The sequence below is a fragment of the Streptomyces sp. NPDC031426 genome, assembly GCF_055581585.1.
This window is the reverse complement of sequence record NZ_JBVIJE010000006.1, coordinates 78,697-134,935: the sequence shown is the minus strand read 5'-3', so window position 1 is coordinate 134,935 and position 56,239 is coordinate 78,697. Positions and strand designations below refer to the sequence as shown.

Here is a 56,239-nt window from a genome sequence, read left to right as displayed (position 1 = left end):
CGACGGACATCGGCGACGCGGCCCTCGCCGCCCGCTCGGCCGCCGAGAAGCGGGTCATGCTCAGCCGCGACCGGGGCCTGCTGCGCCGCCGCGAGCTGTGGGCCGGCGCCTTCGTCTACAGCCACCGCCCCGACGACCAGCTCCACGACGTCCTGGACCGCTTCCACCCCGACCTGCACCCCTGGACCCGCTGCACCGCCTGCAACGGCCTTCTGAAACAGGCCACGAAGGCCGAGGTCGTCGACCAGCTCGAACACGGCACCCAGCGCTCGTACGACGTCTTCGCCCAGTGCACCGAGTGCGGCCGCGCGTACTGGAAGGGCGCCCACCACGAACAGCTGGAGGCCATCGTGGAGCGCGCCCTGGCGGAGCACGGTTAGCGCGGTCAGCGCCTGGTCACATCCCCCTTGTCACAGGCGGTCCCGTTCCGGTTCCGGTCCAACCCCAGTGGGTCGTCGTTGCCGTTGACCTTCAGCCGGCCGTAGTTGTTCTCCTTGAGCCAGGCGCATCGAGCCGCCGCCGTCTTCTTCACCTCGGGCGGGAACACCGTCGGCACGCACACGTTGGCCGAGCCGTAGTGCCGGTCGCAGCCGGAGATGGTCGGGCTGACCTGCTGTGCGGCCTTCCTCCTGCCGGGGCCCGACACCTTTCCGGTGAGGGAGTCGGCGAAGGCGTGGATGTGCGGGGAGGCGGCGCTGAGGGCCGCCGGGCCTGTCAGATGGACCCACCGGGCCACCGACGGCACCCCGTTGGCGTCGACGGCGAAGAGCATGTACCAGCCGGGCGGGGCGATGTTCGGGTTGTTCGTGACGTTCAGGTCCACGTTGTTGCCGTCCACCGACAGGGGGAGGTCCACGAAGCGCTGGTTCGGGTCGGAGGAGTGCGTGACCGCCGCCGGGCGGATCAACTCCGCCTTGGCGATGGGCCGGTCCACCGTGATCCGCTGGGTGTCGCCGTACTTCCACTCCTGGTTGATCACCGAGGTGATCGTCGGACGCGTGCCCTTGTAGAGATACGGCGGGGTGTAGATCGACACGTTGTGGTTCCAGGTGCCGTTGCCCGGGTTGTCGCCCGTCGCCATCACACGGCCGTCGGGGAGCAGGAACGCCGAGGAGTGGTAGCCGCGGGACTCGGGGTCGGCGGCCACGGGGTCGAAGGTACTGGTGCCGGGGTCGTAGATCGAGGACTCGTACACCGGGTTGGCCCGGTTGTGCAGGGCGCCGCCGGTCTCCAGCACCTTGCCGTCGGGCAGCAGCACCGCGGAGACGTACATCTTGCCCTGGTTGCCGGTCTCCGGCTGGGGCCCGTTGCCCAGGTCGACCGTGCCCTGCGGGATCGGCGGCCCGGCGACGTAGGCCGGGTTGGCCTGCTTGAGGTCGATCAGGTCGGTGAGGCGGTTCGCGTCCGGATTGGAGTCGATGTTGCCGCCGCCGATCGTCAGCACCCGCTGGTCCTGCGCGGGCGGCAGCAGCACGCTCGCCGACTGGTCCCGCTCGTCCTTGTTCTGCAGGCCCGGGATCTGGGTGATCGTGTTGGCGCCGTAGTCGTAGATCGCCGAACCCGTGCCGGGGATGTTGTTGCCGAAGACATGGCTGCCCGTGTAGAAGAGGCGGCCGTCCTGCATGAGGATCATCGCCGGGTACAGGCCCCAGTACGACCAGGTCTGGTTGACCTGCGACAGCGGCAGCCACTGGTTCTGCGCGTAACTGAACTTCTCGGCGGTCACCGAGCCGGTGGAGTCCTCGCGCAGCCCGCCGAAGGAGATGACGTCACCGTTGCCGAGCTCGGTCGCCGACGGGTACCAGTGGCCGTCGTTGAGGTCGTTGGTCCTGGTGTAGGTCTCGGTCGTCGGGTCGAAGATGTACGAGTCCTTGAACCCCTCGTAGCCGTGCCCGCCCACCACCGGGTACGCCTTGTTGCCGCTCAGCACCAGCACCCGGCCGTCCTGCAGCTGGACGTGCCCCGCGCAGAACATGTCCTTCGGCGTCGGGATGACCTTGTACGTGCCGTTCGCCGGGTCGTACACCGCCGAGGTGAAGGTGCCCGCGTTGAAGTTCTCCTCGCTGTTGCCGGAGCCGGCGATCAGCAGCACCTTGCCGTTGTCGAGCACGACGGAGTGCATGGAGCGGACCGGGTTCTGCGTCGGCAGCACCGACCAACTGCCGTTGGCGCACTGGTCGGTGGTGCCGGTGCACCGGGCCGGCGGGAGCGGGTCCGGCACCTGTTCCATGGTGTAGTCGTCGGTGGTCGCCGAGCCGGTGCCGTAGACGGAGACGCCCCAGGTGATGCGGTCGGTGCCGGCCGGGACCTCGGGGGTGCGGACCGTGGCCTGGGTCCAGGTGGAGGCCATGTCGAGGGTCTTGAGGTCGGTCCAGTACTGCCAGCCGGCGGTGGTGTCGTGCCGGAAGAGGGTGATGTTGGCGTCCGGGGTGGTGGTCTTGTACCAGAGTCCCAGGTCGTACTGCTTGCCGGCGCTCACCCCCGGCGCGCAGTCCGTCGACTCGGTGATCATCGCCTTGCGGTCGCCGGAGACCCGGCGGGTCACCGTGACCTTCATGGCCTTGGTCCCGGAGTGCGCGTCCGAGGTCGTCTCGAAGCTGAAGTCGTTGTCGCCCCAGCCCGACTTCTCCCAGCAGTACGGCATGTCGTCGCTGCCCGCGGTCTCGAAGCCGGGGTTCTTGATCAGGTTGGCGGCCTCCGCCGGCTGGGGCGCGGTCAGAAGCAGACCGGCGGTCAGGGCGCCCACCCCGGCCAGCGCGGTCCGTCTGCGGCGTCTGCGGTACGTCATACTCACACGGCTCTCCTTGCTCGGCTCCCCCGCCGACGGGGGAGGTAGACCAGCGCCTCGGTGCCCACGAAGCGCAGGACGAACGTCATGACCAGTGCGAGCGCGGTGGCGGGCAGGACGCCGATGCCCAACCGGCCGACGAGCAGGGCGATCAGCGGGATGCGCAGCACCAGGTCGGCGTTGGCGAGCAGCGCGAACCGGCCGAGCCGGTCCCACCAGCGGCGGTGCGCACGCCGGTCGCGGAACAGCAGGTGTTCGATGAGCAGGAAGTTCCAGGCGACCCCGAGCTGGTTGGCGAGGATCTCGGCGGGCAGGTAGTGCATCCCGAGCGCGGTCAGTGCCCACAGCCCGACGAGGTTCGGCACGAACCCGCTCGCGCCGATCAGTCCGAAGCCGACCATGCGGGCGGCCGGGGACGCGGTGCGCAGGCCCGCCAGGTGGCGCAGGAAGCGAAAGCCCTCCTGGGCGGTGGACTTGGACTCGCCGGCGAACCGGTCCTGGAAGACGAACGGCACCTCGGCGACCTGCCGGGGGCGGCTGCGGACGGCCAGCTCGAGGAGGATCTTGTAGCCGAGCGGTTGGAGCACGTCCGCCGTGACCGCGCTGCGCCGGATGGCGAAGAAACCGCTCATCGGGTCGCTGATGCCGCGCAGCCGGCGGGGGAAGAGGGCCTTGGCGAGCCAGGTCGCACCGCGCGAGACGGCCACCCGGTAGCCGCCGGCGAGCCCGGCCCGGCTGCCGCCCTCGATGTACCGGGAGGCGACGACGAGCCCGGCGTTCGCCCGCTCGCCGGTGGCCACCAGATCCGGTACCAGGGACGGCGGATGCTGGCAGTCGCCGTCCATGACGACGATCCACTCCGAGGCCGCCGCCTTCAGCCCCTCGACGACCGCCCCGCCGAGCCCGCCGAGGGGTTCCTCCCGGTGCAGTACGGCCACCGGGAACGGGCAGTCCTGGGCGGCCTCGCGGATCACCTCGGGGGTGTCGTCGGTGGAGTCGTCCACGAAGAGCACCTCGCAGGGCAGCCGCGCCGGCACCGACTCGGTGATCCGGTGCAGCAACTGCCGGATGTTCGCGGACTCGTTGAAGGTCGGTACGACGATGGTGACGGCGCCGGGCTCGGGGACCTCCACGGCGTCGAGACCCTGTGCCGGGGCGGTGTACTCGCTCATCGCGCGCCTCCCCCAACCTGGATCCGCCGGATCTCGATGCGGTCGGGTCCGGTGCCGAAGGTGGCGACCGGCGTGGAGTGCCGGATCGCGGCCCGCACATTGGGCAGGTCCTTGGCGTCGCGGCGGACGGTCGGCGAGGCGACGACGTAGTCGATGTCCCGCCAGCCGTGCGGCATGGTCTTGCTGACGGCCGGGTCGAGGTCGGCCTTGTAGAACCAGATGGCGCCGAGCCCCGGCCGGTATCCGGCGTGCACGAGGTCGAGCCAGAGGGCGTCGTCGACGAGCACGCGGGTGTCCTTCGGGTCCGCCACCTGGGTGCCGAGCCAGTGGGAGGCCTGCCGGTAGGGCTTGTTGGCGTCGGCGGTGACGGCGGTGCGGTCGCCGTCGTACCAGTGCGGTACGACATAGGCGCCGGCGGCGAGGGCCAGGACGGCGGCGAGCGCGTACCGGCCGCCGGTGAGGTGGCGCTTCTCGCCCTCCGAGCGCCACCTGCTGAGGACAGCGTGGGCGACGGAGGCGGCGCCGCCGGCGAGGACCAGGGCGAGGAAGGGCAGCGCGCCGATGATGTACATCGCGGGCAGATAGCCGTTCGGGCGCAGGGCCACCACGGCGAGGACGGCGACCGTGAGCGCCGGTCCGGCGAGGGAGCGGGCGGTGACCGACCAGCGCCAGGTGAGCAGCAGGAGCAGGGCTCCGGCGAGGCCGCCGAGGGGCAGCACGCGGTCGTAGTACAGCCAGGAGTGCAGGACTCCGTAGGAGCCGGAGGAGCGGTCCAGGATGAATCCGGAACCGGGCCTCGACATCTGGTAGGTGATGCCGTCCCACAGCGAGACGTGTCCGGCGCCCGGGAACAGCTCGCCCTTGAGCAGGGCGAACAGCGGATAGGACAAGCCGATCAGGGCGCAGCCGGTGACGGCTCCGGTGAGGGCGAACTTGCGGGTGTCGCGGTGGCTGTGCCGCCACATGGTGACGAACAGGGCGGGCAGGACGACGAGCATCGTCTCCTTGGTGAGCACGCCCGCGGCGGCGGCGAGGCCCGCGCCGAAGTGGTGCCAGAGGTGGCGGCTGGGCGAGGCGGCGAGGCAGAACGCCAGCAGCAGCCACATCACGGCGATGTTGTCGAGGAAGATCTCCCGGCTGAGCACGACCGCGAGCGGGGAGAGCCCGAACAGGGCCATGCCGAGTCCGGCGGCCCAGCGGGGCAGGGAGAGCCGGCGGCCGAGGACGTAGACGAGGACCGCGCTGACGCCGCTGACCAGCAGCATGGTCAGCCGCATGGTGCCGACGGTCATCGAGCCGGGGCTGATCGCCGAGGGGAGCCAGCTGAGCAGGGCTATCTGGATCCAGCCGAGCGGCGGGTGGTCGTACCAGTAGGTGTAGTGGGCGAGGCCCCGGCCCTGCTGGACGGCCCAGGCCTGGGCGAGGTAGGTGCCCTCGTCGTCGCTGAGCGTCGGGTAGGCGGCGATGTTCCAGCCCTGGACGAGGACGATCACCGCGAGCAGGACCCCGCACAGCAGCAGGTCGGGGCGGGAGGAGCGGAGCCGTGGCGGCGGGCTGGTCCGGGCGGCCGTACGGCCTTCCGGCACAGGTGGGCGCTGCGCGGGGACCTTCGCTGCGGTCACCGCGGGAAGTGTGGAGGTCACGCAGGAACGTCCTCTCGGATGGGCTCGGCCGCGGTGAGGTGTGCGCCGACGTGCGTGGTCAACTCCCAGTCGTTGCGGCCGCGTTGCTCGCGCCAGACGGCACGGATCGCGGCTCCGGCGAGGAGGACCTGGTAGAAGGGGCCGCCGACGACGAGCTTCACGTAGTGGACGAGGCGGACCTTCAGGCCGTACTGCTTGCCGAAGTCGTGCAGCCCGACCACCTCGAAGACGAAGGTGACGGCGGCGGTGACCAGCGGCAGGAAGGTGAGGAAGGCGACGCCGACGGGCACGTCGAGGAGGAGCGCGACAGCCGCGTTGAGCGGGATGATCACGCCGGAGAAGGCCTGCATGAACGGGGTCATCAGGGTGTACCGGGCGAGCAGCCGCTGTCCGAGTCCGGGCAGTTGCCGCCAGTCCTTCTTCCGGTACACCTGCAGGAAGCCCTGGTTCCAGCGGGTGCGCTGCTTGAGCAGCGACATCAGGGAACCCGGGGTCTCCTCCCTGGTCACCATGTCGGAGTCGTAGGCGACGACGACCTTCTTGCCGACGCTGGAGAGGCGTACGCCCAGGTCGCAGTCCTCGGCGAGGCAGTTGGGGTCCCAGCCGTCCGCTTCCCTGAGGACGCCGGTCCGTACGAAGACGGTGTTCCCGCCGAGCGGGATGAACCCCTTCTGCGCGTGCAGGTGCAGCCGGGAGCGGAACCAGAAGAAGTACTCCAGGCAGTTGCGCAGGCTGTACCAGCTGGAGTGGAAGTTGATGAGCTGTACGCCGCCCTGGACGACGTCCGCCCCGGTCGTCCGGAAGGCGTGGTCGACGTGGGCGAGCAGCTCCGGGTGGACCTGGTCCTCGGCGTCGAAGACCCCGACGACGTCACCGCGGCAGTGCGGCAGCGCCGTGTTCATGGCCTTCGGCTTGTTCTTCTTCTCGTGGGTGTCGACGACGACGCGGACGCGCGCGTCCCGTGCGGCGGCCTTCTCGGCCACCTCGGTGGTCTCCGGGTCGTCGTGCCCGACGATCACGATGATCTCGAAGTCGGTGTGCGTGGATTCCAGCAGCCGCTGGATGGTGTGGTCCAGCACCGCCTGTTCGTGCCGGGCGGGCAGCAGCAGTGAGAACGACAGGTGTTCGTCGCCGTCCGGTCTGCCGAACCGGGTGGAGGCCAGCACCTCGGGCGTGCGCCACGCGTGCATCTGCCACCACAGGGTGAAGGCCGCCATCCAGAACAGGGCCAGTGAGACGGCGGCGATGAAGACAGACGTGAGCAAAAAGATCCCCCCAGATCCCTGAATTCCCCCTGTGTGGGCGACGGTGAGTGACCGCCCGTCGACCCGCTGTGGAGACAGTAGGGGGGATCTGTGAAGTGCGGGAGCTCTTCCGATAAATAGCTTGTTTCGGAACGGTGGTATCAGTAGTGGGATCTATCCGAACACCTGCTCTCTTTCGGACAGTTCACACCTTCCGGTAACCGGGGTTCCGGATGCTCAGCTCCTGTTCAGGGACGCGCGGAGCCGTTCCGGATCGGTCGTCGGCGCGTCACAGGTGAAGTTACGGCAGACGTACGCGGTCGGTTCGCCTTGGTGCAGGAGCCGGTCGGCGAGGAGCGGGAACTCGTCACTGTCCGCTGTGCCGACGGCCACGACGGCGCCCGGGGCGGTGCCCAGAAGTGCCGTACGGTGCAGGGCCGTTGTCCGCTCGTCCGCGAAGTCGGGCCCTGGTCCGACGACGGCGATCTCCTTGGGCCCGTCGAGGAGGGCCTCGGCGACGGCGAGCCCCCAGCCGATGAACCGGGGCACGCGCGGACCCAGGGTCTTCACGACCCCCAACGCGCGCTCGGCGGCGGTCCGGTGCGGCTCGGAACCGGTGTGCGCGGCATAGCCCAGCAGGGCACCGGCCGCCGCGGTCCAGCCCGACGGGGTGGCGTTGTCGGTGGGGTCCTGCGGCCGGCGGATGAGCCGCTCGGCGTCCGACGCGGTGTCGAAGAGCGCGCCGGTGCCGGGGTCGGCGAAGCGCGCGAGCACATGGTCGAGGAGCAGTCCGGCGAAATCCAGCCAGACGCCCTCACCCGTCACGGACGCGAGCGCGAGGAAGCCCTCGGCGACGTCGGCGTAGTCCTCCAGCACGCCGGCGTTGGGGCCGACGCGGCCGTCCTTGCTGGTGCGGGCGAGCCGGGCGTGCTCGTCGAAATGCACCCGGACGAGCAGGTCGGCGGCGCCGAGGGCGGCCTCGACCAGGTCGGGCCGGTCGAAGTAGGCACCGGTCTCGGCGAGGGCGGCGACGGCGAGGCCGTTCCAGGCGGCGACGACCTTGTCGTCCCGGCCGGGGGCGGGGCGCCCGGCGCGCTCGGCGAGGAGCCGTGCCCTGATGGAAGTGATCTTCTCGGCATCGAAGACGGTGCTGCTCTGCGGAAGTTGCAGGACGGACTGCCCGTGCTCGAAGGTGCCCTCGTCGGTCACGCCGAAGTACCGGGCGGCGAGGTCGCCGTCCGCGTCCCCGAGCACGGCGCGCAGCCGCTCGGGCGTCCACACGTAGTACGCGCCCTCGATGTGCCGGCCCGTGCCGTCGTCGCTGTCGGCGTCGAGCGCGGAGGCGAACCCGCCCTCGTCGGTGCGCAGTTCGCGGACGAGGAAGTCTGCGGTCTCCAGGGCTACGCGCCGGGCGAGGTCCGATCCGGTGGCCCGCCACAGATGGGCGTACACGCGGCAGAGCAGCGCGTTGTCGTACAGCATCTTCTCGAAGTGCGGCACGATCCAGTCACGGTCGACGGAGTACCGGGCGAACCCGCCGCCGAGCTGGTCGTAGATGCCCCCGCGGGCCATCCGCTCACACGTGTCCTGCGCCATCTGCAGCGCGCCCTCGGCGCCCGTCCGGGCGTGATGCCGCAGCAGGAACTCCAGCACCATGGACGGCGGGAACTTGGGCGCCCCGCCGAATCCGCCGCGCTGCGGGTCGTACTCGCGGGTGAGGCCGAGGAGGGCCTGGGCGAGCTCCTGCTCGTCGGGCGCGCGGTCGCCCTGCCGGACGATCTCCCGCTGGGCGAGGTCGCGCACGATCTTCCCGGCGACCTCCGCGACCTCGTCACGGCGGGTGCTCCAGGCCTGCTGCACCCCTTCCAGCACCTGCCGGAAGGAGGGCATGCCGTGCCGGGGCGCGGGCGGGAAGTAGGTCCCGAAGTAGAAGGGCTCGGCGTCGGGGGTGAGGAAGACGGTCATGGGCCAGCCGCCCTGCCCGGTGGCGGCCTGCACGGCCTCCATGTAGACGGCGTCGACGTCGGGGCGTTCCTCGCGGTCGACCTTGATCGTGACGAAGTGCTCGTTGAGGTAGTCGGCGGTGGCCTGGTCCTCGAAGGATTCGTGGGCCATGACATGACACCAGTGACAGCTGGAATACCCGACGCTCAGCAGGACGGGTCTGTTCGTCTTGCGGGCCTCGTCGAAGGCCTCGGCCGACCAGGGCCACCAGTCGACGGGGTTGTCGGCGTGCTGGAGCAGATACGGGGACGTCTCATGGGCCAGTCGGTTCACCGTTCCACTCTCCCACGGGCTCGGGGACGGCGTAGAAGCGCAGGTTCATGGGGCGCGCGCCTTCGGGGGCGTCCTCGCGGAGGTGGCCGTAGCGGTCGAGCAGGGCGTGGTACTCCCGCATGAAGGCGAGCAGTTCCTCCCTGGTCAGCCAGGTGCCGTGGCGCTGGACCTGGGCCCAGCCCTCGGGGCCGCGGTACTCCTGGTGGGCGCGGCGGTACAGGGCGGTGTCGAACTCGATCTTCAGATGGGCGAGCTGGGCGGCGGCCTCGTACTCCTCCGGGGTCATCGCGGCCGGGTCGGGTGTGGTGTGGCTGAACGGCAGCGAGCGCCACCACCGCTCCCGCCCGCCGGACTTCTCCGGGATCTCCTCGATGAGCCGCTGCTCGGCGAGTTTTCGCAGGTGGTAGCTGGTGGTGCCGGAGCTCTCGCCGAGTTCGCGGGCGAGGACGGTGGAGTTCGCCTCGCCGTGCCGGCCGAGGTATTCGAGGATCCGGCGGCGCAGCGGGTTGCCGAGGGATTTGTAGAGGGCGGTGCGCTCCAGGCTGGTCATCTCGGGCAGGCCGTCGGTCATGCGGTCACGGTAACCCCGAGAACCCTGAGAAGCCCCCGATGTCTGCCGAGTTTTCTTTGCAGAACTTTCTCTGGGATCTACGGTGGAGGCAGCCGAGGGATGACGGACGGGGAGGGTGTGGGCGCGACCATGACCATGACGGCGGCTGGACGGAAGAGGTGGCCCTTGGTCCTGCTGGGGGCGGCGGCGGTCCTGCTGGTGCCGTGGACGGTGGTGCTGGCCCTGACCCTGCCGGGCAGCACCGAGGTGGACAACTGGCCCTTGGCCTGGATCGGCCTCGACGTCCTCATGGCGACGGGCTGCGCGGCGACGGCCCTGCTCGGCCTGCGGGGCGACCCGAGATCCCGCCTGACGGCTTCGGCGACGGCATCGGTGGCGGTGCTGGACGCCTGGTTCGACATAACCACCGCGGGCACGGGCGCCCCGCTGGCCGAGGCGCTGCTGTGCGCGGTGGCGGAGGGGGCGCTGGCGGGGGCGTGCGTGCGTCTGGCCGTGGGCAAGGGGCGGCGGACCGCCCGGCGCTGAGCGGCCGGCCCGCCCTCGGAGCGAGGTCTGCGGACTGGCGTCCGCGTTCCCTCGGACAGGCCGCAGCGCCTCCGCACCGCACGGAACACGCTCACAAGGACGTTGCCGCACCTCCCCAACTCCCCACCGGACACCACCCCTCCCGCTTACGCGTCCCGCGAAGGACACTCGTGGACAAGGGAGTTGACGCCGGAGGGGGACGGGACATGCGGGACGGCCATCGGGCGGAAGCCGAGCGGCTACTGGTGCGGGCCGTCGAGGAGGAGGTACGGCGCTCGGGCGGGCGGATCGACGGGCAGCTGCTGCTGTCGCGGGCGCGCGGCGCGTTGGGCGCGATGGCGGAGGCGGCCGGCGAGGAGTACGAGGCCTACGTCCGTGCGCTGGACGAGACCGAGGCGGGCCGGCTGACCTTCGGGCAGCGCTACGCCCGCGAGGGCGCCGGAACCGCCCTGCTGGTGGCGGTGGTCGCCGCGGTGGCCGCGGCCGGCGCCGACCTCCTGCTCGGCACCGGAAGCGGTACGGCCGTCGGCGCGGGTGCCGCCGCGGGCGTGGTCGGTGCCGCCGCCTCCGTGGTGAAGGCGGCCGGTGCCCATCTGCCCGCCGCGCATCACCGCGCGGGCGCGGCCGGCCAGCCCGGCGGGCCGGAGCAGCTGCGGCTGCAGTGGCTGACCGCGCTGGAGGTGCGCGGCATCCGCCCGTTCCTCGACCAGCAGCGGGTGCTGACCGCCGCCACGGTCCGGAAGAAGAAGGGCGGCCCGGCACTGCGCGGCGCGGACAAGAGCGCGGCGGCCCGCCGGCGTTCGGTGCTGGAGCAGTCGTTCGGGCAACTCCCGGACAGGGACGGTCCGTTCGCGGGACGCCGGGCGGAGCTGGCACGTATCCGGCAGTGGGCGCAGGCCGCCCGGGCGGCCACGGAGACCCGGCCCACGGTGGTCGTGCTGCACGGCGAGCCCGGCTCCGGCCGGACCACGCTCGCGGTGCGCGCGGCGCACGAGCTGCGGGACCACTTCCGCGGCGCGGTGGTCGTGGATCTGCGCGGCGGCCGGCGGGAGGAGCCGCCCTTGTCGACCCGGGACGCCCTGCTGCATCTGCTCAACCGGCTCGGGGCGCCCCGTGAACAGTTGCTGTTCCGGGAGCGGTCCTCCCCCGACCAGCAGGTCAAGCGGCTCGGCGAGCTGTACCACCAGCAGCTGTCCGGCCTGCCGGTGACGATCGTGCTGGACGACGCCTCGGACCCGGAGCAGGTGTGGGCGCTGGTCCCCGAGCGCTCCGACAGTCTGGTCCTGGTCACCGCCCGTACGGCCCTGGACCTGCCGGCGGATCTGCCGGCCTGGGTGCACGATCTGCCGGTCGAGGCGCTGGACGCGGCGGGTGCCGAGGAACTGCTCGGGGCCGTCGCCGGGGACGCGTCGGGGCCGTACGACGCCGAGTCCGCCGACCGGATCCGGGACCTCACCGGCGGGCTGCCGCTGGCGCTCAGGATCGCGGGCTCCGCGCTCGGCCCGCGCTCGCCCCGGCAGCTGGCCACGGCCCTGGGCGCGTACGGCCCGGTGGAGCCGGTGGAGCGTGCCCTGTGGCTGCGCTACACCGACCAGCCGGAGCCCGCGCGCCGGCTGCTGAGAAGGCTCGCGCTCGCGGGCCGGGCCTCGCTGGGCGCCGCCGCGGCCGCCGCGCTGCTCGGCACGGACGAGGCCGAGGCCACGCGGCAGCTCGCCGACCTCGCCCGGGCCGGACTCCTCGACCATGTGCGCGGCAGCCGCTACCGGCTGCACGACCTGGTGCGCGCCTTCGCCCAGGCCCGGCTGCTGGACGAGGAGGACCCGGCCGAGCGCGCGGCGGCGCAGGAACGGCTGATCGTGAACTACGCGGACCTGGCCGACTCGGTGCTGCGCCTGGTCGACGGGAACATGTCGACCCGTTCGCAGCAGTTCGGCCCGCACGGCTTCACCTCGCTGGACGAGGCGCTGCGCTGGCTGGACGACGAGTCCAGCTTCATCACCGCGGCCCTGCGGCACGCGGAGGGCGTGGACCAGAGGGCGGTGCAGAACCTGCTGGGCGCGCTGTGCGACTACTGCCTGCTGCGCGGCGACCTGTACCGGCTCGGGGAGATCAGCGAGCTGGCGCAGGCCGTGGACCAGGGGCTGCTGGTGCGCTCGGTGCAGTGGCGCACCGGGATCGCGGCCCGGCAGCTGGGCGAGCTGGACAAGGCGCGCGCCACGCTGGCCTCGGTGGTGGACCTGTACCGGGAGGCGCACCATGACGCGGGTGCGGCCCGCGCGCTGGGCTCGCTCGGGATCACCCTGCACCACCAGGGCCAGCTCAGCGAGGCCGCCGCCAAGCTGCGGGAGGCGCTGGATCTGCAGGCGGCGCCGGAGCTGGCCACGGACCGGGCCTGGACGATGCACGCCCTGGCCGCCGTCCAGCGGGACCGGGGCCGGCTCGCGGAGGCGCTGGAGCTGCTCACCCGCTCCCTGGTCCTGCACCGCGAGGGCGGCTCGGTGCACGGCGAGGCCTGGGCGCACTTCCAGCTCGGCCAGCTGGCGCTGCGCATGGGGGACGTACCGCGCGCGGAGTCAGAGCTGCGGTCGGCCCTGGAGCGCTGCGGCCGGACGCAGGACGCGCGCGGCGAGGCCTGGGCGCTGACCCAGCTGGCCCGGGCCCGTCTGGTGGCCGGCGACCCCGCACCGGCCGTCGAGGGCCTGCGGCGGACCGCCGCCCGGCACCGGGACAACGAGGACGCGCGCGGCGAGGCGTGGACGCTGTACTACCTGGGCCAGGCGCTGGAGGAGGCCGGCGACCTGGATGCGGCGGTGCGCGACCTGGAGCGGTCCCGCACGATGTTCTCCCGGATGCGGGACGTCTACGGCCTGGCCTGCGCCCGACACCACTCGGCCCGGGTCACCCGCGACCAGCGGGCCGCGCAGACCGGCTCGCTGCGCAACTCCGGCTTCGCCCGGCAGCTCCTGGTGGACGCCCGCGCCGACTTCCAGCGGATCGGCGTCGCGCACGGGGAGGCGTGGACGTGCCTGGAGCTGGCGGTGGTCGACGCGGGCAACGCCCGTACCCAGGCCGCGCTGGCCCTCGCCGACGAGGCGCTGGACCTGTTCGTCTCCTACGGCGACCGGCGCGGCGAGGACTGGGCCCGCTTTCTGCGCTGCACCCTGTTGCCCTACGCGGCACCCGGCGGGGTGGAGGTGGGCACGGCGGTCGCCCAGGAGGAGCTGGCCCGGCTGGCCCGCGCCGGCCATCCTCTGCGGGACGAGAAGCTGGCCGACTCCGTCCCGGCGTACGCCCTGCTGCTGGAGCGCGGGGTCAGCCTGGAGGACGGCTGGCAGGCCTGGCGGCTGCGCATGACGCCGGACCGCCACGCCCGGGAGGTGATGGGGGTGGCGGTAGTGGCGGCGCGCTGACGCCCGGGGTCAGCCCCGATCGGCCGCGGAGTCGGCCTTCTCGGTGCGCTCGGCCTCGCGGTCCGGGGACTCCTTGAAGTTGACCTTGTTCATGTGCTTGCTCATCGACTTCATCAGTCCCCACACCGCCAGGGCCATCACCGCGAAGACGATGAAGCCGAGGACACCGGGGGTGACCTTGTTCTCGTCGACCTCCTTGGCGAGAGGGACGAGGTGCGTCACTGCCAGGCTCACGCTTGCGCTCATGTCAGGCATTGTCTCGGATGCCCGCGAAGAGGTCGTCCTCGGGGAGGGAGGTGTCCACGAGGGACTTCGCCAGCTCGTACTCCTCCGTCGGCCAGACCTCCTTCTGCAGTTCCATCGGCACCTTGAACCAGCCGCCGTCGGGGTCGATCTGCGTGGCGTGCGCGATCAGCGCCTTGTCGCGGATCTCGAAGAAGTCCGCGCACGGAATGTGCGTGGTCAGCGTGCGTTCGGCGCGCTCGAACTCCTTCCAGCGCTTGAGCCACTCCCCGTACGGCGACTCCAGGCCCCGGTCGAGCATCGCCTGGTGCAGCGCCTCGGTGCGGGGGCGGTTGAAGCCCTGGTTGTAGTACAGCTTCTGCGGCTGGTAGGCGGGGCCGTACTCGGCCTCCGGGTACTTCTCGGTGTCCGCCGCGCCCTCGAACGCCACCATGGAGATCTTGTGGGTCATGATGTGGTCGGGGTGCGGGTAGCCGCCGTTCTCGTCGTAGGTGGTGATCACCTGCGGGCGGAAGGCGCGGATCCTGCGGACCAGCTCGCCGGCCGCCTTGTCGACGTCCTCCAGGGCGAAGCAGCCCTCGGGCAGCGGCGGCAGCGGGTCGCCCTCGGGCAGGCCGGAGTCGACGAAGCCGAGCCACTCCTGCCTGACCCCGAGAATCTCGCGGGCCTCGTCCATCTCCTTCTTGCGTACCTCGTGGATGTGCTCCTCGATGTACGTGTCGCCCTGCAGCTTCGGGTTGAGGATGGATCCGCGCTCTCCGCCGGTGCACGTCACCACCAGCACGTCCACCCCCTCGGACACGTACTTCGCCATGGTGGCCGCGCCCTTGCTCGACTCGTCGTCGGGGTGCGCGTGAACGGCCATCAGTCGCAACTGGTCAGTCAAGACTCAATCCTCGGTAAGTCGGCGCCCCGTGGTCCCGGCGCGATCGGCGGCTTCTATAGTGACGGAATCGGGGGGCGAATAATTCCGCGGAGAGGACGATCATGAGTACGGCGAGCGCGCGGCTGCCCGAGGGCCGCTACGGCCGTTCCTCGGACGAGCGTGCGGACCGCAAGCTCAAGGTCGCCGGTGCGGTGCTCGGCGCGGCCCTGCTCGCACTGGTCGGATACTTCGCGTACCACTATGTCGTGGAGAGCAGGATCAGCGCCCAGGTGATCGCCTTCGACACCACGGACAGCGCGGTCAAGGTGCATCTGGAGGTCCACAAGGACTCCGGCACCTCGGGCTACTGCACCCTGCGCTCCCAGGCGGCGGACGGCTCCGAGGTGGGCCGGGCCGACTTCCGCTTCACCGGGTCGGCCACGCGCATCGACAAGGTCGTCACGCTGCGTACGACGGCGAAGGGCACCACGGCCGAGCTGCTCGGCTGCCATACCGGCTGACCGGGGCCGGCCGGACACTCACCGGCTTCACCCGGAATACGTACACGCTGACCTGCGTTGATGTGATTCTGATGGCTTATGTCCTCCCCCTTCCGGCCTTGAATTGTTAGGCTCGTGGTTTCGCCCATCCATGAGGGAACATTCTTCCGGGTAGGGCGATGCTTTGTATTCCCAGTACCGACGAGGAGCACCCTGTGACCCAGACCAGCGAGAACGTCACCTGGCTGACCCAGGAGGCGTACAACAAGCTCAAGGACGAGCTTGAGTACCTTACTGGTCCTGCGCGCACGGAGATCGCCGCCAAGATCGCGGCCGCGCGCGAGGAGGGCGACCTGCGTGAGAACGGCGGGTACCACGCGGCCAAGGAGGAGCAGGGCAAGCAGGAGCTGCGCGTGCGGCAGCTGACCCAGCTTCTCGAGAACGCCAAGGTGGGCGAGGCCCCGGCCTCCGCCGACGGTGCCGTCGCGCCGGGCATGGTCGTCACGATCGCCTTCGACGGTGACGAGGACGACACGATGACGTTCCTGCTCGCCTCCCGCGAGTACGCGAGCGCCGACATCGAGACGTACTCGCCGCAGTCCCCGCTCGGCGCCGGAGTCATCGGCCACAAGGTCGGCGAGGACGCGGAGTACGAACTGCCGAACGGCAAGAAGGCCTCGGTGACGATCCTGAAGGCCGAGCCGTACTCGGGCTGATCCACCCCACCCGACATGACCTCGGGCCCCCGGGCGTCCGCCGGATTCCGCCGGACCCCGGGGGCTTTGCCGTGCCGCTACCGGCCGGCCGGTGGCGGCATGTCCTGCTCGGTCCAGATGGTCTTGCCGGCGCGCGTGTAGCGCGTGCCCCACTGGTGGGTCATCTGGGCGATGATGAACAGCCCCCGTCCTCCCTCCTCGTCGCTCGCGGCGTGCCGGAGATTGGGCGCGGTGTGGCCGGTGTCGGAGACCTCGCAGATCAGGGTCCGGTCGCGGATCAGGCGCACGCGGATCGGACCGCCGACGTAGCGGATGGCGTTGGTGACCAGTTCACTGACGACGAGCTCGGTGGTGAAGGCCAGGTCGTCCAGCCCCCAGTCGCCGAGCTGCTTGGTGACGGCGGTGCGGATGGTGGCCACCGCCGCCGGGTCCGGGTGTACCGGCCACTCGGCGAACTGGTTCCGGTCGAGCAGGCGGGTTCTGACCATGAGCAGCGTCGCGTCCACGTCCACCGGCCCGGGCAGCATCGCGGCCACCGCCCTGTCGCACAGCGCCGCCAAGGACGCCCGGCCGTCGCCCAGGACGCGGGACAGCTGCGCGAGCCCGGCGGCGCGGTCGTCGGCCGCCTGGAGGAGGCCGTCCGTGCAGAGGGCGACGAGACTGCCCGGCGCGAGATCCAGTTCCGCGCTCTGGTAGGGCGGGCCACCGATTCCCAGCGGCGGCCCGCTCGGCAGCTCCGGATAGCCGACGGCGCCCGTGTGCGGGTCGACGACCGCCAGCACCGGCTCCCCGGCCCGCGCGAGAGCGCACTTCCCCGAGAAGGGGTCGTACACGGCGTACAGGCAGCTCACGCCCAAGGCCTCGTCGGCGTGCGGCCTGCGGTGGCCCGGGCCTCGGTCGGGCCCGCCCTCGTGCGTGGTCTGCTCGACCAGGTCGGCCAGCCGGGACAGCACCTCGTCCGGGCTCAGGTCCAGCCGGGCCAGCACGCGCACACCGGTGCGCAGGCGTCCCATGGTGGCCGCGGCACGCAGGCCGTGACCGAGCACGTCTCCGACGACCAGGCCGACCCGTTTTCCCGACAGGGGGATGACGTCGTACCAGTCGCCGCCCACGCCGGACCTGCTGTCGGCGGGCTGGTAGCGGCTCGCCGAGTCGACGGCGGTGTGTGCCGGCAGGTGGCGCGGAAGCAGACTGCGCTGGAGTTTGAGGGCCACGGTATGGCCATGGGTGACCACCGGCATCAGCAGGAGACCGATCAGCAGGGCGCCGAGGCCCAGGACGGTGACCCCGCCCGTCCGGCCGATCAGCGGCAGGTCGACGGCGGTCGTGCCGTACCCGGGTTTCGCGTAGACGACGAAGGCGGCGTAGAGGAACAGCGAGATCATCATCAGCCCGCCCAGCGCCGGCAGTATGCCCTTGAAGACCAGGTCCCGGGTGCTGCGGGTGAGGATCTTGCGGTAGTACCAGACACAGGCGAAGCCGGTCACCGAGTACTGGAACGCGATCGCGAGGCCGACCGAGTCGATCGAGTCGGCCAGGATGTTATGGCTGCACGACGCCAGCAGGGCGAACAGGGCGATCGAGGCCGCTCCTATGCCGACCGTGCCCCAGGTCGGGGTGAGGAACCTGCGGTGGATCCTGGCCAACCGGGAGGGGATCGCCTTGTGGACCGCCATGGAGAAGACGGTCCTGGACAGGGGCAGGATGGTGGTCTCGGCGGAGGCCAGCGCCGAGGTCAGCACCATCAGAATCAGCAGTCTCGACAGGATCAGCCCGGTGTCGCTTCCCCCGAACACGGCCTCGCCCAGTCCGGAGAGCACATCGTCCGTGTTGCGCGTGTTGCCGAGCCCGATGCCCGACGTGCCGACTCCCGCGAACGCCTGCGTGGAGGTGGACACCAGGCCGTACATGATCAGGAGCAGCACGGTGGACAGCACCGCGGCGCGCCCGGGGATGCGCGTGCTGTCGACGGTTTCCTCATTGACCGTGAACGTGGTGTCCCAGCCCCAGTAGATGAAGACCCCCGCGAGGATGCCGGAGGTCAGGGCCCTGGCCGAGGGCACCTCGAACGGGTTGAACCAGGAGGCGGACACATGGATCGCCGTCGGGGGCGGGTCGGTGTAGACCCTCACCAGCGCCGCGACGGCGAAAGCGGTCAGCATCACCACTTCCAGGCACAGCAGCCAGCGCTGGACAGCCGCCGAGAACTCGATGCCGACGTAGCAGATCACGGTGAGCACGGCGATCCAGACCATGCCCGCCACGGTCGTCCACAACCGGCTCTCCGCCAGTTCGTTCAGGCCCGCCAGCCGGAAGCCGTAGGCGGCGGAGATGTCGGCGAGGTTCGCCATGACGATGATGTTGGCGACGATGAGGCCCCAGCCGCCCATCCAGCCGACGCGCGGTCCGAAGGTGCGCGTCGCCCAGGTGAAGGTGGTCCCGCAGTCCGCGTTGCCCGCGTTGAGCTCCCGGAAGGCATAGGCGATCAGCAGCATCGGGATGAACGCCAGCATGGTGACGATCGGGGCCTGCAGTCCGACCCCGGCCACGATGATGCCCAGCGTGGCGGCCAGGCTGTACGCCGGGCCGGCGGAGGCAAGGCCCATGGTCACCGAGGAGAACATGCCCAGGGCGTCGGTCTTGAGCCCCTTCCGGCGGGCCCCCGTCCCGGGAGCGGGGACGCCCGGGGACACGGTGCCGCCAAAGTGCCTCACACTTGATTGCACCGCCGGTTCCCATGCCTCCGCAACAGCACGGAGGCAGCCCGACGCGGCAGTCGAACGCTCGACTAACTGATCATGTCCATGTACAGTCAGTGAAGATCATGGGCGATCTCGGCGGGGCGGGGCGCCCCGGCAAGGGTGAACAGGCGGTCGTGTCCCTCACAAGGCTCTCGAAGACATCGCCGTCTCGAAGAGGGATCAGTTGAACACGGCTGAGAAGACGGCGGCGAGCTCGTGAACGCTGCCGCCGCCGAACAGGCCAAAGTGGCGAGGATCCGGCTCGCCTCGGTCGCCGGGGTGCTCCGATGCCCGCATCTGTGGCTCGGCGCCGCACTGTTCGTGATCTACACGGTGCTGTCGGTCGCCAGGTTCGAGCGGTTCGCCACCAGTTCCTGGGACCTGTCGATCTTCGAGCAGGTCGTGTCCTCCTACGCGCATCTCCGGGCACCGATAGCCACGATCAAGGGGCCGGGTTTCAATATCCTCGGTGACCACTTCAGCCCCGCCCTGGTGGTCCTCGCGCCCGCCTACCGGCTCTTCCCGACACCGGTGACGCTGCTGGTCGTACAGGCCGCGCTGTTCGCCTGCTCGGCCGCGGTGGTCTCGGCGACCGCGGAGGAGGTCCTCGGCCGCGCCAAGGGGATTCTGCTGGGGGCCGCGTACGGCCTGTCGTGGGGTGTGCAGAAGGCGGTCGATTTCGACTTCCACGAGATATCCCTGGCCATGCCGCTGCTCGCCCTGGCTCTGCGGTCGCTCGCACTCGGCCGGTGGCGCCGCGCGGCCTGGTGGAGCGCACCCCTGGTGCTGGTGAAGGAGGACCTGGGGCTGACCGTCGCCGCGATCGGTCTGTGCCTGTTCCTGGCAGGTCAACGGCGTCTCGGGGCCGCGCTGGGGGCGTTCGGGGCGGCCGCGACCGCGGTGGTGATGACGGTGATCATTCCGTGGTTCAACACGAACGGGGACTACGACTACTGGGGGAAGGTCAGCCACGGTTCCGGGGCGGGCGGTCTCACCGACGGCATCGGGACGAAGACCGAGACCTTGCTGTGGGTGCTCGGAGTGACCGCCTTCCTCGTGCTGCGGTCCCGGCTCGTGCTGATCGCCCTGCCGACCCTGGGGTGGCGTTTCCTGGCCGACGATCCAAACTACTGGGGGCGGGACTGGCATTACAGCGCGGTGCTCATGCCAGTCGTGTTCGTCGCGCTGATCGACGGCATCCGCCGCGCCGAGGCCTCGCCGCGGGACTGGGTGCGCGGGTACGCGCGTGGCGGGGTGGCCGCCGCGACGGCGGTCGCCGGCACGCTGTGCCTGCAACTGCCGGTACGCGGGCTGCTGGACTCCGGCACCTTCGACGGCGGCCCACGGGCCGAGGCCGGCGCGCAAGCCGTACGGCTCATACCGTCCGGGGTGAGCGTGGAGGCGAACACCGGACTCATGGCGCATCTCGCGGGCCGCACCCAGGTGTACTGGGTCGGCAACACCGGGCGAGTGGTGCCGCAGTACATCGCCCTGGATCTGGCATCGGGCTGGTCGTCCCCGATCAAGGACGTCACGGGTTACGCGAACGGGCTGCACCCGGGCACCCGGTACCGGCTGGTGTTCAACGACCAGCAGTACGCGGTACTCACCCGAACGTAGCCCGAAGCGCCTCGGGGATCCCGATGGCCGACGGCGGCGCGGGTCGTGGAAGCCCCCCTCCGCCCGGAGGGGGGCCGATGCGGGACGGCCGAGCCATCAACCGTGCGCCCGGCGGTACTTGCGGACCGCCAGCGTACGGAAGACGAGGATGATCACGACCGACCAGATCAGTGAGGCCCACACGGGGTGCTGCATGGGCCAGGCGCCGGACGCCTGGAAGCCCGGGGGAAGGTTGCCGAACAGCTCGCGACTCGCCTGCACGGTGGCGCTGAACGGGTTCCACTCCGCGATGTGCCGCAGGAAGGCCGGCATCTGGTTCGCGTCCACGAACGCGTTCGAGATGAACGTCAGCGGGAACAGCCAGATCAGACCTCCCGAGGTGGCCGCCTCGGGAGTGCGCACGGACAGGCCGATGAGCGCGCCGATCCAGGAGAACGCGTACCCGAGCAGCAGGAGCAGGCCGAATCCGGCGAGCACCTTGCCGACGTTCTCGTGGGTGCGCCAGCCGACCAGGAGGGCGACGACCGCGAGGACGAGCAGGGTCAGTGCGGTCTGTACCAGGTCGGCGAGGGTGCGCCCGGTCAGCACCGCGCCGCGTGCCATCGGCAGCGAGCGGAAGCGGTCGATGAGGCCCTTGTGCATGTCGTCGGCGATGCCGGCACCGGCGCCGGCCGTGGCGAACGTGACCGTCTGGGCGAAGATGCCGGCCATCAGGAACTGACGGTAGGCCTGGGTGGAGTTGGACGACCCGACCTGGATCGAGCCGCCGAACACATAGGTGAACAGCACCACGAACATGATCGGCTGGATCAGCCCGAAGACGAGCATCTCGGGAATCCGGCCCATGCGGATCAGGTTCCGGCGGGCGATGACCAGGGAATCGCTCACGGCGCTCACTTCACGGTCTCCTTGTCCTTCGCCTCGGCCCGGTCGGCCTGGTCGGCTGCCTCGGCCACGTGTCCCGTCAGCGACAGGAAGACGTCGTCGAGGGTCGGGCGGCGCAGCCCGATGTCGTCGATCTCGATCCCGCGGGTGTCCAGCTCACGGATGATCTCGGCGAGCAGCTTGGCGCCGCCGGTCACCGGGACCGTGAGCTTTCGGGTGTGCTCCTCGACCGTGACCTCGCCCTTGCCGAAGCCGCGCAGCACCTCGGTGGCGGTCGTGATGTGCTCGCGCTCGTGCACCACGACCTCGACGCGCTCGCCGCCGGTGCGGGCCTTGAGCTGGTCGGAGGTGCCCTGGGCGATGACCCGGCCGTGGTCGACCACCGCGATGTCGTGCGCGAGGTGGTCGGCCTCCTCCAGGTACTGCGTGGTGAGCAGCAGTGTCGTACCGCTGGAGACGAGCTGTTTGATGACCTCCCACAGCTGCTGGCGGTTGCGCGGGTCCAGGCCGGTCGTCGGCTCGTCCATGAACATCACCGGCGGTGAGACCACGAGGGCCGCGGCGAGGTCGAGCCGGCGGCGCATGCCTCCGGAGTAGGTCTTGGTGGGGCGGTCGGCGGCGTCCGCGAGGTTGAACTGCTCCAGCAGCTCCTCCGCGCGCGCCTTCGCCGCCTTGCCCTTCATCTGGTACAGCTGCCCGACCATCACCAGGTTCTCCCGGCCGGTCAGATACTCGTCCACCGCCGCGAACTGGCCGGACAGGCCGATGGAGCGGCGTACGGCGTCGGGGTCCTTCAGTACGTCCACGCCCGCGACGACCGCCCTGCCGCTGTCGGGGCGCAGGAGGGTGGTCAGGCAGCGGACGGTCGTCGTCTTACCGGCGCCGTTCGGCCCGAGAAGGCCGAGGACCGTGCCGTCGGGCACGTCCAGGTCTACGCCGTCGAGAGCCCTTACGTCGCCGAAGGTCTTCACCAGGCCTTCGGCATGGATGGCGCCTGGCATGTCTGTCTCCACGTCATCGGGGATCGTCGTCCGGGATTCTTCGGAAGGCTGTCCACACCATAACGCGATGTATCGCGTTCCTCAATGGGATGGACCGGGGATTGACTCGAACGAGTGACCGATCAGTACCAGGCCCGCCGTCGGGCTCTCAGCCGATGACGGTGTAACCCGCGTCGTGCAGGGCCTGGCCGACCTCGGCGCAGTGCGCCGGGCCCTTCGTCTCGAGGTGCAGCTCCACCTCCGCCTCCGTGAGCCCGAGCCGGGGGTCGGTTCGTACGTGGCTCACGTCGAGGACATTAGCGTCGACCACTGACAACACCCCGAGGAGCGTGGCGAGGGCGCCCGGGCGGTCCGTCAGCCGAAGCCGAACGGCCAGGTAGCGGCCCTGCGCGGCCATGCCGTGCCGCAGCACGCGCTGCATCAGCACCGGGTCCACGTTCCCGCCGGAGAGCACCGCGACGACCGGCCCCTCGAAGGTGCCCGGCGCGGCCAGCAGCGCCGCGACCGGACTCGCCCCGGCCGGCTCCACGACCAGCTTGGCCCGCTCCAGGCACAGCAGCAGCGCGGCCGACAGCTGGTCCTCGCTGACCGTGCGCACCTCGTCGACCAGGTCCCTGACGATCCCGAACGGCACCAGGCCGGGCCGCCCCACCTTGATGCCGTCGGCCATCGTCGCCGGGCTCTCCACCGACACCGGATGCCCGGCGGCCAGCGAGGGCGGGTAGGCCGCCGCGCCCTCCGCCTGTACGCCCACGATCCTGACGTCCGGCCGGATCGCCTTCACCGCCACCGCGATGCCGGCCGCGAGCCCGCCACCGCCGATTCCGACGACGATCGTGCGCACCTCCGGGCACTGCTCCAGGATCTCCAGGCCGACCGTGCCCTGACCGGCGATGACGTCGGGGTGGTCGAAGGGGTGGATGAACACCGCCCCCGTCTCGGCCGCGTACTCCTCGGCGGCGGCCAGCGTCTCGTCGACCACCTGGCCGTGCAGGCGCACCTCGGCGCCGTAGTCGCCGGTCGCGCTGATCTTGGGCAGCGGGGCGCCCTTCGGCATGAACACCGTGGAGTGCACCCCGAGCAGCGAGGACGCCAGCGCCACGCCCTGCGCATGGTTCCCGGCGCTCGCGGCCACCACCCCGGCCGCCCGCTCCTCCGGCAGCAGCCCGGCGATCCGCACATAGGCGCCGCGCAGCTTGAACGAACCGGTGCGCTGCAGGTTCTCGCACTTCAGATGCACCGGTGCGCCGACGAGTTGGGTCAGGTGCCGGCTGCCCTCCATCGCGGTCACCCGCGCCACACCCGAGAGCATCTTCTGCGCTCCGCGCACATCGTCCAGGGTGACGGAACGCAAGGAGTCAGCCGTGCCGTAGCTCATGACTCCAGCATCGCAGTTCACGGTCGTACACGACGGATGTGACCAAGCTCCGAGACCGGTTTGCGCAGCGCCGGTACGGCCCGCCGCCGGGCCGCGTACCCTGTCCCCCAACCAGCAGCCCTTCATGAAGCGAGCCTCCGGCCATGCCCACAACACCTGAAATGTCGATGGACATGACGACCGTCGGTGACACCGGTCTTCTCGACACCCTCCAGCACGAGGTGGCGGTGTTCGCCCGGCGTGCCGAACAGACGCGGCTCGGCGGGGTCGGGCAGGTGCGCAACTCCATGGACCGCGCGGCGTATCTCCTGCTCAACCGCCTCGACAAGGAAGGCCCGATGGGCGTCAAGGCGCTCGCCGCGAGCATGGGCATCGACTCCTCCACGGTCACCCGGCAGGTGGCTCCGCTGGTCGACACCGGGCTCGTCAAGCGCACCTCGCACCCCGAGGACGGGCGTGCGGTGGTCCTTCAGCTGTCCCCGCGCGGGGCCTCCCGGCTGGAGGAGGTGCGCTCCTCCCGGCGCCAGCTGATGGCCGAGCTGACGCAGGACTGGGCACCGGAGGAGCGCGAGCAGTTCTGCACGCTCCTGACCCGGTTCAACCGCGCGCTGTCCGCACGGATGACGGTGCAGGGGCCCGCGCCGGCGGAGCAGCCGCCGGCGTCCTGAGGACGGGCTCCCACCGCGGACACGCACCGGTCCGTGCCGAAGTCTTGACCCCGGGCCCCCGCTGGCCTCATATGAGACCACCGGGCCCTGTGTCGTTCGTACGCGGTTCACCTGTCCCGTACCGGACAGGGCCCCTCCAGGGGGAGGCGCGGTGCGTGATCGGCAGGCGTCCCGGGGTGCCCGCCGGGCCCGGGAGTTCGAGGCGTTCGTCGCGGGTGCGGCCGGACGTCTGCTGCATGCCGCCACGCTGCTGACGGCGGAGGCACCGGATGCCAACCCGCGCGCGCGGCGCCTGCTGACGCTCGCGCTCGCCCACACCTACGCGCGCTGGGACCGGCTGCACGGCGAGGACCCGTACGACTGCGCCCGCCAGTACCTCGCCACCCGCTTCGCACGCGCGACATGGCACCAGTACGGCGCGTTCGGCCGCACCCGCCCGGATCCGCGCAGCCCGCTCGCCGCGCTCACCCCGCAGGAGCGGCTGATCCTGGTACTGCGCCTCTACGAAGGCGTCGCCGAGGAACAGGCAGCGGCCCTCCTCGGACTCCCCCGGGAACGCGTCCACACCATCTGCGACCGCGCCACGGCCACGCTGCTGCACCCCCCGAGCCGTCCCGCACCACGGACGGCGGGCAGGGAGGTGGCGCCGTCATGACAGCGAGACCCCGGCGTAACGGGAGGGCGGCGTGAACCGGTCCCAGCGGGAGGCCGCCGCGCGGCGGATCATGGAACAGGCCCCGGCGCCGGTGCCGCCGGACCTGTGCGGGGAGGCCGTGCGCCGCGGCGAGCGCCTGTTGCGGCACCGGCAGCTCGTCCGCCGGGTGCTGTGGCTGCTGGCCTGCGCCGCAGCCGTCGCGTTCAGCGTGTGGGCGGCCCGAGTGCACCCGTGGACGGAACCGCCCTCCCAGACGACTCCGCCGATCACCGGCTGGTGAGCCGGGGGGTCGTAAGTTCGCGCCCCGCGGCGGAGCCACGGCCACCCGTCAAAGGCCCCCCGGCCTGCGTGACCCGGCCCCGCCTCAGGGCGTGCGTTCGCGTCAGCCCAGCGCCTGCTGGAGGTCGGCCAGCAGGTCGTCGGCGTTCTCGATGCCCACGGACAGGCGTACCAGGTCGCCGGGGACCTCCAGCGCGGAGCCGACCACGGAGGCGTGCGTCATCCGGCCGGGGTGCTCGATCAGGGACTCGACGCCGCCGAGCGACTCGCCGAGCGTGAACACCTTGGCCCGGTTGCACACCTCGACCGCGGCCTCCTCGCCGCCGTCGACGCGGAAGGACACCATGCCGCCGAACGTCTTCATCTGCTTCGCGGCGACCTCGTGACCGGGGTGCTCGGGCAGGCCCGGGTAGAGCACGCTGGTCACGCGCGGGTGCCGGGTCAGCATGTCGGCGATCTTCGCGGCGTTCTCGCTGTGCCGGTCCATCCGCACCGCGAGGGTCTTGGTGCCGCGCAGCACCAGCCAGGAGTCGAAGGGGCCGGCGACGGCGCCCATCGCGTTCTGGTGGTAGGCCAGCTCCTCGCCGAGGCCCTGGTCGGAGACGATCAGCGCGCCGCCGACCACGTCCGAGTGGCCGCCCATGTACTTGGTCAGGGAGTGGACGACGACGTCCGCGCCCAGCGACAGTGGCTGCTGGAGGTAGGGCGTGGCGAAGGTGTTGTCGACGACGAGCTTCGCGCCCGCGTCGTGCGCGACGGCGGCGACGGCGGCGATGTCGGTGATGCCGAGCAGCGGGTTGGAGGGGGTCTCCACCCAGACGGCCTTGGTCCTCGGGGTGATCGCGGCCCGTACGGCGGCCGGGTCGCTGGTGTCGGCGACGGACCACTCCACGCCCCAGCGGGTGACGACCTTGGCGAAGAGGCGGAAGGTGCCGCCGTAGGCGTCGTTCGGGATCACCACGTGGTCACCGGGGCTGAGCAGCGTGCGCAGCAGGGTGTCCTCGGCCGCCAGGCCGGACGCGAAGGCGAGACCGCGACGGCCGCCCTCCAGCGCGGCGAGGTTCTCCTCGAGGGCGGTGCGGGTGGGGTTGGCGCTGCGGCTGTACTCGTAGCCGCCGCGCAGCCCGCCGACGCCGTCCTGCTTGTAGGTCGAGACCTGGTAGATCGGCGGGACGACCGCGCCGGTGAGGGGATCCGCGGTGTTGCCCGCGTGGATCGCGAGGGTCTCGAAGTGCTGACTGATGTGCCTGTCGCTCATGTGCACCGAGCGTAGTGCGCCCGGCCGGATGCTGACGCCCGCCCGGCACAGGCGGCACCGGACGAAGGGGCTTCCCTGCGTGGACCCCGTACGGACACCGCCCCCGAGTGTCCTGTCATGAACGGGACCAGAGTTTTCCACAGCCTGGCGGCGGGGTTGGCCAATTGTCGGCGGCGTCTGGTTCGCTTGGGGCATGTCGATTCTCTGGCTGCTCATGGCGCTGCTCATGCTGAGCTTCGTGCTGCTGTCGGTCATGCGGCGCAGGCGCGGCGTGATCGAGCAGGTCCCCCCGGGACACCCGGACGCCGCCGACCCGGCGGCCTACGGCTTCGTGCGCCAGGAGGAGCTGGACCTGCGCATGCCCGGCCCGGACCAGGACCTGCTGGACGTCCTGGAGTTGGTGCAGCGCACGCAGGACTATCGCGCGGCCTCCCAGCTGCTGGCCGGCACCGAGACCGACGGTGAGCTGCGCTGGCAGCGCGTCCAGGCCTTCGCGGGCGCGGCCGCGCTGGAGCTGCAGCAGCGGCCCGGCGGGGTGCACGAGACGCCGGGCGGCCAGTGGCTGCGGGTGTGGCGGGCCGAGCAGCCCAAGGACGCGGGCTGCGCCGCCGTCTACGCGGAGTTCCTGGTGCAGCAGGCCTGGCGGACCTCGACGCCGGGCACGGACGACTTCCGGATCATCATGGAGGAGGCCCGGGACGCGTGCGCCCAGGCGGCCCTGCTGGCCCCCGGCGACCCGGTGCCCTACATCGTCGAGCTGTCCATCGCCCGCGGACTCGCCTATTCCCAGGCCGAGTTCGACCAGCTGTGGCTGAAGATCCTCGACCGCGCCCCGCAGCACATGGGCGCGCATCTGGCCGCGCTGCACTACTGGTGCGAGAAGTGGCACGGCTCGCGCGAGCAGGCGTACTCCTTCGCCGAGGCCGCAGCGGCCCGCGCGCCGCAGGGCTCGCTGCTTGCCGCGCTGCCCCTGTTCGCGGTCTTCGAGCACCTCCCCGAGGTGAACCTGGTGGCGGGCTTCTACCAGAGCGAGGTCGTCACCAAGGCGATGCACGGCGCCCTGCACGCGGTGCACTCGGCCCGCCCCGACGACCCGATGCTCGCGCACGTCCGCCATCTGCTGGTCTTCTTCCTGGTGCGCGCCGAGCGCTGGCAGGAGGCCATGCACCAGCTGATACACGTGGACGGGCACATCGGCGCCCTGCCCTGGACGCTGTCCGCCGACCCGGCCGCCGAGTTCGCCCTCTACCGCGCCCTGGCGGTGGCCGGATACGAGGCCAACGGCGGCAGCCCGGCCACCCTGCCCGGCTGAACCGCCGGCCCAGGGGCAACGAGGTGGGCACGCAGTACCGCTCGGCGATCCACACTCACACCCCGGCCCAGCCACCACCGCCGAGGCCTCCCGGACCGCGTACCGGAGGGTCCTGACCGCCTTTGGCCACGGCCGGATCACCACAGAAATCCAGTACCACCTGCCGGCGGACCACGATCAGTCCGCCCGGACGGCCGCAAGCTGGGCGTCCACGGCAACGACACCGTCGACGCCCTGGCACAGGCCCACGGCCACCGGGACGAGACGCGGTTCCGGGACGTGACCCCGCAGCGTAACGGCGCCGTCCCGGACCTCGACCGCGACGGTGCCCTTCTCCAGACCGAGGATGCGCCCCAGGACGTCCCGCTCGACCTCGCCGCGGATCTCGACGTCGGAGCGGATGAAGACGTCCAGCAGATCGCTGCGGCTGACGATGCCGGTCAGGAGCCCGTGGTCGCCGACCACCGGCAACTGCTTGACGTGGCGCCTGCGGAGCTCCCGTGCGGCCCGGGGGATCGTCCAGTCGGCACGGGCCGTGAAGACGGGGCTGCTCATGAGAGCGCCCGCGGTCCGGGCCCGAGCCTTGCCCCATGCGTGCTCGTCATTCCCGTCCCGCCCCTGCGGGTCGGGCATGCCGGTCTCGTGCCGCAGCACGTCGGACGCGGACACGACGCCGATGGGAGCGCCCTCGTCGTCGACGACCGGGGCCGCGGCAATGTCGTTGGCGTCCAGCAAGGCGGCGATCTCGTGGAACGGCGTGTCGGGGCGGAGGGTGATGACCTCCTCGGTCATCACGTCACTGACCGTGCGGCGGTGCAGCATGGCATCGGCCTCCTCCACTTCGCGGCGGGGCGGAGCCCCGGCCCCCGGACCGCTCGTCCACCCCCGTCTCCCTACCCATGACAACACCGCACCGCCCCGGCGACCAGTGACGTTCGGCCTGACGGAGGGGCCGGCTGTCCCACAGTGCGTGTGCACCGTCTGTCGCCCGAAAGGCCGAGCACCGTGTGCGTCACCCGTACGGCGGCCCTGGCGTGCAGCCGGTTGCCGCAACCGGAAGCCTAGGATCCGTCACTGGACAACGAGGAAATGTCCACTTCGTCAAGATGTGACCGGATTCGCGCCGTGATCGAAGGAGACGGGATGTCGCACCGCGCCGGCAGAACCCGTTGGCGGCGCTTCGCGGCAGTCCTGGTTCCGGGCATCGCAGCCTGCGCAGCCCTCGGCATCGCCATGGGGCAGGGGGCACTGGCCGCGTCGTTCCTCATCTCCGGCCAGAGATTCCAGGTCACCGCCGACACGCTGACCGCTCGCGGCCTCAGCATCTACGGCATGGTGGACGTGACCAGGCAGGGCGAGCGTGTGCCGGTCGAGGTCACCGGATCCCGGCACTCGACGATCAGCGGGCTGTGCGAGTCCGTGGTGATCGAGGTGCCGGTGCTGGGCCCGCAGACACTGAAGCTCACCGGCGGAGACGAACGACCGGTCGAGGCATCGAACCTGTTCCTCGACACGGCGTTCCAGTCGGCCGGGCAGGCGGAATTCCGTGGACTCGACCAGGGCATCGCACAGGGGGAGATCACCAAGGGCCCGATCAATCCGGGCGACAGGAACTCGCTCTTCTTCGACCCCAACGGCTTCGGACAGCAGGCCACGTCGGTCACCCTGACCGACGTGCACGTGACCGCGGTCGCGCTCTCTGCCGGTACGTTCAGCATTCCCGGCCTGCGCGTGCGGATCGAGCACGGCCGCCACGAATGCTCCTGAGCCCTGGGCGGGCCGAACCCGCCGAACGCCCCCGCATCCGCGCCACACGGCCCTGCGTACGCCGCACCGCTGATCAGGAAGACACGTGAGCACCAATCTCCTCGGCAGAGGAACCCGATTGCGCGTCACCGCGGCGCGCGCCCGGCACAGGTTCGGAACCTGGCGTGGCGAACGCCCCTTCTGGGCGGGGCTTTTCACCACGACGGCGGGATTGCCCATCCTGTACTGGCCGTACGCGAATCTGGACCTGGCCGGAATTCCGCTGGCCATGTCGACCACGTCCGGTGCCGGAGCCCTGATCATCGGAGTTCTGCTCATCGCCCTGGGGCTCACCCTCTGGTACCAGCCGCACCTCCGCCTGTTCGCCGGGATCGCCACTCTCCTGCTCGCCCTCGTCTCCTTCCCCGTCGCGAACCTCGGCGGGCTCTTCCTCGGACTGATCAGCGGTCTGATCGGCGGCTCCCTGGCCTGCTCCTGGACTCCCGTCGCCACCGAACCGCCGACGGCGCCGGCGGACTGTGGGTCCACGGCCGTTCCGGCAGGGGAAGGCCGACGTGGCAACTGACCGCGCCCATCGGACCACGGACTCCTCCGCGCCCGAGCCCCGCCGCCCGGGCCGCACCCCACCGCCCCGCCGCACGCTCGGACGAGTACCACGGCCCGTCGCCTGCGCACTGGCCGCGGCCGCCGTGCCCCTGGTCCTGCGCCTCCTCACGCCCTGGTCGACGAACCCGCTCCTCACCCGCGTCGACACCGGCGTCCCCACAGGCGCCACCCCGCAACCGGCCGGTCCGGCCCGCACGCTCCCCGGCGTCGGGGCGGCACCCGCGCACGCCGCGCGGCCGTCCGCGAGCACCGCACGAGCAGTCACGGGGGCCTCCTGGTCCTTCTCCGACGCACCACTCGACCCGACGCCGGCCCGCCCCACGACCATCTCCTGGGTACTGCGCGCCGACCGACTCGTACTCCGGGCCGTCGGTTTCCGCGGTGTGGTCACCGTGCGCACCGCAGCCGGGCCCATTCGGGCACTGAAGTTCGTCGCCCGCTCCGTGGCGGCCGTCAACCTCGACGTCACCGCGGGCCGAGGCCGCGCGGCGGTGCGACTGCAGGCCAGGTCCAGGACCACGCTCACAGGCCAAGGCGGCAACGGCGTGGTGACCCTCTACATCCGCAGTCTGTCCGGCACGGTCACCTCCCTCGGTGGCGCCTCTCTCCCGGTGAACCGCACCGTCGCCATCACCCCCGACGCCGTACCACCCTGGCTGGCGCACCTGGTCACCCGTACACGCACGATCACCTGCGTCGACGCGACCGTCTCACCAGTCGCCCAATTCGGCGGCAACCTGTCCATCACGGAACCGCTGCTCCACGCCCCGGCCGGGTGACCCACGGTCCCGAGCGGGCCCGGGCCGAGAGGAACCGGAGAGTCGCGGACGGAGAACACAGGGAGGAACATCGAAGTCACGGAGGCAAGGTGGTGGCTATGGGGACGCCGTCGATTCATTTCAGCGAGAGTCCGGAGGATCCGTTCGCCCTCGGGCGTGGCGCCTCGGCCGTGCTCGACGATCAAGGCACCGTGGTCGGCTGGAGCGCACGTGCGCAGGAGTTGCTCGGCTATCCGGCCAAGGAAGTGATCGGACGCGCCTGGCAGGACTTCCTGATCGACGCCCGTGACCTGCCCGTCGCGCGGTCCGTCGTCGCGGACGCCATGAAGGCGGGGGGATGGTTCGGCGTCCTGACCGTCCGGCACCGCGACGGACGCCGTGTGGAGATGGGTTTCCGGGCCCGTGCGGTCACCCGGGAGGGCGGCGGTCAGGAATGGCTCCTGGTCGGCGCTCCTGCTCCGGAGGTGATCGCCTGGCAGCGGGACCGTGCGCTGCTGGACGGGCTGTACCACCGGTCCCCGATCGGCCTGGTCGTCCACGGCCCGGACAGGAGGGTGATCCGGGTCAACCGCGCGGTCGAAAAGGCGAGCGGCGTCCCGGCCTCGGCGCCGATAGGCCGTCGACCCCGCGAGTTCATGGTCGACGAGGACGCAGGTCCGGCAGAGGAACGGGTACGGCACGTCTTGGAGACCGGCGAGCCGTTGATCTTCACGGAACAGTCCGCCCGGGCACGCCACGATCCGGGCCGGGAACGGATCGTGTCCGTCTCGGCGTTCCGGATGGAAGACCCCTCGGGCCGGGTTCTCGGCGTGGCCGAGACGATCGAGGACGTGACCGACCGCCACCGGGCGCAACGCAGACTCGCCCTGCTGAACGAGGCGAGCGCCCGCATCGGAACCTCGCTGGACGTGGCACAGACGGCTCGGGAACTGGCCGAGGTGGCCGTCCACGGCCTGGCCGACCACTGCTCGGTCGACCTCCTCAAACCCGTGACGCTGGGCGACGAACCAGTTCCCGGTACGGCAGGCCCGCTGCTCCGGACCGCGCTCGCACCACCGGAACGCCGCGTCCCGTTCCAGGAGGGCGAGGTGGTCCCGCTGCTTCCGGAATCCCCACAGGCGCGGTGCCTGGCCGAGCGTCGCCCGATTCTCGAAGGGCTTCTGTCCCTGCGCCCCGAGTGGTACGACATGGACCGGCGGAGGACCGAGATCGCCCTGGGCCTCGGCGTTCATTCGCTGATCGCGGTCCCCCTGGTCGCGCGCGGCCTGGTACTGGGCGTGGTGAGCCTGTGGCGGTCGCGCAATGCGGAGCCTTTTGAGGACGACGATGCCGCGGTGGCCCAGGAGCTCTCCTCGCGCGCGGCCGTGTGCATCGACAACGCGCGCCGCTTCACCCAGCAGCAGAGAGCCGCGCTGACTCTTCAGCGCAGTCTGCTGCCGAGCGCGGCGACCGACCTGCCGGCCGTGGAGGTGGCCTGCCGGTACCTCCCAGCCAGCGGTGAACCGGGCATCGGCGGTGACTGGTTCGACGTGATCCCGTTGTCAGGGGCCCGGGTCGCCCTCGTGGTGGGGGACGTGGTCGGCCACGGAATCCACGCCGCGGCCTCGATGGGCCGTCTGCGTGCCGCCGCGCGCACCCTGGCCAGCCTCGACCTGGAACCGGACGAGGTGGTGGCGCGCCTCGACGATCTGGTCAGTCTGCTGGCCGCCGAACAGGAGGCGAACGATGACGGCAACCGGTCGGCCATCGAGCAGGTGCTCGGGGCCACCTGCCTCTACGCCGTCTACGATCCGGTCTCCCAGCGCTGCTCCCTCGCACGCGCCGGCCACCCGGCGCCGATGGCGTCCACCCCCGACGGCGAGGTGACCGTGCTGGATCTGCCCGCGGGTCCACCGCTGGGCCTGGGCGGGCTGCCGTTCGAAACGTACGACCTGGACCTCCCGGAGGGCAGCCTGCTCACGCTCTACACCAACGGCCTCCTGGAGGCACGCAACGGCAACATAGACGCCGCGCTGGAGAACCTGCGCGCGTGTCTCACCGACCCCACCGAACCTCTGGACCAGACCTGCAACGCCACGGTCGAAGCGCTGCTGCCCAAGGGCCACCTCCCCACCGACGACATCGCGCTGCTCATCGCTCGTACCCGGGCGCTACGGCCACAGAACGTCGCCTCGTGGCAGCTGCCCCTGGAAGCGACCGCCGCCGCCCGAGCCAGGGAGTTGGTCACGGCGAAACTGACCGAGTGGGGACTGACCGAACTGGCCTTCACCACCGAGCTGGTCGCCAGCGAACTCGTCACCAACACCTACCGGTACGCGGCCGGCCCCGTCACCCTGCGCCTCATCCGTACGCACTCTCTGATCTGCGAGGTGTCCGACACCAGCCACACGTCCCCCCACCTGCGACGGGCCCTCAGCACGGACGAGGGCGGACGCGGGCTCTTCCTGGTCGCGCAGCTCACCGAGCGGTGGGGCACCCGCTACAGCCACGACGGCAAGACCGTCTGGACGGAGCAGCCTCTGCCGCCCGCATGAGGCCCCGTAATTCCGGCGACGCAGGCGGGCCCTCCCCCGTAGATTCACCGTTCGCCAGCTCGGGGAGGCCGCGCAAGGTGCGCGGCGACGGGGAGGAAACCGGTGAGCACGTTTCTGATCGGCGGCGGGTGGGACACCGCCATGGTGTACGAGCCGTTCGTCGGGGCGGTCGGCGCAGGCCGGCGCATCGGGTGCCTGATCGTCGACGAGGGGGACGGGCCGGCGCAGTTCGAGCGGTATGCCGAGGTGCTGGGCAAGGCGGGAGCGGGCACTCCCGTGCCGTTGCTCGTGCCGCTCGGCGGCCGGTTCGAGCCGGAGTCGGCGCTGGACGGGGTCGACGGGCTGCTGGTGTGCGGTGGGCTGACGCCCGCGTACCAGGAGGCGCTCGCGGACTGCCTGGAGCGGCTGCCGGCGCTGCTCGCCGGGCGCGGGATGCCGTACGCCGGGTTCTCCGCCGGTGCCGCGGTCGCCGCCCGGCGGGCCGTGGTCGGCGGGTGGCTGGTGGACGGGGTGCCGGTGTGCCCGGAGGAGACCGGGGAGGACCTGGCGGAGATCGAGGTGCGGGCAGGGCTCGGCCTGGTGCCGTTCGCGGTGGACGTCCACGCCGCCCAGTGGGGGACGCTCGCACGGCTGGTCGCGGCGGTCGGGCGGGGTGCGGCGCCGTACGGGGTCGCCGTGGACGAGAGCACCCTGCTCCACGTGGTGGACGGCGAGGTCCGGGTGGCGGGGCTGGGGCGCGCCCATGTCGTGCGGCCGGACGGGGACGGCGGGGTGCTCGTGCGGGCCTGCCGCGCGGGGGAAGCGTTCTCGATCGCCTAGGCCCGAGCCGCACACGCCCGCCCCCGAAGGGGCGGGCGCGGGAACCGCACGAGCGACCACGGCGTCCCCGCACCCGGCGCCAGGGGCACCCGGAGCCGGCCGCCCGTCAGATGGTCGCCGTGTCGATCACGAAGCGGTAGCGGACGTCGCTCGACAGCACCCGCTCGTACGCCTCGTTGACCTGCTCCGCGCTGATCAGCTCGATCTCGGCGCCGATGCTGTGCTCCGCGCAGAAGTCCAGCATCTCCTGGGTCTCGGCGATGCCGCCGATCATCGAACCCGCGAGGGTCTTGCGGCCGCCGATCACCGAGAACAGGTTCAGGGCGATGGGCTCCTCGGGCGCGCCCACGTTGACCAGCGCGCCGTCCACCTTCAGCAGCGACAGCAGCGCGCCGAAGTCCATCGGCGCCGAGACCGTGGAGACGATCAGGTCGAAGGTGCCGGCCAGCTCGGCGAAGGTCTTCGGGTCGCTGGTGGCGTAGTAGTGGTCGGCGCCCAGCTTCAGGCCGTCGTCCTTCTTGCGCAGGGACTGCGACAGGACGGTCACCTCGGCGCCCATCGCGTGCGCGATCTTGACGGCCATGTGGCCCAGGCCGCCCAGTCCGACCACGGCGACCTTCTTGCCGGGGCCCGCGTTCCAGTGCCGGAGCGGCGAGTAGGTGGTGATGCCGGCGCAGAGCAGCGGGGCCGCCACGTCCAGCGACAGGCCGTCGGGGATGCGCACGACGTAGTTCTCGTCGACGACGATCTTCTCGGAGTAGCCGCCGTAGGTGGGCTCACCGTCCCTGCCGACGGCGTTGTACGTGCCGACCATGCCCTTGAGGCAGAACTGCTCCAGACCCCCCAGGCAGTTCTCGCACTCACGGCAGGAGTCGACCATGCAGCCGACGCCCACCCGGTCCCCGACGGCGAACTTCGTCACACCGGGACCGACCTCGGAGACCACGCCGGCGATCTCGTGGCCGGGCACCATCGGGAAGATGGCCTCGCCCCAGCCCTCGCGGGCCTGGTGGATGTCGGAGTGGCAGATTCCGGCGAACTTGATGTCGATCAGGACGTCGAACTCGCCGACCGCCCGCCGTTCGATGGTGGTCCGCTCCAGCGGAGCCTTCGCGGCGGGGGCGGCGTACGCAGCAACAGTGGTCATGCCGGGGTTCTCCTAGCAGGTGTTCCGTGCCCGGCCGCCTTCCGACCGGGCACGGCCCCCAGCCTGCCGCGGTCCCGGCCGGCCACCCAGACCACGCCTTTGCGTACGACCGCTGTGCCTACCACTGGCGGGGTCAGGCTGGTGCGCGTACGACCAGGAATACTGGACGTATGGCACACAGGGACTCAGCACCGCAGGCCGCAGCGGCCGCCGGGCGGCCGCTGGACCGGCGGGCCGAGCTGAGCGAGTTCCTGCGCAGCCGGCGGGCCCGGCTGAAGCCGGAGGACGTGGGGCTGCCGGACTTCGGACGGCACCGGCGGGTGCCGGGGCTGCGCCGCGAGGAGCTGGCGCAGCTGGCCGGGGTGTCGGTGGCGTACTACACCCGGCTGGAACAGGGCAACGGCCGGAACGTCTCGGCGGAGGTCCTGGACTCGATCGCCCGGGCGCTCAGGCTGACGGACGCCGAGCACGCGCATCTGACCCACCTGGCCAAGCCGAAGTCGCACAAGAAGAAGCCGGCGGCACGGCAGCAGCAGGTCCGGGTCGCGCTGCGGCAGCTGCTGGACACGATGGACGGCGTACCGGCGTACGTCGTGGGGCGCCGCTCGGAGATCCTCGCCTGGAACCGGATGGCGGCGGCCGTCTTCGGCGACTGGGCGGAGCTGCCGGCGGGCGAGCGCAACTGGGCGCGTCTGGTGTTCCTGCACCCGGACTACCGCGAGCTGTTCATCGACTGGGAGCAGAAGGCGATCGACATCGTCTGCGCCCTGCGCATGGACGCGGGCTGCCACCCGGACGACCCGAAGCTGTCGGCGCTCGTCGGCGAACTCTCCGTCAAGAGCGAGGAGTTCCGCCGGCTGTGGGCGACGCACGACGTCAAGGAGAAGAGCCATGGCGTCAAGCGTCTGCACCACCCGCTGGTCGGCGATCTCTCCTTGAACTTCGAGGGCTTCCGCCTGGCGGACGACTCCGAGCAGTCGCTGATCACCTATCACGCCGAGCCGGGCTCCCCGTCCGCCGACTCCCTGCGCCTCCTGGCCAGCTGGGGCACGGACGCGACGCGCGCGGTGCCGTCGGCGTAGACCTTCGTACGGCGCGTTCGTACGACGAAGGGGCACCCGGAGCCTCGCTCCGGGTGCCCCTCGCTCGTTCAGCGGGCGCTACGGCTCTACTTGCCGAAGTACGCGTCGTAGATCGTGATCTCCGACGTGTTGCCCTGCCTGTCGGTGATCTCGGCGCGGAAGGAGACGGACTTGCCCTTCGCCGGGTTCTTCACGGTGATCCTGCCGCCGCGGACGTCGACCTTCGTGAAGGTCTTGCCGTCGTAGGAGACGTACACCGCGAGGGACTTGAGGTTGCGGCCCGCGGCCGAGCCCTCGACGGTGACCGGGAAGGTGACGGTCCTGCGGGCGGCGACCCGGCTGTCCAGGCCGGTCGTGGCGCCGTAGTGCAGCACGGAGGCCGGGAGCTGGACGGCGGCGCCGGACACCTTCTTGGAGCGGAAGGTCCAGGTCGCGTCGATCCGCGAGGAGGCCTGGGCGACCTTCGCCGAGCGCTCGACCGAGGTGGTCAGCCGGTACGCGGCGTCACCGGCCGGGACCTTGAAGGTCGTGTCGCCGAACAGCGGGTCCTCGTTGGAGCCGACCTTGGTGCCGTCGCGGTACAGGGTCGTGTTCACCGAGGTGAACTCCGAGTACCCGGCGTGGCTGCCGGAGTCGGCGAACAGCGGCAGCGAACCGTAGATCTCGTCGCCGTTGCGGAACAGGCCGAGGTCCTTGTCGACGTGCGGGCCGAAGACGGCGGTGTTGACCGTACGGGTGTAGCTGTGGCCGGCCTTGAAGGAGGACTGGCCGAGCGTGTAGCCCGCGTCCTGGACCGGGAAGCCGTCCTGGTCGCGCCCGCCGTACTGGCTGAAGTCCAGGTCCCACAGGACCCCGCCGCCCGCGGACACGTGCAGGGTGCGGGTGCCGGGCAGCTTCTGCGGGATGCCCACGGAGGAGGCGCTGGAGCTGCCGGGCAGCCAGCCGATGGCGCTGATCGAGCCGGTCTTGCCGCTCGCCGCGGCCCCGAGCCGGGCCTTGACGGTGGCCAGCTCACCCGTCTTCCAGTGCTTGGTGTAGCCGGTGGCGAGCTGTCTGACCGGGCCGCCGGAGGTGACGTCGTACTCCTCGCTCATGCCCTTGCTCCAGTGGCCGTCCCACTGCTGGAACAGCTGGCCGGCGGGCAGCTTCGGGCCCAGGTGGGCGGTGCGGAAGTTCCTGTACGAGTCCAGCAACCAGCTGTAGCTGTACTCACCGTCGCCGAGCGTCAGGGAGTACCCCGGTGCGGCGAACTCAGGCTTGGCGCCCGAGGCCGGGACGGTGATGTCCACCGGCCTGGCCTTGCGCGCGTCGATGGTGACGGTCTGCTTCTTGGAGACGGTCAGCTTCGGTTCGGCGATCCAGTCGGTGCCCTTGGTGCCGTTCTTGTCCACGAAGACGGCGGAGTTCAGGATGTACGTGCCCTTGGGCGCGCGCACCTTCACCGTGCCGGACTTGTCGTACGGGCTCAGCTCCGTGCCGCTCGCCAGACCGGCCACACCGCTGAGGGTGGCGTTGTAGAACTGGCCCGGCTTGCCGTCACGGCCGATGACCTTGAGCGTGATGTCGTACGACTCCACCTCGCGCTCCACCGCGGCGGCCGTGCGGACCGTCTGGCCGGCGCCGGTCGCGGTCACGTACGCGGAGTAGGCGCCGTCGAGGGTGCCGCCGAGCCTGGTGTCGACGGTGAGGCCGACGGAGGCCTTGCCGTGCGCGGGGACCGTCAGCTTCGTCGCGGCGAGCCTGAAGAAGCCGGACGGGGCCGCGTGGCCCTTGGGGTCGAGGGCGGTGCTGCTCAGGCTGAGCGTGACGTCCTTGTCGCCGAGGTTGCGGTACGTCACCTTCTTGGTGACCGGCTTGTCGTCGGTGTGCGGCCACTGCTGCATCCCGAAGCTCACCGACACCGGGTCGGCGATCACGGACTGCCCGATGGCCTTGTCCACCGCGATTCGGCCCGAACCCTGCTGGTACGGCGTGTAGTTGCCGCCCTTGGCGGAGCCGGTCAGCGCGCCCTTCAGCTCGGCGTAGCCCCAGTCGGGGTGCTCCTGCTTCAGGATCGCGGCGGCGCCCGCGACGTGCGGGGTGGCCATCGAGGTGCCGGAGATGGTCAGGTAGCCCTCGGGCTTCTCGCCGACCTCCTGGTCGATGACGCTGCCCTTGGCAGCGGCGGCGGTGATGTCCACGCCGGGCGCGGTGACGTCGGGCTTGATGGCGTAGTCGCCGAGGCGCGGGCCGGTGGAGGAGAAGTCGGCGAGCTTGTCCTTCTTGTCGACGGCGCCGACGGTGAGCGCGGCGTCGGCGCTGCCCGGCGAGCTGATCGAGTCGGGCCCGTCGTTGCCCGCGGCGATGGCGAACAGGATGCCCTTGGTGGCGGACAGCTTGTCGACCTCGGCCTCGAGCGGGTCGATGCCGGGGCTGTCGTAGCCGCCGAGGCTGAGGTTGACGACGGAGGCGCCCTGCTGGGCCGCCCACTCCATGCCGGCCAGGATGCCGGAGTCGTCACCGGAGCCGGTGTCGTCCAGGACCTTGCCGTTGAGGATCTCGGCGTCCGGGGCGACTCCCTTGTACTTGCCGCCCGACTTGGCGCCGGTGCCCGCCACGATGGAGGCGACGTGGGTGCCGTGCCCGAAGTGGTCGGTGGCGTCGGCGGCGCCGGAGAAGTTCCTGGACGCGATCACCTGGTCCTTGAGGTCCGGGTGGCTGGTGTCCACGCCGGTGTCCAGGACGGCGACCTTCACGCCCTTGCCGGTGTAGCCGGCCTTCCAGGCGACCGGTGCGCCGATCTGCGGCACGGACTTGTCGAGGGAGGCCTTGCGGACGCCGTCGAGCCAGACGTGTGCGATGCCGGAGACGGTGGTGTCCCCGCGGGTGACGGCGTGCCACAGCGCGGCGGTGTCCTTGACCGGCGTCTGCACGGCGTCGGCGTTGAGGGCGCTCAGGCTTCGGCGCAGCTTGCCCGCGCCACGGACGTCCGCCTTGGCGGCCGCGGCGGATCCGGTGTAGCCGACGATGACCTTGAGGCCGTTCCTCTGGGCCCGGCGGGTGGCGGCCTTGTTCAGCTCGGTGACGTCGAACAGGCGCTGGTCCAGCTTGCCGGAGGCGACCAGGTGGGCCGCGTCGACCGGGATGACCAGCGTGTGGCCATCGGTCCTGCGGACCTGGAAGGGTATGTGCTCGCGGCCCTTGGCCCGCTGGAGGCCGACGATCCGGCCCTTGGCGTCGAGGACGACACGGTCACCGGTGATGAGCGTGACATGGGTCTTCGCCCTCGCCGCGAGCGCGGAGGCGGCGGCCGGGGTGCGCTCGGCGGGCCTCGCCGACGCCGGGCTGGTCATACCCGCTGCGAGGGCGACGGCTGCGGCCGTGGCCACGCTGGCCGCAGCAGCTCTTTTCACTTGTCTGCGCAAGTTCTCCCCCTGGAGATGGAGTAGCGGGCGAATTCCCCGTTCACCCGACCGGGGGTGGTCTCGTACGCATGAGCGTCAATCCCCGGATCACGCAGTATGCCGGGGGGTGATCAGTCGGCTCAATGGATGAGAGGACGGTAAGAAAGAGCGACGGGAAACTGTTACGCCGTGGCCGGGACACCGTTACACAGCCGCGAAGTGCACTGTCCGCGAGCGGAGTTACGGGCCGTCAGGCGCCCGCGTTCTGATGAAGGTCAACCCGTGCTCCTTCCATAGGCACGGTCCCGCACTTGACCCCGGCGACGACATCGGCCGACCCAGCGAGCCCACACCGACGTCAACAGAAGTGGTGCGGTGCCGCCCTCGAAGGGCGGCACCGGGAAGCTGTGGGACGGGTCGTCGGACCGTGAACCGTCAGACGGCCGAACCGGCCTTCCACTGGGCCCAGTCCATGTTCCAGCCGTTTAGGCCGTTGTCCGGGGCGACGGTCTTGTCGCCGGTGTTCTGGACGACGACCACGTCACCGATCAGGGAGTTGCTGTAGAACCAGGCGGCCGGGGTGCTCGCGTCGCCGGCGCCCTTGACGTCCTGCAGGCCGACACAGCCGTGGCTGGTGTTGACGTTGCCGAAGACGGACGGCGCGCCCCAGTAGTTGCCGTGGATGAAGGTGCCGGAGTTGGTCAGGCGCATGGCGTGCGGCACGTCCTTGATGTCGTACTCGCCCTTGCCGTCGGAGTCCTTGAAGCCGACGGTGGCGCCGTTCATACGGGTCTGCTTGAACTTCTCCGAGATCACCATCTGGCCCTCGTAGGTGGTGTGCTCGGGGGCGCCGGCGGAGATCGGGATGGTCTTGACGACCTTGCCGTCCTGCGTGACCTTCATCTGCTTGGTCTTCGCGTCGACGTAGGAGACCTGGTTGCGGCCGATGTGGAAGGTGACCGTCTTCTGCTGGATGCCGGTGACGCCGGGCGCGCCCTGGACGCCGTCGAGGGCGAGTTTCAGGGTGACGGTGGCGCCTTCCTTCCAGTACTGCTCCGGACGGCAGTCCATGCGGTTGGCGTTGAACCAGTGGCAGGCGACCTCCTGGCCGCTGCTGGAGGTGACCGTGACGCCCTTCTGCACGGCCGCCTTGTTGGTGATCGCCTTGTCGAAGTTGATCGAGACCGGCATGCCGACACCGACCGTGGAGCCGTCCTCCGGGGTGAAGGTGCCGATGAAGCTGTTGGCCGGGGAGACGGTGGTGAAGGAGGCGTTCTCGTTGGCTATGCGGCCCTGGGCGTCCTTGGCCGCCGCGGCGACCTTGTAGGTGGTCGAGCGCTGCAGCTGGACGGTGGGCTTCCAGCTCGTCTTGTCGGCGGAGAGCTGACCGGCGACGGCCTTGCCGTCCTGGGTGGTCATGGTGACGCCGGTGAGCGTGCCCTTGCTGACCGTCACGGCGGCGGAGTTGTTGATCGACGCGTTGTCGGAGCCGTCCTTCGGCGTGATCGTGATCTGGGCCTCGGAAGACTTCTTCGCGGCCGCCGCGTCGGCCTGGGCCTGCGAGGATTCACCCTTGTCGGACGACTTGGAGTTGCCGCCGCCGGAACAGCCCGTGAGGGCCAGGACACCACCGAGCAGTGCGGACGCGGCCATCAGACCCTTGCGCCGCTTACTGTCCGTCATCACACGCTTCTCCATCGTCGCCGATTCGCCGAAAACCCCGAGTGCCCCCGCAAGAACCTTCAACGCTACGGCCGCGCCGCCCCGTTCCACACACGTGGGATCTGTGGGGCACACCACGTCCGCGATGCGCGGGGGCGCCGGTGGTGCGGGAGTCAGTCCCTGCACGAGACGGCGAAACCCCGGACGGCGGTTGCCGTCCGGGGTCAGCGCTGTCCCGGAACGCTCAGCCGATGCCGCCCTCGTCCTCGTCCTCCTCATCGTCCTCATCCAGCTCCCAGTCGGGCGAGTCCGGGTCGTAGTCGATCCGCTCACTCGACCAGGACGCCTGCTGGAGCTCCACCCCGGGCACCTCGCTGACCAGATCGAACGGGTCCACGAGATATGCCAGGGCCTCCGCGGTGTCTTCCGTCACAGCGGCCTCGGCCTGGCTCCGCTCCGCCTCGGGCAGCTCCGGATCGGCGGCGAGCCGGCGCAGCGCGGCCTTGGTGACCGCGTCCTCGTCCTGCACTTCGAGGACCAGCTCCACTCGAAGCCGTACAAAACGTGATGTCTCTTCAGCGTTCATGGCGCGAGCGTACGACTGAAACCTCCCGTGACTTTCCTGTGACCCGCGACTTTCACTAACATCGCTCCCCACGGCCAATTCGCCAGCGTCACAAGGGGATCGATATTCCGTGTCATCCGCTCGCCGTCCGCTGCTGACCGCCACCGCCGCGGGCACCCTGTTGTGCGCGCTGTGGTTCGTCCCGTCCGCGAACGCGTCGCAGGACTCCTCGGGCAGAGCGAGCGCGGAAACCTCCACCACACAGCTGACCCAGCAGGCCAGGGCGGTGTCGCAGGCGACCGCCGAGACCGCTCGGGAGGCGGCGGACGACACCCAACTCGCCGACACCGGAAGCATCGACACCACGCCGTACGTCGTCGGCGGCACCCTCTTCCTCGGTGTGGGAGCGGGCTTCGTGGTGTACTCGGTGCGCCGCGAACGCCTGGGCTTTTAGTTTTCCTTGCCGAATCCTTGACGGGCCGCACACAGTTCGGCCATGAAGAGGTCATCGGGCGTACGGCTGTGCGCCACGGCAGCTGTGGGTGCACTGTCGTTCGTCCTTGTCACGGGCTGTTCCGGCGGGGATTCCGGCGGGGATGCGAAGGGCTCCGGTACGACCGCGAAGGCGCTGGGCGCCGCGGAGTTGAAGAAGCTGATCATCGCCGGGGGCGAGGTGCCCGGCTTCAAGGTGGGGGCGGTGCGGCCACCCGGTCCAGGGCCATCACCAGCGACAGCGCGTCCTGTCGGCCGCTGGCCCGTGTGATGAGCGGGCTCCCGCCGGCCGACACGGCGGCCAGGACCGACCGTATGGCGACGGAGAACCAGAAGAAGACCCCCACGTCCAAGCCGACCTCCCTGGACGACCTCGACGAGGGGAAGTCCGAGGAGACGATGCACAAGTCCCTGGACCGCGACATCACCACGGTCACCCTGGCGTCGTACGACGGGGACGGCGCCGAGAAGGCCCTCGCGTCGGTCTCCACCGCGGTGAAGGACTGCGGGAGCGGCTTCCCCGCCCAGCAGGCCGGTACCAAGCTGCGGTTCACCAAGGTCGCCGAGGAGAAGGCGACGGGCACCGGGGACGGTTCGGTGGCGTTCGCCGCGACCATGAACTCGGACGAGGGGGACCCGGCGCCCGCCCATGCCGAGGTCGTCCGGCTCGGAAACACCCTGTCGGTCTATTTCACGACGAACCTGGGCGCGATCATGGCCAAGAAGGCGTACACGGTGTCGCCGGAGGTCGTCAAAGCCCAGCTGGCCAAGCTGAAGTGACACGACAACAGGGGCCCCGCACCGGCAGGGCCCCTGTTCTCGCGCGGAGACGTTACTGCAGCGGGCCGGTGACCGACTCCACGGCGGTGACGAGGTGCCCCTCACGCACGAACGCGTCGGCGGCGGCCAGGTCGGGCGCCAGGAACCGGTCCGGGCCCGGCCCCTGCACACCGGCGGCGCGCACGGCCTCGATCACGGCCTGGGAGGCGTGCGCCGGGGTGAGGCCCTCGCGCAGCTCGATGGCGCGGGTGGCCGCGTACAGCTCGATGGCGATGATCCGGGTCAGGTTGTCCACGGCGGTGCGCAGCTTGCGCGCGGCCGACCAGCCCATGGACACGTGGTCCTCCTGCATGGCGGAGGACGGGATGGAGTCCGCGGAGGCCGGTACGGCGAGCCGCTTCATCTCGCTGACCAGGGCGGCCTGCGTGTACTGGGCGATCATCAGGCCGGAGTCCACACCCGCGTCGTCGGCGAGGAACGGCGGCAGACCGTGGCTGCGGTTCTTGTCCAGCAGCCGGTCGGTGCGGCGCTCGGCGATGGAGCCGAGGTCGGCGGCGGCGACGGCGAGGAAGTCCAGGACGTAGGCCACGGGCGCGCCGTGGAAGTTGCCGTTGGACTCCACGCGGCCGTCGGGCAGCACGACCGGGTTGTCCACGGCGGAGGCCAGCTCCCGCTCGGCGACCAGGCGGGCGTGCGCCATGGTGTCGCGCCCGGCACCGGCGACCTGCGGGGCGCAGCGCACGGAGTAGGCGTCCTGGACGCGGGGGGCGTCGTCCTGGTGGTGCCCGGTGAGCTGCGAACCCTTCAGCACCGCCAGCATGTTGGCGGCGGAGGCGCCCTGGCCCGGGTGCGGGCGGATGGCGTGCAGCTCCGGCGCGAGCACCTTGTCCGTCCCGAGCAGTGCCTCCAGGCTGAGGGCGGCGGTGACGTCGGCGGACTTGTAGAGGGTGTCGAGGTCGGCGAGGGCCATGATCAGCATGCCGAGCATGCCGTCGGTGCCGTTGAGAAGGGCCAGTCCCTCCTTCTCGCGCAGCTCGACCGGCTTGATCCCGTGTTCGGCGAGCAGCTCGCCGGCGGGCCGTACGACCCCGTCGGGCCCCTCCGCGTCCCCCTCGCCCATGAGGGCCAGGGCGCAGTGGGACAGCGGGGCCAGGTCGCCGGAGCAGCCGAGGGAGCCGTACTCGTGCACGACCGGGGTGATCCCGGCGTTGAGCACGTCCGCCATGGTCTGCGCGACCTCGGGCCGGACGCCGGTGTGCCCGGAGCAGACGGTCTTCAGCCGCAGGAACATCAGGGCACGTACGACCTCGCGCTCGACCCGCGGCCCCATGCCGGCGGCGTGCGAGCGGACGATGTTGCGCTGCAGCTGCGCGCGCAGTTCCTGGCTGATGTGCCGGGTCGCCAGGGCGCCGAAGCCGGTGGAGACGCCGTAGACCGGGTCCGGCTTGGCCGCCAGCGCGTCCACGATCTCCCGGGCCGCCGCCAGGGCCGCCACCGCCTCCGCCGACAGTTCGACACGGGCCCCGCCGCGCGCCACGGCGAGCACGTCGGACGCCGTGACACCCGACGTCCCCACCACCACAGTGTGCATATCCATATTCAGGAGCGTACGCATTGAATGCAGGGATGTCACTAGTGGAGTACGGGAGCGACCCTTACCGATCCGTGTGGGCTTCGCCTCACGGCCGGCGCCCGCGGAAGCGGCGCCGTTCGGCGGGCGACACGTGCGGCGGCTCGTCGGCCAGCCGTACGACCGGGTCCTGCGGCCCGTCCCGGCCCGCCACCACCGGCCGGTCGCCGCGCAGGGCCTTGGCCCGGTACTGGGCGGCGTCGGCGAGCCGGAACAGCCGCCGCGCGTCCTGCACCTCCCCGATCGGGTCCTCGGTCGAGGCGACCCCGCACGCCACGCCTTCCCCCAGCTCCAACTCCCCGGCCCGGCGGCACAGTTCGTCGGCGGCCTTGACCACGTCGTCGGCGGGCGGCCCGACGGCCAGCAGACAGAACTCGTCCCCGCCGAGCCGCGCGACCAGCGCGCCCGGCACCATGGCGCCACACAGCGACAGCACCGAGCCGAAGCGTTCCAGCAGCCGGTCGCCGACGGCGTGCCCGAGGGTGTCGTTGACCCGTTTCAGCCCGTTGAGATCGCAGACGACGAGGCTGACGACCACGCCCTCCGTGCGATGCCGCTCGACCGCCTCCTCCAGGCGCACGTCCACGGCCCGGCGGTTGGCGAGTCCGGTGAGGGCGTCGGTGTACGCGAGCCGGCGGGCCTCCTCCAGCCGCTCGGTCTGCGCGAGCCCGGCCGCGACGACGGCGGCCAGCACGGTCGCGAAGTCGGAGTCGGCCCGGTCGAACACGGGCGCCTCGACGGGCCGGGCGACGTACAACTCGCCCCAGGCCCTGCCGTGCAGCAGGACGGGGGCGACGACACAGCATCCGCGTCCGCGTCGCCGCAGGGCGGCGACACGCCGATGGAAGTACCCGGGGGTGCCGGCGGCGGTCCCCTCGGCCGTCTCCACCCATGCGTTCGGTCCGCCCCCGCCGGCCCAGCGCTCGTGCAGGAACTCGGTGATCTCCGGGAACTGGTGCACGGGATAGGCCTCGGACTCGGGGAACTCCTCTTCGTCCGGGCGCCGGTCTCCCACGTTCACGAGGACCCGCAGCCGGCCCAGCTCGCGCTCCCACACCGACAGCGCGGCGAAGCTGCCGTCCAGCGCCCGGCAGGCGCCGAGCGCGGCGGCCTGCCACGAGTCCCGCGGGGTGTGCGCCGCCGCCATGCCCTGCGCCAGCGCCACGACTGCGGCTAGCCGCCTATCCTCACCCATTACTCCAGGTTAGGGACGATTTGGGGTAATCGGGACATTGGCGGGGCGAACAGGTGGGGTGGAGTCACAGGCCGCTCACTCGCCGGGCCACTCCGGCTTGCGCTTCTCATTGAAGGCCGCCACGCCTTCCGCCCGGTCCCCGGAGAACGCCACCGCACGCCACGCGGCGTCCTCGACCTCCAGGCCCGCCCGGAGGTCCAGACCGTGCCCCAGTCGCAGCGCACGCTTGGCGGCCCGCAGGCCGACCGGTGAGTTGCCGGCGATGCCGGCGGCCAGCGCCAGCGCCTCCTCGCGGTCGCGGCCCTCGTCCACGAGCCGGTCGACCAGCCCCAGCTCGGCCGCCTCGGCCGCTTCCACCCGCCGGGCCGAGAAGATCAGCTCAGCCGCCCGAGCCGCCCCGACCCGCCGCGGCAGCAGCTGCGTACCGCCGCCGCCGGGAATCACGCCCACGGACACCTCCGGCAGCCCCACCACCGCCGTACGGTCGGCCACGATCAGGTCGCAGGACAGGGCCAGTTCGAAGCCCCCGCCCAGCGCGAACCCGTGCACCGCCGCGATGGTCGGCATCGGCAGCTCCAGCACCCCGGTGTACGCGCCGCGCGTCAGCGGCCGCTGCCGCAGCAGATCGGCGTCGCTGAAGGAGTTCCGCTCCTTCAGGTCCGCGCCGACGCAGAACGCCCGCTCATGGCTGGAGGTCAGGACCACCACGCGCGCGTCCCGGTCGCCGGCCAGCGCCGTGCACGCGGCGGTGAGGGAGCGGGCCATCTCCGTCGAGACGGCGTTCATGGCCTTGGGCCGGTCCATGACCAGCTCCGCGACCCGCCCGTGCCGCCGTACCAGCACGAACTCCCCGAACCGCTCCTCGCTCATGGCATCCTCCGGCTCACTGTTAACCACGGTTAACGCATTGTCGGCCCGATCATCGCAGCCGCAGCCGACCCCGGGAAAGTCCAGGGGGCTACGCCCGTTCGAGTGACATCCCGGCCTTCTCACCCCACATCACCCACAGGACCGCATAGCGTGCGTCCGCCACGGCACGCCCGGGGCACGGCCGGGAGGGGAACCGGGGAGGGGAACCATGGCGGCACCGATACGTGCACGTGCGGCGGAGACGGAAGAAGAGGGCCGGGACTCGGAAGAGCGCGGCGAGCCGGCCGGTGCGTCCGGCGTACGGCGCGGTCGGCACCGCAAACCGCGCCCCCGCAAGGTGCTGCTGGCGGCCGGCGGTCTCGCCCTGGCGGCGGGCGTGCTCAGCCTGGTCCGGGTCTCGCCGGAGTCGGGCGTCGGCGCCCCGGGCACGGCGGAGGCCGAGCCCCGCGCCGGCGGCGGCGCCACGGACCACGCGGCGAACACCGCCGCGACGACGGCCGCCGGCCCCACCGCAGTGCCCTCGGCGACCTCCGTCATGGGCGGCAGAAGCCTCGCGCCGGCCGACACGGCCACGGCCACGGCCACCGGTCCGGCGGCGCCGAGCGCACCGGCGGGACGCACCACCGCGCCGACCGCGACCGCCCTGCCGACCGCTCCGGGCTCCACCACCGGCGCCACACCGGGGCCCTCGGCGACGACATCCGCGCCGCGCCCGGCCCCCACGACCGCCGCACCCGCGCCGACCACCCCGGCGCCGGGCAACAGCGCCCCCGCGCCAGGCCCGGGCGGGTTGTGCGTACCGGTGCTCGGCCTGTGCGTGGACGTCCGCTGAGCAGGTCGCAGCGCCTACGACTGGCCGTCGCGGCGGGTGAGCAGCCAGGGCTCCACCACACCGAGGCCACGCACCGGGCGCTGCCACATCGGCTGGAGCGCGAAGCGGTACTTCGGCGGCTCCTCGCCCTCCTTCTCGGCGGCGGCAGCGGCCTCGGCCGCCTCGGCCTCGGAGGCGGGAGCCTCGCCGGTGCGGATCAGCTCCTCGGCCAAGGCGCTGTCCACCAGCACGGCGTCCCGGGGCGCTATGGACGTCAGCCGGGAAGCCAGGTTGACCGTCGTACCGAACACATCACCCATACGAGTGGTGACCGTGCCGAACGCCATGCCGACCCGCAGCTCGGGCATGGTCTCGTCGTTCGCCAGCGTCTCGACCAGGCGCAGCGCGATGTCCGCGGCCGTACCGGAGTCGTCCGCCGCGTACAGCACCTCGTCGCCGAGGGTCTTGATGAGCCGGCCGCCGCGCGCGGCCACCAGGTCGGCGGCGGTGGTCTCGAAGGCCTCGACCAGCTCGCCGAGCTCCTCCTCTTCCATCCGCCGGGTCAGCCGGGTGAACCCCACCAGGTCGGCGAAGCCGACGGCGAGCCGCCGGTCGACCATCTCCTCGTCGTCGGCCGACTGCACAACACGTCCGGCCGAGGCGGCGAGCTGCCGCCGCCACACATAGACCAGGAACTCCTCCAGCTCGGGCAGGAGCAGCTCGACGATCGGGTACGTCACCTCGGTGCGGGTCATCCCGGGCTCGGGCGGCTCGGTCAGGCCCTCCAGGAAGGAATCCATCTGCCACTCGGCCAACCGGGCGGTGGTCTGCCCGGTGGACCGGGCCACCTGCACCGCCATGGCCTCGCTGAGCAGCCCCGCCTCGACGAGACCGGCGAGCCGGCGCAGAGCGAGCACGTCGGCCTCCGTCAACGCCTTGGCCTGCCCGATGTCCGCGAACCCCATCGCCCGCCAGAACCGGGACGCCAGCTCCATGGAGACACCGGCGCTGCGGGCCGCCTGGAACGGCGTGTAGCGGCGCTCGGCGCCCAGGATGAGCTGTTCGAGGCGCAGGGCCAGCGGGTCCTCGCCGGGGTCGGCGGCGTCCGCGCCCGCACCGGAGCCCGTGTCGTCGACGGTCACGCCTGCTGCCCTTCCGATCTGTCGCGGTCAGGTATCGACCGGCCTCAACTCTACGGCAGGTGTGCGCCAGCTCACTCCGTTGGGTTTGGCCGACGGTTCCATTCCCGGTACCGGATGTGCTCCCCGACGTTGGCGCCGGCCACCCCCGGGGGCTGCGCCCCCGGACCCCGCATCGGGGCAGGTCCGGGGCGACCCCGCCGTCGCCGAGCACCGGTCCAGCGTGGCTGCTCGCGCAGTTCCCCGCGCCCCTTTGGGGCGCTGCCCGTGCCGTCGGCTTCCTGGCCCCGGCGGCGCCCCAGCCGCCCACGGCGGGCAGGGGACGTGCCGGGGGTGTCCGCCCGCAGCGGTTGGCGCGTCGACACCGGGACCTGACCGGCCGACCGATTCCGCGCCGTTCCGAGGACGGACACCCCCCGGCGCGGCCCCGACCCCAAAACGGCACTCGGCGCTACGCGCGCTCCCATCCATCCGCAGAGGCGCCGCAGGCCCCCGCGCACACCCCACCCAGCCGCAGAGGGCCGTAGGCACCCGCGCACACCCCACCCAGCCGCAGAGGGCCGTAGGCACCCGCGCCGCAGGCACCCGCTCACGCAGGCCGCAGATGCACGATGTCCCCCGCACCCACAGGCTCCTGCACCCCCGCCTCCGTGGCGATGACGAGACGGCCGTCCCCGTCGACCGCCACCGCCTCGCCCACGATCGACCGCTCCCCCGGCAACTCGGCCCGCACGGCACGCCCCAGCGTGGCGCACCCCGCCGCGTACGTCTCCTGAAGACCGCTCACCGCGGGGTCACCCCCCGCGCCCCGCCACCGCCCGTACCAGTCCTCCAGCGCCCGCAGCGCCGCCCGCAGCAGCGGATCCCGGTCCGTCGAGACCGCCCCGGCCAGCGCCAGCGACCCCGCCTGCGGCACCGGCAGCTCCTCCGCCCGCAGGGTGACGTTGATGCCGACGCCGATGACCACACCGTCCGTACCGGCCCGCTCGGCGAGGATGCCCCCCGCCTTGCGCTCCTCGCCCGCCACGGTCACCAGCAGGTCGTTCGGCCACTTCAGGGCCGTGTCCACGCCCGCCGCCCGGGACAGCCCGGTCGCCACGGCGACACCGGTGAGCAGCGGCAGCCAGCCCCACCGGGCCACGGGCACCTCGGCGGGCCGCAGGAACACGGAGAAGAACAGGCCCGAGCGCGCCGGCGCCGTCCACCGGCGGTCCAGGCGCCCCTTGCCGGCCGTCTGCTCCTCCGCCACCAGCACCGCCCCCTCCTCGGCCTTCCCGGCGGCGGCCCGGGCGACCAGGTCGGCGTTGGTGGAGCCGGTGCGCTGCACCACGTCCACCGCGCTGTACCGGCTCCCCTCCCGGACCAGCGCGCGCCGCAGTGCCGCGGCGTTCAGGGGCGGACGGTCCAGGTCGGACCAGCGGCTGTCGTCTGATGCATTGTGCGGCGTCATGCAAGTCACCCTAGGTGTGGGAAACGCCGCACTGCCGACCCACAGGCCCAGCACTACTCTACGGATGAGTAACCGTCCCCCCTTTTGAGCAGGCAGGGAGCCGCGATCCCGATGTCCGAGCCGGAAGAGATCGATATCCACACGACCGCGGGCAAGCTCGCGGATCTGCAGCGCCGCATCCACGAGGCGACGCACGCCGGCTCGGAGCGCGCCGTCGAAAAGCAGCACGCGAAGGGCAAGCTGACGGCCCGTGAGCGGATCGAGCTGCTGCTCGACGAGGGCTCCTTCGTCGAGCTCGACGAGTTCGCCCGGCACCGGTCCACGAACTTCGGTCTGGAGAAGAACCGGCCGTACGGGGACGGTGTCGTCACCGGGTACGGCACCGTCGACGGCCGCCCCGTCGCCGTGTTCTCCCAGGACTTCACGGTCTTCGGCGGCGCCCTCGGCGAGGTCTACGGCCAGAAGATCGTCAAGGTGATGGACTTCGCGCTGAAGACCGGCTGCCCGGTCATCGGCATCAACGACTCCGGCGGCGCCCGCATCCAGGAAGGCGTGGCCTCCCTCGGCGCCTACGGCGAGATCTTCCGCCGCAACACCCACGCCTCCGGTGTGATCCCGCAGATCAGCCTGGTCGTCGGCCCCTGCGCGGGCGGCGCGGTCTACTCCCCGGCGATCACCGACTTCACGGTCATGGTCGACCAGACCTCCCACATGTTCATCACCGGCCCGGACGTCATCAAGACCGTCACGGGCGAGGACGTCGGTTTCGAGGAGCTGGGCGGCGCCCGCACCCACAACACCGCCTCCGGCGTGGCCCACCACATGGCCGGCGACGAGAAGGACGCCATCGAGTACGTCAAGCAGCTGCTGTCGTACCTGCCGTCCAACAACCTCTCCGAGGCCCCGGTCTTCCCGGAGGAGGCGGACCTCGCGGTCAACGACGAGGACCGCGAGCTGGACACCGTCGTCCCGGACAGCGCGAACCAGCCGTACGACATGCACACGGTGATCGAACACGTCCTGGACGACGGCGAGTTCTTCGAGACGCAGTCGCTGTTCGCGCCGAACATCCTCACCGGCTTCGGCCGGGTCGAGGGTCACCCGGTGGGCGTGGTCGCCAACCAGCCGATGCAGTTCGCCGGCTGCCTGGACATCGACGCGTCCGAGAAGGCCTCCCGGTTCGTGCGCACGTGCGACGCCTTCAACATCCCCGTGCTCACCTTCGTCGACGTACCCGGGTTCCTCCCCGGTGTCGACCAGGAGCACACCGGCATCATCCGGCGCGGCGCCAAGCTGATCTACGCCTACGCCGAGGCCACCGTCCCGCTCATCACGGTCATCACCCGCAAGGCCTTCGGCGGCGCCTACGACGTCATGGGCTCCAAGCACCTGGGTGCCGACCTCAACCTGGCCTGGCCCACCGCCCAGATCGCCGTCATGGGCGCCCAGGGCGCGGTCAACATCCTGCACCGCCGCACCATCGCCGAGGCGGAGTCCGCCGGAGACGGCGAGGCCACCCGGGCCCGGCTGATCCAGGAGTACGAGGACACCCTCCTCAACCCCTACATCGCGGCCGAGCGCGGCTACATCGACGCGGTGATCATGCCGTCCGACACCCGTGCCCACATCGTCCGCGGCCTGCGTCAGCTGCGCACGAAGCGGGAATCCCTGCCTCCGAAGAAGCACGGCAACATCCCCCTGTAAGGAGCCGCTGTGACGATCAGAGTCGTACGGGGCAACCCGACCCCGGAGGAGCTGGCCGCCGCCCTGGCGGTGGTCCGCGCCCGCGCCGCGGCGGCAGCAGCGGCACCGCCCGGCGCGAAGGGCCCGAGGGACGCGTGGTCCGACCCGAGCAGAATCGCCGCCGCCCACCTGCCCAAGCCGGGGCCGGCGTCATGGACCCGCACCTACTGGCCGAGCTGAGGGGTGTCAACTCAGGGGCGCGGGGCTGTATCGATGTGCGGCTCCGCCGCGTGGGCGCACAGTGGTACAGCTCAGGGCGCCAATTGAGTACTCATACTCAGGCGCCCACCCCCACCGGCCCGCACGCTGGACGAGTGCTGTGGTCAGACCCCGAAGACGAGCCGCCGAAGGACATGCGCGAAGCGCATGACATGCTCCGGCGGCTCGGCCTTCTCATGGCCGTCGCCATGATCCTGGCGATGCTGGCCATCGGCCTGAGGTGAGCCGAACGGCACCCCGCGACTAACCTGACCGCATGACTGCTACGCACCGCAGGTCTACGCGCCGCAGGCGACTCGTGCTCGCCTCGAAGTCCCCCGCCCGTCTGGGCCTCCTCCGTCAGGCCGGCCTCGACCCCGAGGTGATCGTCAGCGGCGTCGACGAGGACGCCCTCACCGCCCCCACCCCCGCGGAGCTGGCGCTCGCCCTGGCCGAGGCGAAGGCCTCGGTCGTGGCGGCGAAGCCGGAGGTGCAGGGCGCCCTGGTGATCGGCTGCGACTCGGTGCTGGAGCTGGACGGGCAGGCCCTCGGCAAGCCCGCCGACGCCGAGGAGGCGACCGCCCGCTGGAAGGCGATGCGCGGGCGCGCCGGGACCCTCCAGACGGGGCACTGCATCTGGGACACGGAGGCCAAGCGGTACGTGTCCGGCACCGCCTCCACCGTGGTCTTCTTCGGTGAGCCCAGCGACGAGGAGATCGCGGCGTACGTGGCCTCCGGGGAACCCCTCTACGTCGCCGGGGCCTTCACCCTGGACGGCCGTTCGGCGCCGTTCATCGAGGGCATCGAGGGCGACCACGGCAATGTGATCGGCATCAGCCTGCCCCTGGTGCGCAAGCTGCTGGCCGAACTGGGCGTCGGTATCACGGAGTTGTGGTCACCGGACGAGTGATCTGGGCGGGCACGGAGTCCTGGGGCTCGTCGTCCCCGTCCTGCGGCTCCTCCGCAGGCGGGGCCGGCGAGCCGGCCGCGCCCGGAGCCGTGACCGGTTCGGCCTCGGCCTTCGGGTCGCCGCCCGCGTCCGCACCGCCCTCGGCCGCGGCCGGCTCCGGGCCGCCGTCACGGTCGTACGTCATCAGGAGCAGGACGACGAGGCCGAGCACCGCCACCATGAACAGGAACGCCGTCCAGCCGACCAGGCCCCAGGTGAAGGCGCCCAGCAGGCCGTGCACGACCGCCACGCTGATCAGCAGGACGCGACCCAAGCCCGCCGGGGCGCGGTCGCGTATCGCGACCAGGAGGGCCACCAGGGCGCACAGCGCGAAGTAGAGGCCGAAGACCAGCCCGCCGATCTTCGAGGACACCGACATCATGTGCGGATCGAGGCCGGCCAGGGACATCTTCTGCCGGTCGACGACCACGCCGAGGAACCAGTTCAGCGCCGCGACGAAGACCGCCTCCGCCAGGAGGACGACCGCCACGACCCACGCCACCGGTCTGCGCACCACCGGTCCCCACCCACTCTCAAGCCGCGCTGACTGTTACCACAGGTACGTTCGAGCCATCGCGCACGCTACTAACGGGTAAACCCCGGGACAAGGGTTCGCGCGGCAGCAAAGAATCATTGGGCCATTCGTAGGGACTCGACAAAGAAACAGAGTGGGCCGCAGCACGCCCTCACAGAGACCTTGACCACATGGCCGGGCTAGGGTTTCCCGGAGGAGTCCTGCGTACCGGGGTGCGACAAGGCTTTTCGCCGGTCGAGCGAGCCTCGAATCACGCTCCGTGTGGGCAAGCTCACCACTGGGGACGGGTCGAAGTGCCGTGTCGGCAGTCCCTAAACTCGGCTTGTTTCAAGGAGGGAGCCTCAATCGTGCGCAAGGTGCTCATCGCCAACCGTGGCGAAATCGCTGTCCGCGTGGCCCGAGCCTGTCGGGACGCCGGGATCGCGAGCGTGGCCGTCTACGCCGACCCGGACCGGGACGCTCTGCATGTCCGCGTCGCGGATGAGGCGTTCGCCCTGGGCGGTGACACACCGGCCACCAGCTATCTGGACATCGAGAAGGTGCTGAACGCGGCGCGCGAGTCCGGCGCGGACGCCATCCACCCGGGCTACGGCTTCCTGTCGGAGAACGCCGACTTCGCCCAGGCGGTGCTGGACGCCGACCTGATCTGGATCGGCCCGCCGCCGCAGGCCATCCGCGACCTGGGTGACAAGGTCGCCGCCCGCCACATCGCGCAGCGCGCCGGTGCCCCGCTGGTGGCCGGCACCCCGGACCCGGTGAGCGGTGCCGAGGAGGTCGTGGCCTTCGCTGAGCAGCACGGCCTGCCGATCGCGATCAAGGCCGCCTTCGGTGGCGGCGGCCGCGGCCTGAAGGTCGCCCGCACCCTCGAAGAGGTCCCCGAGCTGTACGACTCGGCGGTTCGCGAGGCGGTCGCCGCCTTCGGCCGCGGTGAGTGCTTCGTCGAGCGCTACCTGGACCGTCCGCGGCACGTGGAGACCCAGTGCCTGGCCGACAAGCACGGCAACGTGGTCGTCGTATCCACGCGTGACTGCTCGCTGCAGCGCCGGCACCAGAAGCTGGTGGAGGAGGCCCCGGCCCCGTTCCTGAGCGACGAGCAGGTCGCCGAGCTGTACCGCGCCTCCAAGGCCATCCTGAAGGAGGCCCGCTACGAGGGCGCGGGCACCTGCGAGTTCCTGGTCGGCCAGGACGGCACGATCTCCTTCCTGGAGGTCAACACCCGCCTCCAGGTCGAGCACCCGGTGACCGAGGAGGTCGCCGGCATCGACCTGGTGCGCGAGATGTTCCGCATCGCCGACGGCGAGGAGCTGGGCTACGACGACCCGGCGCTGCGGGGCCACTCCTTCGAGTTCCGCATCAACGGCGAGGACCCGGGCCGCAACTTCCTCCCCGCCCCCGGCACGGTCACCCGGTTCGACGCCCCGTCCGGCCCCGGTGTCCGCCTGGACGCGGGCGTGGAGTCCGGCTCGGTCATCGGCCCGGCGTGGGACTCCCTGCTGGCCAAGCTGATCGTCACGGGCCGTACCCGCAAGGAGGCCCTGGAGCGGGCCGCGCGCGCCCTGGAGGAGTTCCAGGTCGAGGGCATGGCCACGGCGATCCCCTTCCACCGCGCGGTGGTCGTGGACCCGGCGTTCGCCCCCGAACTGACCGGTTCCACCGACCCGTTCACGGTCCACACCCGCTGGATCGAGACCGAGTTCGTGAACGAGATCAAGCCGTTCGCCGCCCCCGCCGAGGCCGAGGCCGAGGAGGACGCGGGCCGCGAGACGGTCGTCGTCGAGGTCGGCGGCAAGCGCCTGGAGGTCTCCCTCCCGGCCTCCCTCGGCATGTCCCTGGCCCGCACCGGCCTCGCGGCCGGCGCCAAGCCGAAGCGCCGCGCGGCCAAGAAGTCCGGCCCCGTCGCCTCCGGCGACACGCTCGCCTCCCCGATGCAGGGCACGATCGTGAAGGTCGCGGTCGAGGAGGGCCAGGAGGTCAAGGAGGGCGACCTGGTCGTCGTCCTGGAGGCCATGAAGATGGAGCAGCCCCTCAACGCGCACAAGGCGGGCACCATCAAGGGCCTGAGCGCGGAGGTCGGCGCCTCCGTCACGTCCGGCGCGGCGATCTGCGAGATCAAGGACTGACGGCACCAGTCCGAGTAACGCCCGGTGGACCGACTTCGGTCGGCCTGCCGGGCGTTTTGCCTTTCAGCGAGGCGGGCAAGCTGCGACCCCCTGGCGGCGCGGTCCGTGTCGGGCACGGACCCCCACCGAGGAGGGCTGACGGCACCAGTCCGAGTAACGCCCGGTGGACCGACTTCGGTCGGCCTGCCGGGCGTTTTGCCTTTCAGCGAGGCGGGCAAGCTGCGACCCCCCG

General features: G+C 71.3%; 48 protein-coding genes and 2 pseudogenes (1 of these 50 cut by a window edge). 26 read left to right on the top strand and 24 right to left on the bottom strand.

All coding sequences use genetic code 11. The features are described from left to right. Positions 1–380, top strand: partial view of a Mut7-C RNAse domain-containing protein gene (locus ACZ5NH_RS13805; RefSeq protein ID WP_451554764.1) — the 3' portion only. 343 nt of this gene lie to the left of the window's left edge; 380 of the gene's 723 nt are visible here — the last part of the coding sequence; its start codon lies off the left edge, out of view; its stop codon occupies positions 378–380. A 5-nt stretch (positions 381–385) separates the two neighbouring features. On the opposite strand, the gene ACZ5NH_RS13800 is transcribed toward ACZ5NH_RS13805, so the two are convergent. The 6 genes from ACZ5NH_RS13800 to ACZ5NH_RS13775 all read right to left on the bottom strand — a co-directional run bounded on the left by ACZ5NH_RS13800 (position 386) and on the right by ACZ5NH_RS13775 (position 9,695). Continuing rightward, on the bottom strand, positions 386–2,788 hold the full coding sequence (locus ACZ5NH_RS13800) for a galactose oxidase-like domain-containing protein (protein ID WP_468775470.1): 2,403 nt from the start codon (positions 2,786–2,788) through the stop codon (positions 386–388). A gap of 2 nt (positions 2,789–2,790) precedes the next feature. Continuing rightward, positions 2,791–3,960 carry a glycosyltransferase gene (locus ACZ5NH_RS13795; RefSeq protein WP_468775051.1) on the bottom strand — a complete coding sequence of 390 codons (1,170 nt, stop codon included), beginning with the start codon at positions 3,958–3,960 and terminating at the stop codon, positions 2,791–2,793. Then, positions 3,957–5,603: an ArnT family glycosyltransferase gene (locus ACZ5NH_RS13790; RefSeq protein ID WP_468775049.1), complete on the bottom strand. Its 1,647-nt coding sequence runs from the start codon at positions 5,601–5,603 to the stop codon at positions 3,957–3,959. The genes ACZ5NH_RS13795 and ACZ5NH_RS13790 overlap by 4 nt, the downstream gene beginning before the upstream one ends. After that, a complete protein-coding gene (locus ACZ5NH_RS13785; RefSeq protein WP_451554761.1) occupies positions 5,600–6,868 on the bottom strand; it encodes a glycosyltransferase in 1,269 nt (422 codons plus the stop codon). The genes ACZ5NH_RS13790 and ACZ5NH_RS13785 overlap by 4 nt, the downstream gene beginning before the upstream one ends. A gap of 216 nt (positions 6,869–7,084) precedes the next feature. Continuing rightward, positions 7,085–9,124 (bottom strand): thioredoxin domain-containing protein, encoded by a 2,040-nt coding sequence (locus tag ACZ5NH_RS13780; RefSeq protein ID WP_468775046.1) that lies wholly within the window; start codon positions 9,122–9,124, stop codon positions 7,085–7,087. Continuing rightward, on the bottom strand, positions 9,105–9,695 hold the full coding sequence (locus ACZ5NH_RS13775) for a helix-turn-helix domain-containing protein (RefSeq protein WP_468775045.1): 591 nt from the start codon (positions 9,693–9,695) through the stop codon (positions 9,105–9,107). The genes ACZ5NH_RS13780 and ACZ5NH_RS13775 overlap by 20 nt, the downstream gene beginning before the upstream one ends. Positions 9,696–9,794: 99 nt before the next feature. Here ACZ5NH_RS13775 and ACZ5NH_RS13770 point away from each other — a divergent pair, with 99 nt between their 5' ends. Next, positions 9,795–10,220 carry a hypothetical protein gene (locus ACZ5NH_RS13770; RefSeq protein ID WP_468775043.1) on the top strand — a complete coding sequence of 142 codons (426 nt, stop codon included), beginning with the start codon at positions 9,795–9,797 and terminating at the stop codon, positions 10,218–10,220. A gap of 206 nt (positions 10,221–10,426) precedes the next feature. Further along, positions 10,427–13,630, top strand: coding sequence for a tetratricopeptide repeat protein (locus ACZ5NH_RS13765; protein ID WP_468775468.1), 3,204 nt, complete (start codon positions 10,427–10,429; stop codon positions 13,628–13,630). Positions 13,631–13,639: 9 nt separating this feature from the next. Here ACZ5NH_RS13765 and ACZ5NH_RS13760 read toward each other — a convergent pair whose 3' ends face one another. Together ACZ5NH_RS13760 and mca are read right to left on the bottom strand one after the other, a co-directional pair. After that, positions 13,640–13,885 carry a hypothetical protein gene (locus ACZ5NH_RS13760; protein ID WP_468775041.1) on the bottom strand — a complete coding sequence of 82 codons (246 nt, stop codon included), beginning with the start codon at positions 13,883–13,885 and terminating at the stop codon, positions 13,640–13,642. Further along, positions 13,878–14,759 (bottom strand): mycothiol conjugate amidase Mca, encoded by an 882-nt coding sequence (mca, locus tag ACZ5NH_RS13755; protein ID WP_388620149.1) that lies wholly within the window; start codon positions 14,757–14,759, stop codon positions 13,878–13,880. Before mca ends, ACZ5NH_RS13760 begins: the two co-directional genes overlap by 8 nt. Positions 14,760–14,860: 101 nt before the next feature. Between mca and ACZ5NH_RS13750 the strand changes: the two genes are divergently transcribed. Together ACZ5NH_RS13750 and greA are read left to right on the top strand one after the other, a co-directional pair. Then, positions 14,861–15,259 carry a DUF4307 domain-containing protein gene (locus ACZ5NH_RS13750; RefSeq protein ID WP_388620146.1) on the top strand — a complete coding sequence of 133 codons (399 nt, stop codon included), beginning with the start codon at positions 14,861–14,863 and terminating at the stop codon, positions 15,257–15,259. 194 nt (positions 15,260–15,453) lie between these two features. Further along, the gene (greA, locus tag ACZ5NH_RS13745; RefSeq protein ID WP_388620143.1) at positions 15,454–15,954 is read left to right on the top strand and encodes a transcription elongation factor GreA; all 501 of its coding nucleotides are present in this window, start codon (positions 15,454–15,456) and stop codon (positions 15,952–15,954) included. A gap of 77 nt (positions 15,955–16,031) precedes the next feature. On the opposite strand, the gene ACZ5NH_RS13740 is transcribed toward greA, so the two are convergent. Further along, positions 16,032–18,668, bottom strand: coding sequence for a SpoIIE family protein phosphatase (locus ACZ5NH_RS13740; RefSeq protein ID WP_468775039.1), 2,637 nt, complete (start codon positions 18,666–18,668; stop codon positions 16,032–16,034). 243 nt (positions 18,669–18,911) lie between these two features. On the opposite strand from ACZ5NH_RS13740, the gene ACZ5NH_RS13735 reads away from it, so the two are divergent. Continuing rightward, positions 18,912–20,315: a DUF2079 domain-containing protein gene (locus tag ACZ5NH_RS13735; protein WP_468775037.1), complete on the top strand. Its 1,404-nt coding sequence runs from the start codon at positions 18,912–18,914 to the stop codon at positions 20,313–20,315. A 96-nt stretch (positions 20,316–20,411) separates the two neighbouring features. Here ACZ5NH_RS13735 and ACZ5NH_RS13730 read toward each other — a convergent pair whose 3' ends face one another. From ACZ5NH_RS13730 to ilvA, 3 genes are all read right to left on the bottom strand, one after another. Next, positions 20,412–21,212 (bottom strand): ABC transporter permease, encoded by an 801-nt coding sequence (locus tag ACZ5NH_RS13730; RefSeq protein WP_388620134.1) that lies wholly within the window; start codon positions 21,210–21,212, stop codon positions 20,412–20,414. Beyond that, positions 21,209–22,201: an ATP-binding cassette domain-containing protein gene (locus tag ACZ5NH_RS13725; RefSeq protein ID WP_468775034.1), complete on the bottom strand. Its 993-nt coding sequence runs from the start codon at positions 22,199–22,201 to the stop codon at positions 21,209–21,211. Before ACZ5NH_RS13725 ends, ACZ5NH_RS13730 begins: the two co-directional genes overlap by 4 nt. A 148-nt stretch (positions 22,202–22,349) precedes the next feature. Beyond that, positions 22,350–23,579: a threonine ammonia-lyase gene (ilvA, locus tag ACZ5NH_RS13720; protein WP_468775032.1), complete on the bottom strand. Its 1,230-nt coding sequence runs from the start codon at positions 23,577–23,579 to the stop codon at positions 22,350–22,352. A 161-nt stretch (positions 23,580–23,740) separates the two neighbouring features. Here ilvA and ACZ5NH_RS13715 point away from each other — a divergent pair, with 161 nt between their 5' ends. From ACZ5NH_RS13715 to ACZ5NH_RS13705, 3 genes are all read left to right on the top strand, one after another. Then, the gene (locus ACZ5NH_RS13715) at positions 23,741–24,247 is read left to right on the top strand and encodes a MarR family winged helix-turn-helix transcriptional regulator (protein ID WP_468775466.1); all 507 of its coding nucleotides are present in this window, start codon (positions 23,741–23,743) and stop codon (positions 24,245–24,247) included. 151 nt (positions 24,248–24,398) lie between these two features. Then, positions 24,399–24,902, top strand: coding sequence for a sigma factor-like helix-turn-helix DNA-binding protein (locus ACZ5NH_RS13710; protein WP_388620125.1), 504 nt, complete (start codon positions 24,399–24,401; stop codon positions 24,900–24,902). A 31-nt stretch (positions 24,903–24,933) separates the two neighbouring features. Next, positions 24,934–25,182, top strand: coding sequence for a hypothetical protein (locus ACZ5NH_RS13705; protein WP_468775030.1), 249 nt, complete (start codon positions 24,934–24,936; stop codon positions 25,180–25,182). A 102-nt stretch (positions 25,183–25,284) separates the two neighbouring features. Here ACZ5NH_RS13705 and ACZ5NH_RS13700 read toward each other — a convergent pair whose 3' ends face one another. Continuing rightward, positions 25,285–26,439: a cystathionine gamma-synthase gene (locus ACZ5NH_RS13700; protein ID WP_388620119.1), complete on the bottom strand. Its 1,155-nt coding sequence runs from the start codon at positions 26,437–26,439 to the stop codon at positions 25,285–25,287. A gap of 193 nt (positions 26,440–26,632) precedes the next feature. Between ACZ5NH_RS13700 and ACZ5NH_RS13695 the strand changes: the two genes are divergently transcribed. Both ACZ5NH_RS13695 and ACZ5NH_RS13690 read left to right on the top strand, forming a co-directional pair. Continuing rightward, positions 26,633–27,751 carry a hypothetical protein gene (locus ACZ5NH_RS13695; protein WP_468775028.1) on the top strand — a complete coding sequence of 373 codons (1,119 nt, stop codon included), beginning with the start codon at positions 26,633–26,635 and terminating at the stop codon, positions 27,749–27,751. 11 nt (positions 27,752–27,762) lie between these two features. Then, positions 27,763–27,923: pseudogene (locus ACZ5NH_RS13690) on the top strand (peptide-methionine (S)-S-oxide reductase MsrA); the annotation flags it as partial. A gap of 5 nt (positions 27,924–27,928) precedes the next feature. On the opposite strand, the gene ACZ5NH_RS13685 reads toward ACZ5NH_RS13690, so the two are convergent. Continuing rightward, complete coding sequence (locus tag ACZ5NH_RS13685) at positions 27,929–28,573, bottom strand: CBS domain-containing protein (protein ID WP_388620114.1); 645 nt, start codon at positions 28,571–28,573, stop codon at positions 27,929–27,931. 321 nt (positions 28,574–28,894) lie between these two features. On the opposite strand from ACZ5NH_RS13685, the gene ACZ5NH_RS13680 reads away from it, so the two are divergent. The 5 genes from ACZ5NH_RS13680 (at position 28,895) to ACZ5NH_RS13660 (ending at position 34,256) form a co-directional block, all read left to right on the top strand. Next, a complete protein-coding gene (locus ACZ5NH_RS13680) occupies positions 28,895–29,518 on the top strand; it encodes a DUF6230 family protein (RefSeq protein ID WP_468775026.1) in 624 nt (207 codons plus the stop codon). Positions 29,519–29,603: 85 nt separating this feature from the next. Next, the gene (locus ACZ5NH_RS13675) at positions 29,604–30,083 is read left to right on the top strand and encodes a DUF6114 domain-containing protein (protein ID WP_468775024.1); all 480 of its coding nucleotides are present in this window, start codon (positions 29,604–29,606) and stop codon (positions 30,081–30,083) included. Then, entirely contained in the window at positions 30,073–30,903 is an 831-nt protein-coding gene (locus ACZ5NH_RS13670; RefSeq protein WP_468775022.1) for a hypothetical protein, read from the top strand. Before ACZ5NH_RS13675 ends, ACZ5NH_RS13670 begins: the two co-directional genes overlap by 11 nt. A gap of 98 nt (positions 30,904–31,001) precedes the next feature. Next, positions 31,002–33,437: a SpoIIE family protein phosphatase gene (locus tag ACZ5NH_RS13665; RefSeq protein WP_468775020.1), complete on the top strand. Its 2,436-nt coding sequence runs from the start codon at positions 31,002–31,004 to the stop codon at positions 33,435–33,437. Positions 33,438–33,539: 102 nt separating this feature from the next. Further along, positions 33,540–34,256, top strand: a complete 717-nt coding sequence (locus ACZ5NH_RS13660; protein WP_468775018.1) for a hypothetical protein — start codon at positions 33,540–33,542, stop codon at positions 34,254–34,256. Positions 34,257–34,362: 106 nt separating this feature from the next. Here ACZ5NH_RS13660 and ACZ5NH_RS13655 read toward each other — a convergent pair whose 3' ends face one another. Further along, positions 34,363–35,403, bottom strand: coding sequence for an NAD(P)-dependent alcohol dehydrogenase (locus ACZ5NH_RS13655; protein WP_468775016.1), 1,041 nt, complete (start codon positions 35,401–35,403; stop codon positions 34,363–34,365). Positions 35,404–35,573: 170 nt separating this feature from the next. On the opposite strand from ACZ5NH_RS13655, the gene ACZ5NH_RS13650 reads away from it, so the two are divergent. Continuing rightward, complete coding sequence (locus ACZ5NH_RS13650) at positions 35,574–36,485, top strand: helix-turn-helix domain-containing protein (RefSeq protein ID WP_468775014.1); 912 nt, start codon at positions 35,574–35,576, stop codon at positions 36,483–36,485. Between the two features lie 86 nt (positions 36,486–36,571). On the opposite strand, the gene ACZ5NH_RS13645 is transcribed toward ACZ5NH_RS13650, so the two are convergent. From ACZ5NH_RS13645 to ACZ5NH_RS13635, 3 genes are all read right to left on the bottom strand, one after another. Then, positions 36,572–39,877, bottom strand: a complete 3,306-nt coding sequence (locus tag ACZ5NH_RS13645; protein ID WP_468775012.1) for a S8 family peptidase — start codon at positions 39,875–39,877, stop codon at positions 36,572–36,574. A 426-nt stretch (positions 39,878–40,303) separates the two neighbouring features. Further along, positions 40,304–41,551: a L,D-transpeptidase gene (locus ACZ5NH_RS13640; protein WP_468775010.1), complete on the bottom strand. Its 1,248-nt coding sequence runs from the start codon at positions 41,549–41,551 to the stop codon at positions 40,304–40,306. 223 nt (positions 41,552–41,774) lie between these two features. Further along, positions 41,775–42,116: a hypothetical protein gene (locus tag ACZ5NH_RS13635; protein ID WP_468775008.1), complete on the bottom strand. Its 342-nt coding sequence runs from the start codon at positions 42,114–42,116 to the stop codon at positions 41,775–41,777. A 109-nt stretch (positions 42,117–42,225) separates the two neighbouring features. On the opposite strand from ACZ5NH_RS13635, the gene ACZ5NH_RS13630 reads away from it, so the two are divergent. Genes ACZ5NH_RS13630 through ACZ5NH_RS13620 form a run of 3 tightly spaced genes read left to right on the top strand, consistent with a single transcriptional unit; the run spans position 42,226 to position 43,367 of the window. Then, positions 42,226–42,549: an LPXTG cell wall anchor domain-containing protein gene (locus tag ACZ5NH_RS13630; protein WP_388620084.1), complete on the top strand. Its 324-nt coding sequence runs from the start codon at positions 42,226–42,228 to the stop codon at positions 42,547–42,549. A 42-nt stretch (positions 42,550–42,591) separates the two neighbouring features. Next, positions 42,592–42,858, top strand: coding sequence for a hypothetical protein (locus ACZ5NH_RS13625; RefSeq protein WP_468775006.1), 267 nt, complete (start codon positions 42,592–42,594; stop codon positions 42,856–42,858). Positions 42,859–42,902: 44 nt separating this feature from the next. Further along, positions 42,903–43,367, top strand: a complete 465-nt coding sequence (locus tag ACZ5NH_RS13620; protein WP_468775004.1) for a hypothetical protein — start codon at positions 42,903–42,905, stop codon at positions 43,365–43,367. Between the two features lie 52 nt (positions 43,368–43,419). Here the strand turns inward: ACZ5NH_RS13620 and hutH are convergent, their stop codons facing one another. From hutH to ACZ5NH_RS13605, 3 genes are all read right to left on the bottom strand, one after another. Further along, positions 43,420–44,958 (bottom strand): histidine ammonia-lyase, encoded by a 1,539-nt coding sequence (hutH, locus tag ACZ5NH_RS13615; RefSeq protein WP_468775464.1) that lies wholly within the window; start codon positions 44,956–44,958, stop codon positions 43,420–43,422. A gap of 88 nt (positions 44,959–45,046) precedes the next feature. Beyond that, complete coding sequence (locus ACZ5NH_RS13610) at positions 45,047–46,192, bottom strand: GGDEF domain-containing protein (protein ID WP_388620079.1); 1,146 nt, start codon at positions 46,190–46,192, stop codon at positions 45,047–45,049. A gap of 75 nt (positions 46,193–46,267) precedes the next feature. After that, positions 46,268–47,062 (bottom strand): enoyl-CoA hydratase/isomerase family protein, encoded by a 795-nt coding sequence (locus ACZ5NH_RS13605; RefSeq protein WP_388620077.1) that lies wholly within the window; start codon positions 47,060–47,062, stop codon positions 46,268–46,270. Between the two features lie 208 nt (positions 47,063–47,270). Here ACZ5NH_RS13605 and ACZ5NH_RS13600 point away from each other — a divergent pair, with 208 nt between their 5' ends. Then, the gene (locus ACZ5NH_RS13600; protein ID WP_468775001.1) at positions 47,271–47,894 is read left to right on the top strand and encodes a hypothetical protein; all 624 of its coding nucleotides are present in this window, start codon (positions 47,271–47,273) and stop codon (positions 47,892–47,894) included. Between the two features lie 14 nt (positions 47,895–47,908). Here ACZ5NH_RS13600 and ACZ5NH_RS13595 read toward each other — a convergent pair whose 3' ends face one another. Beyond that, positions 47,909–49,015 carry an adenylate/guanylate cyclase domain-containing protein gene (locus ACZ5NH_RS13595; protein WP_388620071.1) on the bottom strand — a complete coding sequence of 369 codons (1,107 nt, stop codon included), beginning with the start codon at positions 49,013–49,015 and terminating at the stop codon, positions 47,909–47,911. Positions 49,016–49,601: 586 nt separating this feature from the next. Further along, positions 49,602–50,462, bottom strand: coding sequence for a biotin--[acetyl-CoA-carboxylase] ligase (locus tag ACZ5NH_RS13590; RefSeq protein WP_468774999.1), 861 nt, complete (start codon positions 50,460–50,462; stop codon positions 49,602–49,604). A gap of 111 nt (positions 50,463–50,573) precedes the next feature. On the opposite strand from ACZ5NH_RS13590, the gene ACZ5NH_RS13585 reads away from it, so the two are divergent. The 4 genes from ACZ5NH_RS13585 to ACZ5NH_RS13570 all read left to right on the top strand — a co-directional run bounded on the left by ACZ5NH_RS13585 (position 50,574) and on the right by ACZ5NH_RS13570 (position 53,313). Next, positions 50,574–52,166: an acyl-CoA carboxylase subunit beta gene (locus ACZ5NH_RS13585; protein ID WP_450981632.1), complete on the top strand. Its 1,593-nt coding sequence runs from the start codon at positions 50,574–50,576 to the stop codon at positions 52,164–52,166. A 9-nt stretch (positions 52,167–52,175) separates the two neighbouring features. After that, the gene (locus ACZ5NH_RS13580) at positions 52,176–52,385 is read left to right on the top strand and encodes an acyl-CoA carboxylase epsilon subunit (RefSeq protein WP_451551632.1); all 210 of its coding nucleotides are present in this window, start codon (positions 52,176–52,178) and stop codon (positions 52,383–52,385) included. A gap of 134 nt (positions 52,386–52,519) precedes the next feature. Further along, on the top strand, positions 52,520–52,648 hold the full coding sequence (gene mmpB, locus ACZ5NH_RS13575; RefSeq protein WP_451002638.1) for a morphogenic membrane protein MmpB: 129 nt from the start codon (positions 52,520–52,522) through the stop codon (positions 52,646–52,648). Between the two features lie 32 nt (positions 52,649–52,680). Continuing rightward, positions 52,681–53,313, top strand: a complete 633-nt coding sequence (locus ACZ5NH_RS13570) for a Maf family protein (protein ID WP_388620059.1) — start codon at positions 52,681–52,683, stop codon at positions 53,311–53,313. A gap of 64 nt (positions 53,314–53,377) precedes the next feature. On the opposite strand, the pseudogene ACZ5NH_RS13565 reads toward ACZ5NH_RS13570, so the two are convergent. Beyond that, positions 53,378–53,869 (bottom strand): annotated as a pseudogene (locus tag ACZ5NH_RS13565) (hypothetical protein); the annotation flags it as partial. Positions 53,870–54,234: 365 nt separating this feature from the next. Between ACZ5NH_RS13565 and ACZ5NH_RS13560 the strand changes: the two are divergent. Then, the gene (locus ACZ5NH_RS13560; protein WP_468774996.1) at positions 54,235–56,007 is read left to right on the top strand and encodes an acetyl/propionyl/methylcrotonyl-CoA carboxylase subunit alpha; all 1,773 of its coding nucleotides are present in this window, start codon (positions 54,235–54,237) and stop codon (positions 56,005–56,007) included. The last annotated feature ends 232 nt before the right edge of the window (positions 56,008–56,239 follow it).

What these genes read in the sequence shown, in the direction of transcription:
- ACZ5NH_RS13715 (WP_468775466.1), top strand. Translation starts at nt 23,741, where the DNA reads ATGTCGATGGACATGACGACCGTCGGTGACACCGGTCTTCTCGACACC.
- ACZ5NH_RS13605 (WP_388620077.1), bottom strand. Translation starts at nt 47,062, where the DNA reads ATGAGCGAGGAGCGGTTCGGGGAGTTCGTGCTGGTACGGCGGCACGGG.
- ACZ5NH_RS13635 (WP_468775008.1), bottom strand. Translation starts at nt 42,116, where the DNA reads ATGAACGCTGAAGAGACATCACGTTTTGTACGGCTTCGAGTGGAGCTG.
- ACZ5NH_RS13770 (WP_468775043.1), top strand. Translation starts at nt 9,795, where the DNA reads ATGACGGACGGGGAGGGTGTGGGCGCGACCATGACCATGACGGCGGCT.
- ACZ5NH_RS13650 (WP_468775014.1), top strand. Translation starts at nt 35,574, where the DNA reads ATGGCACACAGGGACTCAGCACCGCAGGCCGCAGCGGCCGCCGGGCGG.
- ACZ5NH_RS13695 (WP_468775028.1), top strand. Translation starts at nt 26,633, where the DNA reads ATGTCGATTCTCTGGCTGCTCATGGCGCTGCTCATGCTGAGCTTCGTG.
- ACZ5NH_RS13600 (WP_468775001.1), top strand. Translation starts at nt 47,271, where the DNA reads ATGGCGGCACCGATACGTGCACGTGCGGCGGAGACGGAAGAAGAGGGC.
- ACZ5NH_RS13570 (WP_388620059.1), top strand. Translation starts at nt 52,681, where the DNA reads ATGACTGCTACGCACCGCAGGTCTACGCGCCGCAGGCGACTCGTGCTC.
- ACZ5NH_RS13685 (WP_388620114.1), bottom strand. Translation starts at nt 28,573, where the DNA reads ATGCTGCACCGCCGCACGGTCAGTGACGTGATGACCGAGGAGGTCATC.
- ACZ5NH_RS13680 (WP_468775026.1), top strand. Translation starts at nt 28,895, where the DNA reads ATGTCGCACCGCGCCGGCAGAACCCGTTGGCGGCGCTTCGCGGCAGTC.
- ACZ5NH_RS13750 (WP_388620146.1), top strand. Translation starts at nt 14,861, where the DNA reads ATGAGTACGGCGAGCGCGCGGCTGCCCGAGGGCCGCTACGGCCGTTCC.
- ACZ5NH_RS13620 (WP_468775004.1), top strand. Translation starts at nt 42,903, where the DNA reads ATGGCGACGGAGAACCAGAAGAAGACCCCCACGTCCAAGCCGACCTCC.
- ACZ5NH_RS13610 (WP_388620079.1), bottom strand. Translation starts at nt 46,192, where the DNA reads ATGGGTGAGGATAGGCGGCTAGCCGCAGTCGTGGCGCTGGCGCAGGGC.
- ACZ5NH_RS13655 (WP_468775016.1), bottom strand. Translation starts at nt 35,403, where the DNA reads ATGACCACTGTTGCTGCGTACGCCGCCCCCGCCGCGAAGGCTCCGCTG.
- ACZ5NH_RS13640 (WP_468775010.1), bottom strand. Translation starts at nt 41,551, where the DNA reads ATGACGGACAGTAAGCGGCGCAAGGGTCTGATGGCCGCGTCCGCACTG.
- ACZ5NH_RS13700 (WP_388620119.1), bottom strand. Translation starts at nt 26,439, where the DNA reads ATGAGCGACAGGCACATCAGTCAGCACTTCGAGACCCTCGCGATCCAC.
- ACZ5NH_RS13765 (WP_468775468.1), top strand. Translation starts at nt 10,427, where the DNA reads ATGCGGGACGGCCATCGGGCGGAAGCCGAGCGGCTACTGGTGCGGGCC.
- ACZ5NH_RS13665 (WP_468775020.1), top strand. Translation starts at nt 31,002, where the DNA reads ATGGGGACGCCGTCGATTCATTTCAGCGAGAGTCCGGAGGATCCGTTC.
- ACZ5NH_RS13795 (WP_468775051.1), bottom strand. Translation starts at nt 3,960, where the DNA reads ATGAGCGAGTACACCGCCCCGGCACAGGGTCTCGACGCCGTGGAGGTC.
- ilvA (WP_468775032.1), bottom strand. Translation starts at nt 23,579, where the DNA reads ATGAGCTACGGCACGGCTGACTCCTTGCGTTCCGTCACCCTGGACGAT.
- ACZ5NH_RS13800 (WP_468775470.1), bottom strand. Translation starts at nt 2,788, where the DNA reads ATGACGTACCGCAGACGCCGCAGACGGACCGCGCTGGCCGGGGTGGGC.
- ACZ5NH_RS13725 (WP_468775034.1), bottom strand. Translation starts at nt 22,201, where the DNA reads ATGCCAGGCGCCATCCATGCCGAAGGCCTGGTGAAGACCTTCGGCGAC.
- ACZ5NH_RS13775 (WP_468775045.1), bottom strand. Translation starts at nt 9,695, where the DNA reads ATGACCGACGGCCTGCCCGAGATGACCAGCCTGGAGCGCACCGCCCTC.
- ACZ5NH_RS13585 (WP_450981632.1), top strand. Translation starts at nt 50,574, where the DNA reads ATGTCCGAGCCGGAAGAGATCGATATCCACACGACCGCGGGCAAGCTC.
- ACZ5NH_RS13625 (WP_468775006.1), top strand. Translation starts at nt 42,592, where the DNA reads ATGAAGAGGTCATCGGGCGTACGGCTGTGCGCCACGGCAGCTGTGGGT.
- ACZ5NH_RS13760 (WP_468775041.1), bottom strand. Translation starts at nt 13,885, where the DNA reads ATGCCTGACATGAGCGCAAGCGTGAGCCTGGCAGTGACGCACCTCGTC.
- hutH (WP_468775464.1), bottom strand. Translation starts at nt 44,958, where the DNA reads ATGCACACTGTGGTGGTGGGGACGTCGGGTGTCACGGCGTCCGACGTG.
- ACZ5NH_RS13590 (WP_468774999.1), bottom strand. Translation starts at nt 50,462, where the DNA reads ATGACGCCGCACAATGCATCAGACGACAGCCGCTGGTCCGACCTGGAC.